Annotated in this window: 30 protein-coding genes and 8 pseudogenes (1 of these 38 only partly in view); 13 read left to right on the top strand and 25 right to left on the bottom strand. The window is 58.9% G+C overall.

Annotation, left to right across the window (positions count from 1 at the left end; genetic code table 11):
- The 3 genes and pseudogenes from NMG80_RS09895 to NMG80_RS09885 form a co-directional block, all read left to right on the top strand.
- Positions 1-1,091 (top strand): annotated as a pseudogene (locus tag NMG80_RS09895) (IS110 family RNA-guided transposase); the annotation flags it as partial.
- Between the two features lie 569 nt (positions 1,092-1,660).
- A complete protein-coding gene (locus NMG80_RS09890) occupies positions 1,661-2,860 on the top strand; it encodes an IS256 family transposase (RefSeq protein WP_254017906.1) in 1,200 nt (399 codons plus the stop codon).
- Between the two features lie 256 nt (positions 2,861-3,116).
- Positions 3,117-3,271: pseudogene (locus NMG80_RS09885) on the top strand (transposase); the annotation flags it as partial.
- A 264-nt stretch (positions 3,272-3,535) separates the two neighbouring features.
- Here NMG80_RS09885 and NMG80_RS37280 read toward each other — a convergent pair.
- Both NMG80_RS37280 and NMG80_RS37815 read right to left on the bottom strand, forming a co-directional pair.
- A pseudogene (locus tag NMG80_RS37280) lies at positions 3,536-3,748 on the bottom strand (transcriptional regulator domain-containing protein); the annotation flags it as partial.
- A 235-nt stretch (positions 3,749-3,983) separates the two neighbouring features.
- Positions 3,984-4,117 (bottom strand): annotated as a pseudogene (locus tag NMG80_RS37815) (IS630 family transposase); the annotation flags it as partial.
- Positions 4,118-4,709: 592 nt separating this feature from the next.
- On the opposite strand from NMG80_RS37815, the gene NMG80_RS09880 reads away from it, so the two are divergent.
- Entirely contained in the window at positions 4,710-5,987 is a 1,278-nt protein-coding gene (locus NMG80_RS09880; protein ID WP_254017905.1) for an ATP-grasp domain-containing protein, read from the top strand.
- Between the two features lie 463 nt (positions 5,988-6,450).
- On the opposite strand, the gene NMG80_RS09875 is transcribed toward NMG80_RS09880, so the two are convergent.
- From NMG80_RS09875 to NMG80_RS09835, 9 genes are all read right to left on the bottom strand, one after another.
- Entirely contained in the window at positions 6,451-6,603 is a 153-nt protein-coding gene (locus NMG80_RS09875) for a hypothetical protein (RefSeq protein ID WP_254017904.1), read from the bottom strand.
- A gap of 323 nt (positions 6,604-6,926) precedes the next feature.
- On the bottom strand, positions 6,927-8,693 hold the full coding sequence (locus NMG80_RS09870; RefSeq protein ID WP_254017903.1) for a CocE/NonD family hydrolase: 1,767 nt from the start codon (positions 8,691-8,693) through the stop codon (positions 6,927-6,929).
- Positions 8,694-8,749: 56 nt separating this feature from the next.
- Entirely contained in the window at positions 8,750-10,570 is a 1,821-nt protein-coding gene (locus NMG80_RS09865) for a CocE/NonD family hydrolase (RefSeq protein ID WP_254017902.1), read from the bottom strand.
- Between the two features lie 264 nt (positions 10,571-10,834).
- A complete protein-coding gene (locus NMG80_RS09860) occupies positions 10,835-11,680 on the bottom strand; it encodes an alpha/beta fold hydrolase (RefSeq protein WP_254017901.1) in 846 nt (281 codons plus the stop codon).
- A gap of 412 nt (positions 11,681-12,092) precedes the next feature.
- Positions 12,093-13,676, bottom strand: a complete 1,584-nt coding sequence (locus tag NMG80_RS09855; protein ID WP_254017900.1) for an ABC transporter substrate-binding protein — start codon at positions 13,674-13,676, stop codon at positions 12,093-12,095.
- Between the two features lie 804 nt (positions 13,677-14,480).
- The gene (locus NMG80_RS09850) at positions 14,481-16,148 is read right to left on the bottom strand and encodes an ABC transporter ATP-binding protein (protein ID WP_254017899.1); all 1,668 of its coding nucleotides are present in this window, start codon (positions 16,146-16,148) and stop codon (positions 14,481-14,483) included.
- Positions 16,148-16,972 carry an ABC transporter permease gene (locus tag NMG80_RS09845; protein ID WP_254017898.1) on the bottom strand — a complete coding sequence of 275 codons (825 nt, stop codon included), beginning with the start codon at positions 16,970-16,972 and terminating at the stop codon, positions 16,148-16,150. Before NMG80_RS09845 ends, NMG80_RS09850 begins: the two co-directional genes overlap by 1 nt.
- Positions 16,973-16,982: 10 nt before the next feature.
- Positions 16,983-17,957, bottom strand: a complete 975-nt coding sequence (locus NMG80_RS09840) for an ABC transporter permease (protein WP_254017897.1) — start codon at positions 17,955-17,957, stop codon at positions 16,983-16,985.
- The gene (locus NMG80_RS09835) at positions 17,954-19,537 is read right to left on the bottom strand and encodes an ABC transporter substrate-binding protein (RefSeq protein ID WP_254017896.1); all 1,584 of its coding nucleotides are present in this window, start codon (positions 19,535-19,537) and stop codon (positions 17,954-17,956) included. Before NMG80_RS09835 ends, NMG80_RS09840 begins: the two co-directional genes overlap by 4 nt.
- Before the next feature lie 297 nt (positions 19,538-19,834).
- Here NMG80_RS09835 and NMG80_RS37810 point away from each other — a divergent pair, with 297 nt between their 5' ends.
- On the top strand, positions 19,835-20,065 hold the full coding sequence (locus tag NMG80_RS37810) for a hypothetical protein (protein ID WP_436798578.1): 231 nt from the start codon (positions 19,835-19,837) through the stop codon (positions 20,063-20,065).
- Here the strand turns inward: NMG80_RS37810 and NMG80_RS37275 are convergent.
- On the bottom strand, positions 19,980-20,483 hold the full coding sequence (locus tag NMG80_RS37275; RefSeq protein ID WP_367185942.1) for a DDE-type integrase/transposase/recombinase: 504 nt from the start codon (positions 20,481-20,483) through the stop codon (positions 19,980-19,982). The genes NMG80_RS37810 and NMG80_RS37275 overlap by 86 nt on opposite strands.
- 270 nt (positions 20,484-20,753) lie before the next feature.
- Positions 20,754-22,556, bottom strand: coding sequence for a CocE/NonD family hydrolase (locus NMG80_RS09825; RefSeq protein WP_254017895.1), 1,803 nt, complete (start codon positions 22,554-22,556; stop codon positions 20,754-20,756).
- Between the two features lie 358 nt (positions 22,557-22,914).
- Here NMG80_RS09825 and NMG80_RS09820 point away from each other — a divergent pair, with 358 nt between their 5' ends.
- Positions 22,915-23,211, top strand: a complete 297-nt coding sequence (locus NMG80_RS09820; protein WP_254017894.1) for a hypothetical protein — start codon at positions 22,915-22,917, stop codon at positions 23,209-23,211.
- A 100-nt stretch (positions 23,212-23,311) separates the two neighbouring features.
- A pseudogene (locus tag NMG80_RS09815) lies at positions 23,312-23,541 on the top strand (DUF6429 family protein).
- Here the strand turns inward: NMG80_RS09815 and tnpC are convergent.
- From tnpC to NMG80_RS09800, 3 genes and pseudogenes are all read right to left on the bottom strand, one after another.
- Positions 23,522-25,144, bottom strand: a pseudogene (gene tnpC / locus NMG80_RS09810) (IS66 family transposase). The pseudogenes NMG80_RS09815 and tnpC sit on opposite strands and share 20 nt — an antisense overlap.
- Positions 25,145-25,188: 44 nt before the next feature.
- Positions 25,189-25,536 carry an IS66 family insertion sequence element accessory protein TnpB gene (gene tnpB, locus NMG80_RS09805; RefSeq protein WP_254017893.1) on the bottom strand — a complete coding sequence of 116 codons (348 nt, stop codon included), beginning with the start codon at positions 25,534-25,536 and terminating at the stop codon, positions 25,189-25,191.
- Positions 25,533-25,715 carry a hypothetical protein gene (locus tag NMG80_RS09800; RefSeq protein ID WP_254017892.1) on the bottom strand — a complete coding sequence of 61 codons (183 nt, stop codon included), beginning with the start codon at positions 25,713-25,715 and terminating at the stop codon, positions 25,533-25,535. The genes tnpB and NMG80_RS09800 overlap by 4 nt, the downstream gene beginning before the upstream one ends.
- Before the next feature lie 291 nt (positions 25,716-26,006).
- On the opposite strand from NMG80_RS09800, the pseudogene NMG80_RS09795 reads away from it, so the two are divergent.
- A pseudogene (locus tag NMG80_RS09795) lies at positions 26,007-26,135 on the top strand (IS481 family transposase); the annotation flags it as partial.
- 36 nt (positions 26,136-26,171) lie between these two features.
- Here the strand turns inward: NMG80_RS09795 and NMG80_RS09790 are convergent.
- The 3 genes from NMG80_RS09790 to NMG80_RS09780 form a co-directional block, all read right to left on the bottom strand.
- Positions 26,172-27,566, bottom strand: coding sequence for an MmgE/PrpD family protein (locus NMG80_RS09790; protein WP_254017891.1), 1,395 nt, complete (start codon positions 27,564-27,566; stop codon positions 26,172-26,174).
- A gap of 39 nt (positions 27,567-27,605) precedes the next feature.
- Positions 27,606-29,009 (bottom strand): MmgE/PrpD family protein, encoded by a 1,404-nt coding sequence (locus NMG80_RS09785; protein ID WP_254017890.1) that lies wholly within the window; start codon positions 29,007-29,009, stop codon positions 27,606-27,608.
- A gap of 583 nt (positions 29,010-29,592) precedes the next feature.
- Entirely contained in the window at positions 29,593-30,054 is a 462-nt protein-coding gene (locus NMG80_RS09780; protein ID WP_254017889.1) for an Lrp/AsnC family transcriptional regulator, read from the bottom strand.
- Positions 30,055-30,343: 289 nt separating this feature from the next.
- Between NMG80_RS09780 and NMG80_RS09775 the strand changes: the two genes are divergently transcribed.
- The 3 genes and pseudogenes from NMG80_RS09775 to purF form a co-directional block, all read left to right on the top strand.
- Positions 30,344-31,528: an aminotransferase class V-fold PLP-dependent enzyme gene (locus NMG80_RS09775; RefSeq protein WP_254017888.1), complete on the top strand. Its 1,185-nt coding sequence runs from the start codon at positions 30,344-30,346 to the stop codon at positions 31,526-31,528.
- Between the two features lie 31 nt (positions 31,529-31,559).
- On the top strand, positions 31,560-32,705 hold the full coding sequence (locus tag NMG80_RS09770) for a M20 family metallopeptidase (protein ID WP_254017887.1): 1,146 nt from the start codon (positions 31,560-31,562) through the stop codon (positions 32,703-32,705).
- A gap of 342 nt (positions 32,706-33,047) precedes the next feature.
- Positions 33,048-34,407: pseudogene (purF, locus tag NMG80_RS09765) on the top strand (amidophosphoribosyltransferase); the annotation flags it as partial.
- A 999-nt stretch (positions 34,408-35,406) separates the two neighbouring features.
- Here purF and NMG80_RS09760 read toward each other — a convergent pair.
- The 6 genes from NMG80_RS09760 to NMG80_RS09735 all read right to left on the bottom strand — a co-directional run bounded on the left by NMG80_RS09760 (position 35,407) and on the right by NMG80_RS09735 (position 45,755).
- On the bottom strand, positions 35,407-36,849 hold the full coding sequence (locus NMG80_RS09760; RefSeq protein ID WP_254017917.1) for an aspartate ammonia-lyase: 1,443 nt from the start codon (positions 36,847-36,849) through the stop codon (positions 35,407-35,409).
- 298 nt (positions 36,850-37,147) lie between these two features.
- The gene (locus NMG80_RS09755) at positions 37,148-39,622 is read right to left on the bottom strand and encodes a GcvT family protein (protein ID WP_254017886.1); all 2,475 of its coding nucleotides are present in this window, start codon (positions 39,620-39,622) and stop codon (positions 37,148-37,150) included.
- 1,105 nt (positions 39,623-40,727) lie between these two features.
- Positions 40,728-41,909 (bottom strand): M24 family metallopeptidase, encoded by a 1,182-nt coding sequence (locus NMG80_RS09750; RefSeq protein ID WP_254017885.1) that lies wholly within the window; start codon positions 41,907-41,909, stop codon positions 40,728-40,730.
- A gap of 771 nt (positions 41,910-42,680) precedes the next feature.
- Positions 42,681-43,580, bottom strand: coding sequence for a succinate--CoA ligase subunit alpha (gene sucD, locus NMG80_RS09745; protein ID WP_254017884.1), 900 nt, complete (start codon positions 43,578-43,580; stop codon positions 42,681-42,683).
- Between the two features lie 11 nt (positions 43,581-43,591).
- Positions 43,592-44,776 carry a malate--CoA ligase subunit beta gene (locus NMG80_RS09740; protein WP_254017883.1) on the bottom strand — a complete coding sequence of 395 codons (1,185 nt, stop codon included), beginning with the start codon at positions 44,774-44,776 and terminating at the stop codon, positions 43,592-43,594.
- 19 nt (positions 44,777-44,795) lie between these two features.
- On the bottom strand, positions 44,796-45,755 hold the full coding sequence (locus NMG80_RS09735) for an HpcH/HpaI aldolase/citrate lyase family protein (protein WP_254017882.1): 960 nt from the start codon (positions 45,753-45,755) through the stop codon (positions 44,796-44,798).
- A gap of 672 nt (positions 45,756-46,427) precedes the next feature.
- Here NMG80_RS09735 and NMG80_RS09730 point away from each other — a divergent pair.
- A complete protein-coding gene (locus NMG80_RS09730; protein ID WP_254017881.1) occupies positions 46,428-47,906 on the top strand; it encodes an NAD-dependent succinate-semialdehyde dehydrogenase in 1,479 nt (492 codons plus the stop codon).
- Between the two features lie 12 nt (positions 47,907-47,918).
- On the top strand, positions 47,919-47,994 hold the beginning of the coding sequence (locus tag NMG80_RS09725; protein ID WP_254017880.1) for an aspartate aminotransferase family protein. 1,328 nt of this gene lie beyond the right edge of the window; 76 of the gene's 1,404 nt are visible here — the first part of the coding sequence; its start codon is at positions 47,919-47,921; the stop codon falls past the right edge of the window.

The following is a 47,994-nucleotide window of genomic DNA, read 5'->3' as shown; positions in this document are numbered from 1 at the left end:
GTGGGGTGACCTACGCGCTTACATTGCTGCGACGGTCCCTGGCTTTGAACGTAACCCTCTCAAGAAGCTCGATGCCGACCCGGATTCGGTGTTCAGGCTGTTGCGCCGCTGGCGCAGCGAAGCCATCCAAGCCGGGCGTGAAGTCCGGCGCATCGTTGTCGCCTATGAGGCTGGACGCGACGGCTTTTGGTTGGCGCGCTGGCTCCAGGCGCGCGCTGTCGAAGCTTATGTCATACATCCATCGAGCGTCGCGGTTTCCCGTGAACATCGGCGTGCCAAGACCGATCGCCTCGATACCGAACTGCTGATGCGCGCCTTTCTTGGCTGGCTGCGGGGGGAGAAGCGCCACTGCAGCATGGCAGCCATCCCAACCATCAATGAGGAGGAGGCCCGCCGTCCGAACCGTGAACGAGACAATCTCGTCCGCGAACGTACACGGATCGTCAACCGCATCAAGGCAATCCTCGCTCGCTTCGGCATTCGCGCCTTCAAACCCAATCTGCGCAAAGCTGCCGAGAAACTGGAGGCTCTGCATACGGCGGAAGGTATGCCCCTACCGGAACGAAGCCGAGCCGAGTTGCGCCGTAATCTCGGACGGCTTCACCTGCTGCGTGAACAAATCCACGAGATCGAACAGGAGCGGTTGCGGCAGCTCTCGGTGGTTCCGGACACGGAGAAGGGTCCGCTCGCGATGGTTCGCCTTCTTGCGCGGATCATCGGTGTCGGTATCGAGACTGCGGACATGCTGGTGAATGAGATTCTCTCACGCGGCCTGCGTGATCGGAGAGCCGTCGCCCGCTATGCCGGACTTACCGGGGCGCCGGATGAGAGCGGCCAACGCAGGCGCGAGAAAGGTCTTGCGCGGGCCGGCAACGCTCGCGTCCGCTACGGCATGATCCTACTGGCTTGGCGGTTCCTCCAATTCCAAAAGGACAGCGCGCTGGCGCACTGGTTTTGCGCGAGAACGGCCGATGGCCGTGGCGGTACGCGCAAGACAATCAGTAGCTTTGGCGCGCAAGCTACTGATTGCCTTCTGGCGACTTGTCACGACCGGCGAGATCCCGACGGGAGTAGCCCTGCGTCCGGTATAAAGCATGGAGGAGCGTTCGACAGGACGAGCATTGAAGTTTGGCAGCTGCAATAGCGTCTGCCGATAACGATCCGAGGTGGTGGTGATCCCGGTCGCTCACATGGCTTACGACGCCGCGCTGTAGAATGGGCCCACCGCCCGGAGCTTCGCCGCCGATGCGTATGGCTGCATCATGGTTTTTGATCCGCGAGGATCAACCGCATACAAGCTTGCGGCGCGTTTACGGCGCCGGATGGCGAGCTCCCCTCGGTTTGCAAGTTATAGACCTCTACGAACAGGCACCTGCCGGCTCAATGTAACGCTGCCGCCGTGCTCGTGACCATCAAGGGCAAGTCGCTTCGCGGCCAAAGGCCCACCCTTGACCGTCACTGCGCGCGGCGCCCCCAATGAACCCCTGAGCCAAAGCAGGAACAAATGGGGCGCCACAGCCGAACAAGGAGACGGAACGACTGAAAGATCACCTTGACAAAGATTAGCCCATACAAGCGAGCGAGCGGCTTTGCGGTGGTCATCGACAGTTCGTCGGTAAGGTCGGGTTGCTGACACCAACCTGATTCGAAGGAACCATCGATGACCGACGACATGATGAACCTGCGCGCGCTCGTGGAGAAGACTCCGGATTCCGATCTCTTGCGCGAGATGATTGGCTTTGCCGCCGAGCGGCTGATGGAGCTGGAGGTTGGCGCCGCCACCGGCGCCGCCTATGGCGAGAAGAACCCGTTGCGTACGGCCCAGCGCAACGGCTATCGCGAGCGCGACTGGGAGACGCGCGCCGGCACCGTCGAGCTGCGCATCCCCAAGCTCAGGAAGGGCTCCTATTTCCCCGGTTTCATAGAACCGCGCCGCATGGCCGAGAAGGCGCTGACCGCCGTCATCCAGGAGGCCTACGTCCAGGGTATCTCGACCCGCTCGGTCGACGACCTGGTCAAGGCCATGGGCATGAGCGGCGTCTCCAAGAGCCAGGTCAGCCGGTTGTGCGAGGAGATCGACGGCAAGGTGAAGGCCTTCCTCGACCGGCCGATCGAGGGCGACTGGCCATATCTGTGGATCGACGCCACCTACCTGAAGGTGCGTCGCGGCGGCCGCATCGTCTCGGTCGCCGTCATCATCGCTGTCGGCGTCAACGCGGACGGCCGGCGCGAGGTGCTGGGGATGGAGGTCGGCACGTCTGAGGCCGAGCCGATCTGGACGGAGTTCCTGCGCAAGCTGACCCGCCGCGGCCTGCGCGGCGTCAAGCTCGTCGTCTCTGATGCCCATGAAGGCATCAAGGCGGCCGTCACCAAGGTGCTGTGCGCGACATGGCAGAGGTGCCGCGTCCACTTCATGAGGAACGTGCTGGCCCATGCTGGCAAGAGCGGGCGCCGCGTCGTCTCCGCTTTCATCGCCACCGCCTTCGCCCAGGAAACGCCCGAGGCCGCAAGCACGCAATGGCGCGCCGTCGCCGACCAGATCCGGCCGAAGGTGCCGAAGCTGGCGACAATCATGGACGACGCCGAGCCCGACGTGCTTGCCTACATGACTTTCCCCAAGGAGCACCGCGCCAAGCTGCACTCGACCAACCCGATCGAGCGCCTCAACGGCGAGATCAAGCGGCGCACCGAGGTCATCGGCATCTTCCCAAATGATGACGCCATCGTCCGCCTGGTTGGCGCGATCCTGCTCGAACAGAACGACGAATGGGCCGTGCAGCGCGCCAGATACATGACGCTGGAAACCATCAGCCAAATGAGCGATGATCCTCTCATCAGCCTGCCAGCCGTGGCACGCTGATCAGCTCGGCCCCATGCCGGAGAGCGCGGCGACCAAGCCGTCAGCTACACCACTCCCAGGGACACGATCGCCTTCGACGCTGGCTACTGGGGCCAACGTGATCCGGCGATCGCTGAGCGGCGCAACTGGTCATGTTGTGACGTTTCTTCGCATTTCCCGAAGGCGTGCGCCGCATCATTTACGGGGACTATCAGGGATTCTCCGCACGAGGCCGGTTTCGTCATTGGCTTACGAGCCTTTCTACGAAGACGACGGCGGCTTCCCCGAGGCGATCAACGCCGCCTTCCCTCAGACGTGGTCCGCCTGCATCGTGCATCTTCCCCGAAGTTCGTGTCGTGTAAGGAACGCAAGCCGGTCGTGCCGGCGCTGCGCGCGATCTACCGGGCAAAGAATGCCGAAGGCGGCATGAAGGTCTATGGAATTCGACGCCGGCTGCTCGGGCCAGGCGGCTCAAGGATTCGATCTGACTCTTGATTATGTTCCTTATGTTCCAGTTTCCAATTTGCGCTGTAGCCACGAGCTACCACCGACTGAAATTCGGTTGAACCCGACGTCGGCCACTGTGCGGAGACACTCAGAACGCCCGGCAGGAGACTGAGCTCGCCGGTGCGCCTTAGGAGGTGGCGAATTGGTACCCTCTGCGAATTCTGAGGAATCGGCCCTTCCTGCACAACCCTAGCCCGCTGTCGCCGACCACGCACCAGAGCGGAGACCACCGAATTTCGCCCATAAGACTCCGCGAAACAGGACACCCAGCGTGACAGGTCGCCGGTAGGACAAAGTATTGGTCTGCTGGCTTGCAGCGGTCACGTCACGCTGGAATGCTGGATTGCGGCGTAAGAACTCCCAGGCCCACTCGCGCGACATCAGACCAGCGGTGTAGTCGTATGATCTTTCATCGAGTCAATCAGCCTCATCCGCGCCAGTCACGAGAACTATAGGCACGACTGTGCTCCTCTGCCCCGAGGCCATCCAAGGTCATGCCATGGGGGGACGCACAGGCGCGAAAGCACCGGACCGTCAATGCCACCGTTTCGTCCGACCGCGTGCCATTGGCGCTGTCGAGGACAGGAGACGCACGCAACCAGCGACCCGACCGTACACCCCGCAGGAACAGCTGGTGGATTGATTCCAACGTTTGGTGCCCGCGCCTTACGGCGGCGATGATTTCGTCGAAATCGGCTTCCAGATGAAGAGACTCGGCCCCTAGTGCTCCGCGATGAAGCGGTTGATGGCGGCCTGATGATCGATGACGGAGGATGACGCCGTGTTCAGGCGTGTCTGGCCGGCGGCCGGGCGCGGACCTTGGGCTGCTTACACAAGCTTTGGGTTTGGCGGTCGCCGCCATGATCGCCACGATGCCCAGGCCATCCAGTCAGCAGGATGATCCGCACGTGCCAGACATGGCCGGCGCGTGAGTTTGGCGGAGAAGCCCTCGACGGCGTGGAGCCAGGAGCACGATGTTAGCACGAAATGGACGGTCATCGTGGGTGGCTTCTGGGGCGAACTTCGCGCCAAAACGATTTCCTCAAGCCGCGTCCTGGTCCGATGCCGTACCGTCGATGCCGGTACCTGTGCGCAGCCCCGGCAGCCTCGCGTGCCAACGCTTCAGGATGGAATCCCGCCGGACTCCTTTGCCTCAATCAATCCACTAGCGTTCTTTGAAAATTGCCATCCTGGTCGAGACGCTCCGGCATAGTGCCGGTAACCACAATATTGTGACAGATCCTTGAAACAACTTCACAGACTCTTTGCGACCGTACATCGCTGACAATGTTATTCACCACACAGTCTGAGGTCAGGCGCGGCTGAAAAGCTTCTGAAGGATACAACGAAGGAATAGAAGTTAATGGCAACGAGAGCACTCATTCTGGTCGAAGACGATCCAACGGGTAATGGCATCCTCTTCATCCAAGCGGCCAAGCGTCTTGGTCTTCATCCAATTACCTTGTCAGCCGATCCTGCGCAGTACAACTATCTTGCGGCGGAAACCTGCGAGGTAGTCCGTGTGCCTACAGACAACCTCGATGCGCTGATCCGTGAATGTTCCCGTGTAGGTGCGACTTATGACATTGCTGGCATTACGTCATCCCTGGAGGCGTTCTACCCGACAATTAGCAAACTCAGCCGATATTTCGAACTACCGGGACCGAACCCCACATCGATTGAACGATGTTGCGACAAATTTATTCAACGTCAGATCCTTGCGGAGGCCGGCGTTCCCATACCTAATTACCGCATCGCAGAGAACGCGAGGGACGTACAAAACTCTGCTGCGGAAATCGGGATGCCGGTAATTCTTAAGCCGGCCGTGGGCGCAGGCAGCTGCGGTGTTCGATTGTGCCGGGACGTCGGTGAGTTAGCCGAACACACAACCCATCTGTTGGGGGGGAAGCACGTTTGGCGGTCTTCGCCGAGGATACTGGTCGAAGAATTCGCGCAAGGCCCCTATCATTGGGTCGATTTAATGGGAGATGAGGTCATTGGAATAAGCACCGGCGACTTCGGCCCCCCGCCGTATTTCGTCTATCGTGAGTCCACCTATCCGGCCCCGCTGACCGAAGACGAGCAGAAGCGTGTGGCCGATGTTTCGCTGAGCTGTTTGCAAGCTCTCGGTCTTGGCTGGGGACCAACGAACATTGGATTCCGGTGGACGAAGCGTGGCCCGGTCGTCATTGAAGTCAATCCGCGTCTTTCTGGCACGCCCGGTCCTCAACTGGTTCAAGCGGCTTACGGTGTCGATCTCGTTTCTGAGCACATCAAGCTTGTCATCGGCGACGAATGGGATTTGCGCAGAAGGCATTCGCAGACTGCGGCCGCGCGGTATCTAGTTCCTGATCGCGATGGCATCCTCGATTGGATCGATGGCTACAGTCGGGCGGCTGAAGTGCCAGGTATCGCCGAGGTCAAATTGTATGTTAAACCCAAGACGCTGATCGTCAGGAAAGGCGATTACCGAGATTGTCTGGGATATGTCATCGCCGCTTCACCCACCCGTGCTCAAACCGAAGCGACAATCGAGCGCGCCGTCAACTTAATCGGTTGGTCGATCACACCATCATCGGCCATTGGCGAACCGGAACAATCTGCGGCCCCCTCATCTCCCAGAACGTGCGGAGGTGGATAAAGGTGTGTTGTCGAGGAACATTGGTGCACGAGAGCAGGAGACGGTGGCAAGTCAATGAGGGTGCTTTTGCCGCCTGTGAAGCAATCCCGATCAGGCTGATTTTTGGAGAGCGACTGTCTTGGCTCTCAAGGGAGTGGTGTAGCTGAGGGCTTGGTCGCCACGTTTTCCGGCATGGGGCCCGTGCTGATCAGCGCGGCTGACTCGCGGAAAATGGCGCAAACTCAAAGAAAAACTCAGCCCGCGGCGCTGGGGGGCGGAACGTGTGGGCGGGTTGCCGCCATTCGATCCCGGCGAGCATGTAGGCGAGCTGCGCCGGTGCGCGGACGCGTCTTATGGTTCACTCCAGGGCGCTGCCGGACGATTTGCCGGAATGCACCACGAAATCGACCTCGACGAAACCGGGCGGCGGATCATTCCAAGTCCCCGAAGGTGCGCACTGGCACCGATCGGCGAACCGCCGAACTCATTCCTGCTCGGCGGCGCTGGCCGCCGCGAGCGCCACAACACGTACCTCCGCTATAAGCCGATCCATCGTCGCCGGGCTCATTGTCAGCAGCTTGCCGCCGAGCGCGGCATCGAGCTCTAGCCGGCCATGCCGTTCAAGCGCTGGCAGCAAGACAGGTATCAAAGGCCGCAGCCGTTTGGAACATAGCCGCTCCGATGCCTCCCACAACACCACGAGCGCTTCGCGAACATCGCCGCCATAGCGAAGGCTGTGCCTCTTTGTTGCCAGGTGTCTTCGATGCACGATGACCGAGCACTCGGATCGCATGCTTGCGAGGATAACAGGTCACCGCGACGAACTCATCGAGGATGAGGCGCTTATCGCCTCGGCTCCCCGATCGATTCCGTCGACAAAGAACGGCATCACACCAGAAACGACGACTCCCTACCTCACACGAGCTCGCTGAAGTTGGCTGACCTCGCCTGTGTCGAAGGCTAACAAACCGGCAGTCCGCCAGGGACAAACTCGTCGTCCTTGCGATAGGCCTGACCTCGAAGAGCGTCATATGCAGGAGCAGGGGCTTGCGCCACCGCCCCCGGAATGATGGGCAGCAGTATTCTTGAACTGTACTTCACCGAGTGATAGACCCTGTTGATAGAGGCTGCTCCGGCAGGAATGCTGCCGAGGACGCTATGCGGAATGGGATTTGTCGCACCGATGGTGAGTTCGAGGCTATGCCCTTGCCTGACGACGTGAGCGATGGGCGAAATCAACGACAGCCGGAGTTCGTAGATCTCACCCGGGACAAGTTTCTCAGACTTCCGAAACGAATGCACCACCTCGTCAACATAGGTTCGGTCGTTGTCGATCGCGCGGAGGGAAGCCCGCAACACGCCTGATTGAACGAAGAGCACCCCGTCGGGACCGACGTCTTTCAACGTAAGTTCGATGTCGGCGTCGTCGCCGTTGTCTATGCTGAGATACAGCACGACTTCCGGATTTCCAAGCAACACCATATCCGAGGTGACAGGCGCTGTTCGGTAGTTGAGAACCCCGGGGGAATAAGGTCGAACCTGGAATTGCTGATTGTCTCCGTAAAGTTCTGTTCCCGTTGGGTATAGGTAGGCGCGGGATCCCTCATTGGAGTTGGCACCCGGCTTCTCGGGCGAGATCTGTGCGTCCACCGAGAGATAGAAGGTGCGGCGCTCGACTTTCGGGTCTGGCCACGTGTTGTGATGCGTCATCCAGCCGGCTGCCGATTTCTTCGGATCTCCCTCGGGTTGCTGAACCTCCCAATAGACAGTGATGGGCGGCTCGTTCTCTATTCCGTTCCTAACACCTTTCACCCAACGATCGAGGAACTTCATTCGTTCCTTGTCTACAAGACTATAGCCACGCGGCCCAGGTCCATTGATCCCATGATCACCGTTCATTAGAACAAGCTTCTTGTTCTTCACATTCCGCATGAAGTGGGTAAACATTCGAACGTTAGCCCTAGCGGCGCCACCGTAGGCCTCTTGCCAAGCCCCAATGATCATGCTGGGCACAGTGACTCGATCGGTGAGTTCCTTGCTGACCAAAGTCTCAGATTCCCACCATTCATCCTTCAGTGGGTGCTTCCTCCACAGGTCAAAAAAAGAAGTCTTGATAACCTGCCTGTCGCTCCCACGAATCTTGGCGCACTCGGTATCGCCCTGATTGATGCGCCACTCTGCACCGCGGGGGCCGGTCACAAACTGACTTTGAATCACCCATTCCCCCTCGGCAAGCGGGAGCATTCCGCCAGAGTATCCCATAAACTCGTAGCCGTCCCCGAAACCGCTCGCCACGATTGCCCGCAAATGAGGAGGCCGCTCGGCTGCGACCCAGAACTGCGGCTGCCCCGCCGATGAATTGCCGACCATCCCGATATTGCCATCGCTCCAGGGCTGCCTGGCGATCCATTCAACCAACTCAGCACCATAAGGTCCGCCTTTAACCATTCGCTGTTCATGCCAAAAGTCGATGACACCTTCAGAGCATCCGGTTCCGGGAAGATTGGCGCCCACGAAAGCGTAGCCGGCATCAAGGAATTCCTTCACGATTTCGAAAGGGGTCGCATTTGCTATGTATGGATCGTAGAGGAAAACTGTCGGATACTGGCCCGATTCCTTCGGACGATATGAGATGTATGCCATGCGCGTTCCATCGTTCATCGCGACGTAGCCGATGTCGCGGATCACATTCGTCTCAGTGAAATCTGGTGCTTCTGCGCTTTTCATGCTCAACTCCGTATCAAGACATTGCCCCCGCTTAAGAATTTGCGGCTTCTCTTAGCTCACGATTTCTCCGACCTGTCTTGGATTTCTATCCCTCCAGATACGTCGGCCGCGACAGGCACCAATATGTAGGACGGGAACACTGCGCAATGATGCACTGCGTTGTTGGCAACAGTCCATTTTGTTTCGTCCCAGTTGTTGCCCCCTGTGTTCAAGTTGCGGTCAAAACGAGGAAACGAGGAACTTGAGATTTCGAGTCTGATGCGATGGCCGGGTGGGAACCAGTTACTGGTAGCGTCTAAATCTATTTCGATTTGGTAGACCTCTTTGGGCTTCATCATCACAGCCCGATCGAAGCCGTCGCGGTATCGGACGCGGAGTATTCCGTCGACAACGTCAATCGCCCGCCCGTCCGGATGCACATCCAGGAGTCTGGCCACAAAGTCGGTGTCTAGAGCCGAAGAAGAGACGAACAGGATCGCCTTCACAAATCCGGTGACTTCCACGCCTTCGTTTAGCACCTCGGATGTAAAGCAAAGAACGTCGTGACGGAGTTCGACTTCTTGGTAGTCCCGTGGGCCTACCGTCGTCCCCTTTGCATTCCCGCCCTGAACGCCCAGATACCGCACCGGATTTCCGGGGTCGTATACAAACGAGTCGGCTGGCTCGTCGTCGGAAGGTGGCGCTAGGTCGAGCCGGCCATCGCCAAGGCGAGTGTTGGCACTTCCACCGCTGCGCAGAAACCAGCGCTGTAGTTTGACCCCTGCGGGTGGCCATTCTGACGTGGCACGCCACTCGTTGCGACCCATCACGTAGTACTGGATGCGGGGCATTCCCTCGATTCGATCGGGCTCGTCCTTAAGCCAGCAGTCATACCAGTTTAGGTAAATCCGCCAGCAATCGAGCCGCGCGTCGCCCAGTTCGCGCTCGCCTACCACCGTCGGGGCCGTCAGTGTCGCAGTTTCACAATGCACCGCTGGCGACAAAATGATATGCTGGTGCTCTCGAGCCGCAGTGGTAATCCCGCAAGAGCTGAAGACTCGCTGTTGACGGAGCGCGTCGCCCGCGCCGACGTCGTACCATGAATGCACGAACAACGCTGGGAGGTCGATTCTGGAGTCCTCCCGAAGGAGGCCCAGCCGGTCGAACCAAGGGTCGTCAGGGTTACGTGAGATCCAGTCCTCCCATTCAGTCGGAGGTGAGCCCAAGCTTTTGAGGATATCGATGATGGGCAATATCGCAAACGCGCGCTCGTATTCCGCGTCGGGTATCGGTTGGGGCCGGGAGCGGTCCTTAGCATGCGATTGATGGAAGTGGGGGACCCACATCCCAAGCTCCACCGCCCCACCCCAGCGCAAGCTGCATAGGCGCTGGTCTCCCAACCGGTGTCGGTGTCCAGTCATCGAACCGCCTGCCCCTTCGATAATCGCACATCGATGGGCCGGATGGCACAGCTGAGCGACAATCACTTGCGTGGTTCCGAGCGCAGAGCAACCGTATGTGCCGACCCGTCCCGTCGACCATGGCTGCGACGCGATCCACGACAGTGTATCGTAACCGTCCCTCGCGTCGTGCTCGAGAAGCCCAAAATTGCCGCCGGAATCGAAGAGTCCGCGAAGTTCCTGTACGACCACTGAATACCCCTGCGCCGCGAACATCATAGCTTCGGGGTTATTGGGTTTCGGCAGACGATATGGCGCTTTGCCGTACTTTGTCCGGATCAAAATCGTGGACAGTTTGCCGCGGTACCCGACCGGGTGGTAGACGTCCGTCGCAAGTTCTACGCCGTCGCGCATCGGAACACGCAGCCCCGTTTGCAGAACCACCTCAAAACGCGGCGCAGGCAACGGCTTCGTACCACTCTTATCGCAGACACACATAGCCGGCTCCTCCATTCTCCTAACGGTCGAGGGTACCTCGCGCTAGCTAGCAGCTTGAACAGCGCCGCCACGAAGGCCGCTTGCTCCTTCCTGAAGGGCTGTATTTTGCAACGCTGCCGGGCTTCGCTACAGCGACGACCCTACGGCAGGCTGAAACGCGCGACGACAGAGTCATTTGGCCTGCACTTTCGTTCGCGCGCCGGGTCACGACCCTCGGAAAGGCTTACCGAGGGCAGACTGCTGTTCGCCTTGGCTGTTGATCTCTCACCATTGCCGGATGAGTCCGTTCACGGCTTCGCTTCGGTCATTCTGAACTGAATGCCCTGCATTATTCAAAAGGTGGAAATCCGCATTCCGGATCATCTTTGCCAGCATCAAGCCGCGTTCCGGCGGAACAGTAGGATCATTCTTCGACCAGATGATCAACGTCTCAGCCTGGACCTGATCCAGATACGGGAAGATGTGTTTCTGTTGCAGCTGTGTATAAAGGCGCGGATCCGACTCCTCCTCAGGGGCATTCTCAAAAATCTCGTATTGTCCGCGCGCCGTGGCTTCCCAATAAGCCTCTCGCCTCGCATCTTCGAGATCCTGCCCATAGGCCCGGCAATTTTTCCGCCAATCGGCGATGTATTCATTTTCGGTGGGCATTGGCAGGGAGTAATTGTACTCCAGCTGGCAAGCTTGCATCCAAGCTTCATCGCGCTCATCTCCGAACGCTGGGGATAGGGCGCTGGCGGTCAGCAATACCAGCCTGGAAACAAGATCGGGACGAACGATAGCAATCCGCGCGGCGACGAATGAGCCTTCTGAATGGCCGAGCAGTATAGTCTGCTTCAATCCGAGCGCGTCGATAAAGGCAATTACGTGATCCACACGATCGAACCGGTTTATATATTTGCGATCGGCAGGGTAGTCCGTTCCCCCGAAATGGAGCTGATCAACAGCGATCACCCTGAAACGATCGGATAGCCCGTTCAGCTGCCGAATAAAGGAGCTTTTTGCCTCCCCGTAGGGACCGGCACCATGTAGCAACACAATTGGGTCGCCCGCCCCTTTCTCGTAATAGGACGTCGTAACACCACCAACGGATATGCGTTTTTGTGCGAGCATTTTTCCTCCAAAATCTGGTGTCAGCACTTGGGATTGACGGGGACCGCCTTCAGAGAAACTGCTAGCGCGAGACCCGCTCCCGCTTCGTGTTGTGGCAGACGTCTGACGGTGTTCTCGTGCTCAATGAATGTACTGCGCGCGTGATCTGGAGCTGCTGGAGCGCAAGCGCTCGGCTAAACGACGATCGCGTTCGCCAGGCTGATACTCGAAGGCGGAAAGCCCGTCAGCTCAGCTACCTCGATCGACGACCGCAACGCGTACGGTTCATGTATGCGAGCGACAAACACTGAAGTCGTTTCCGGCAGCACGATCTTCCGTACAAATCGCCACGGAGACCGCGAAGATGCGGAGAATGCCCAGCGCGACACGCTGGGCAACCAGCATCAGAACGGGCGAGCCCATAAAGCTACGTTCAGTCTTCGAGCCAACATTTCGCCAACGCGGTGCTGTTCATTAGATGGTCGATCTCTCCGACATAGCCTCCAACCTTGTCGGAGATTGCGTCAATGAACTGGTTGAACATCGGCACGATCACGCCGCCCTCATCGCGGACGATGATGGCCATCTCGCGATAGAGATTCTTGCGCTTGCCTAGGTCGAGTTCGCCGCGCGCCTCAATGAGCAGCTTATCGAACCTTTCGTTAAAGAAATGCGTGTCGTTCCAAGGCGCCGTCGACAGAAAGGCGGTCGAATAAATCTGGCCCTGCGTCGCTCGCCCGCTCCAGTAGGCGGCGCAGAAGGGCTGCTTTAGCCAGACTTCTGACCAGTAGCCGTCGCCCGGCTCCCGCTTCACCTCGATGGCGATGCCGGCCCTGGCCGCGCTCTGCTGGTAGAGCTGCGCGGCGTCGACAGCGCCTGGGAAGGCGACCTCGGACGTCCGGAACAGGATCGGTCCACTGTGGCCCGACTTCTTATAGTGGAAGGCTGCCTTTTCAGGATCAAAGGTGCGCTGCTCGATGTCGTCGGGGAAGAGCGGGTAGGTTTCATTAACCGGAAAGTCGTTGCCGACCGTGCCATACCCGCGGAGGATCTTGTCAACCATCTGCTCCCGATCCACCGCGAGCTTGAGCGCCATCCTAAGATCCGGGTCATCGAAGGGCGCCGTGTCGCAGAACATGTTGAAAACGTAATTGCCGGGACCCGCCAGGGCCTCGACTCTCAGGTTAGGCATGCGTTTGATGAGCTCGACGACCTTGGGCTCAACCCCGGAAATCATGTGCACCTGGCCGCCCTGCAGCGCGGAAACGCGGGCTGTGGAATCATTTATAACTAGCATCTCGATCTGGTCGGCAAAGCCCATCTTGTCGGACTGCCAGAAATTGGCGAAGCGCTCGCCGCCATGGCGAACGCCGGGCTCATTGACGCTCACCCTATAAGGACCTGCGCTGATGCCTTCAGTTGGATTGTCCTTGCCCCCATTGGGCTGGATGATCAGATGATAGTCCGTCATCAGGTAGGGCAGCTCGGCGTTCGGCTCCTTGAGCGTGATGACGACGTCGTTCCCATCAGCCTTGAGGCTTTCAATGCCGGCCAAGATGCCCTGCGCGCCGGACTTCGTTTCCTCGTTGGAGTGGCGTTCCAGCGTCGCCACCACGTCTTTCGCCGTCACAGTCTTGCCGTTGTGGAATTCCACATCTCGACGTATCTTGAAGGTCCATACTTTGACATCTTTGGATGAGCCTATTTCCTCGGCAAGGCGGTTCTCCAAACCCCCATCGGCCGTCAGCGCAACGAGAAACTCACCCCAGCATTTGCCGAAGCTGGCTGTTGTTGATGAAAAGATCGCCGGGTCAATGCTGTCCGTCGCCGCCCCCCCTGAGCTGCCCGATTTCAGGATGCCGCCCCTTTTCGGCGTCTGCGCGTTCGTGGCGGTGGCAAGGAGCAAGTTGGCGAATGTGGCGCTTATCCCTAGGGCCGCTGCACGGCCAAGAAATTCACGTCGGCTCAACCGACCCGCCGCGAAGCGGTAGCTGAGATATTCGAGTTCCTCAGACATTGATATCCTCCTCCGCTTGCTGCGTTTGTTCCCCTGATGCCGCGAACCAAAACGCGACTACCACCTGAAGAGTATCATTTACGATGGTTCATCTTGCGCGATTTTGCCCTTACTGACGCAGGAACTCCGCGTTTTTGCGCAGCCAACGCATAAGAGCGATTAGCGAAGGGACGTGGGGCGGTGCGATCTGAGGATGCCAATGGGGATCCTTGAGCGCGGGGGCCAGCATCCGCGAGAATGCCCGCCGCCGGCGGCTTGTGAGCTGATACTCCTGCGGACCGCTGCATGGTTGCCGGAAGGTGCGCGCGAATGGTCTCGAGCATCAGTGTTGCGCTTGCAAGGCTGGAAGTGATCGCCTCCACTTGGGGCGTCACTTTGTACCGCAGTCGGCGATATGGCTTGCGCATTCGTCACAGCAGCGCCGCCACGACTACTCGCTTTTCGCCCTTTCACTATCACTGTCGGCCGATGATCGGCGTCATAACATCCGGCCGCTAACGTTCCGGTCCACAGCCCGTTGGAGCAATCGACAGCGTGGACGAGATCGCGACACGAATGCAAGTGGCTGGCCGTGGGAAGCGGGCAGGTTCGATGAGGCGGCTAAAGGACGAGGGGTTACCGACACCGGCCTGCGCAGTTTCGGGCCCAACGCGCGCTGAACACAAACCGAGTTACCAATGGCCTTCACTCACGGCAGCCATTGGGGTCCCACCTGGAGATCTCTCAGCTTCATGAGCTTTCGTTTCCGTCATTCAACACCGAAGGTGAGGTCAACTTTTTCCCGCGTGGGAGAAACGCATTAACTCAGTTGCCCGCGCTCTCCATTCGGCGTCCCTTGATGGCGCTTTCGAGCCAGCCAACCTCCATCTCGGGAACCGAAGAGAGCAGCAGGTCGGTATAGGCATCAAACGGCGGCGTCAGCACCTGCGTCTTCGAGCCGTGGCGGACCACCTCTCCCCGATACATTACTGCGATGGAATCGGCGATAGCCTTCACTGTCGCGAGGTCGTGCGTGATGAACAGGTAACCCACGTCCTCAATCTTCTGCAGGCGGAGCAACAGCTTCAGGATGCCATCGGCCACTAGCGGGTCAAGAGCGCTGGTCACCTCGTCGCAGATGATGAGTTTCGGCTTGGCCGCCAGCGCGCGGGCGATGCAGACCCGCTGCTTCTGCCCACCGGAAAGCTCCGCCGGATATCGGTCGATGAATCCCTTGCCCATCTCAATCTCGTCGAGAAGCTCGGCAACGCGCTTATCGCGCTCGCGTCCGCGCATGCCAAAATAGAACTCAAGCGGCCGGCCAATGATGGTGCCCACCGTCTGGCGCGGATTCATCGCCACGTCCGCCATCTGATAAATCATCTGCAGTTCTCGAAGATCATCCCTGGATCGGTCTGCGAGCCTGCGCGCGAGCGTGCGGCTGGCGAAGGTGATGCTGCCGGCGATGGGTGGCAGCAGCCCCGTAATGACGCGGGCCAGGGTGGATTTTCCGGAGCCCGACTCGCCGACCACCGCGAGCGTTTGGCCGGAATGGACGTCAACCGAGACGTCCTGCAGAACCTTCACGGCACCGCCGCCATAAGCGGCAGTGACGTTCCTCACTGACAACAGAGGCTTCGGCGTTGGTTCCTTCTCCTCATGCTCGATCGAACGCACCGACACCAGCGCCTTAGTGTAGTCCATGCGCGGCGCCTCGATGATCTGCCGCGTTTCCCCGTGCTCCACCATCTTACCGTCCCGCAGCACAATGATCTCGTCCGAGACCTGGGTCACCACGGCAAGATCGTGTGTGATGTAGAGCGCCGCAACACCATTGTCCCGGATCGCGTCCTTGATCGCAGCAAGCACCTCGATCTGGGTTGTCACATCGAGGGCTGTAGTAGGCTCGTCGAAAACGATCAGGTCCGGTTCGGAACAAAGCGCCATCGCAGTCATGACGCGCTGCAATTGGCCGCCAGAGACCTGATGTGGATAGCGATAGCCGATGCTTTTGGGGTCGGGCAAGCGGAGCTTCGTGAACAGCGCCACCGCGCGCTTTTCTGCTTCGGCCTTGGTCGCAGTGCCGTGCAGAAGCGCTGCTTCTACGACCTGGCCCATGAGCCGATGCGCGGGGTTGAAAGCGGCGGCAGCTGACTGCGCGACATAGCAAACCTCGCTCCCGCGCACCCTGCGCAAACCCTGGACGCCGCCCTTCAGGATATCGCGGCCGTTGAGAAGGACCTCGCCGCCGGTGATGCGGACTCCACCGCGGCCATAACCCATGGAGGAAAGGCCGATGGTCGACTTGCCGGCGCCGGATTCGCCGATCAGTCCCAGCACCTTGCCGCGCTTCAGGGCCAGCGATACGCCGTCCACGATGGTGACGTCGCGCGGGTTCTCGCCAGGCGAATAGACCGTCGCTTCGACCTTGAGGTTGCGGATTTCGAGCAGAACCCCCATTTCGCGCCGCGGTGGCATCTGAACCTTAGCCATCAGTCGCGCCCTCCCTTGAAGCTGGTTGTGCGGGTAAGCACCCAGTCGGCGACAAGATTGACGGAGATCGCCAGCGCTGCGATCGCAGCGGCTGGGATGAGGGCGGCAGGAATCCCGAAGACAATGCCGTCCTTGTTCTCCATCACCATGCCGCCCCAATCCGCCTCGGGCGGTTGCACGCCAAGCCCCAAGTACGAGAGCGCCGACAGGAACAGCACCGAAAAAATGAAGCGCAGACCGAGTTCCGCCACCAGCGGCGACAGTGCGTTGGGCAGGATCTCGCGGAAGATGATCCAGCCGAGACGCTCCCCGCGCAACCTGGCCGCTTCAACGAAGTCCATCGCGTTGATGTCCGCAGCAACGGCGCTTGAGAGGCGGTACACGCGCGTCGAACTTAAGATCCCCATCACAAGAATGAGCGTCAGGTTGTTCGCGGGCAGCACTGATAGAACGACGAGGCCGAATATCAACGTTGGTATCGCCATCAAGAGATCGACGATCCGCGACATCAGCATGTCGAGCAGACCGCCGACGACCGCTGCCATGAAGCCGAGCATGGCGCCGAGAGAGAAGGACAAGGCGGTGGCCATGGCGGAAATAAAGATCGTGATGCGGGCGCCATACAGCATGCGCGAGAGCAGGTCTCGCCCGAGATTGTCAGTCCCCAGCCAGTGCGTCCACGACATCGGCTCCCATACGTCGCCAACAATTTCGCCATTGCCATATGGGGCGATCCAGGGCGCAAGAAGCGCACAGATCATTAACAGCCCGGTCAGGATTAGGCCGATCCACGCCCCGAGGGGGATACGCTTGAAATTGAGCAAATCCTCCCTCCTACTTCGGATGCCGCAGGCGGGGGTTGGCAAGGATCGCGGCGACGTCTGCGACGATATTCAACCCGATGTACACGGCAGCAAAGATGAGACCGACGGCTTGAACAACGGGCACGTCGCGCTTGACGACGTGGTCGACCAAGTATTGCCCCATGCCTGGGTAGACGAAGATCACCTCGACCACGACGACGCCGACGACCAGGTAAGCCATGTTGAGCATCACGACGTTGATGATCGGCGCGATGGCGTTCGGGAATGCGTGCTTACGGATGATATCTAGGGCGGAAAGACCCTTGAGTTCGGCCGTCTCGATGTAGGCCGACTGCATCACGTTCAGGATCGCCGCACGCGTCATGCGCATCATGTGCGCCAGGACGGAAAGCACCAATGCGATTACCGGCAGCACGATCGCCTTCAGCTTCTCAACGAAGGGGATTCCGTCATAAACGGTCGAGATCGACGGGAACCACTGCAGCTTCACCGCAAGGAACAGGATAAGCAGGTAACCGATGAAGAATTCAGGCAGAGATATGGACGCTAGCGCAAAGCCCGAAATCGCCTTGTCGATCGGACCGTTGCGGTAGCGCACGGCCAGCAGCCCGAGCATGATTGCGAGGGGAATCGACACGACAGCGGCCCAGAAAGCAAGGAACAGCGTGTTCCACAGCCGGGGCATCAGCGTCACAGTGATCTCCTGTCGTGTGGTGAGCGCGGTGCCGAGATCGCCGGTGATAACCCCGCCGAGCCACTGGAAATAGCGCACGATCGCCGGATCGTTGAGGCCAAGCTCCCGGCGCAGATTAGCGACCGCCTCGGGCGTGGCAGCCTGTCCGAGGATAGACTGCGCCACGTCACCTGGAAGGATCTGGGTGCCCGCGAAGATCAGCCCGGAGACCGCGAAGAGGAGGAGAATGCCCAGCCCGACGCGCTGGGCAATCAGCCTCACAAGGGGTGAGTTGACAAGCACTCGGTTCAAGCCTCGAGCCAGCACTGCGTCAAGGCGTAACCGTTCATCAGCGAGTCGACCCGTCCGACGTAGCCGCCAAGCTGGTCGGAGATCGCATCGATGAACTGGTTGAACATCGGCACGATCGTCCCCCCTTCATCGCGAACGATGACGGCCATCTCGCGATAGAGGTTCTCGCGCTTATCCTGGTCGAGTTCGCCGAGCGCCTGGATGAGCAGCTTGTCGAACCTTTCGTTAAAGAAGTGCGTATCGTTCCAGGGCGCCGTCGACAGATAAGTGGTCGAGTACATCCACCCTTGTGTCGCCCGCCCCCTCCAGTTGGCGGCGCAGAAGGGCTGCTTGTTCCAGACTTCCGACCAGTAGCCATCGCCCGGCTCGCGTTTGACCTCGATGGCGATGCCGGCCTTGGCCGCGCTTTGCTGGAAAAGCTGCGCGGCGTCGACAGCGCCGGCAAAGGCAACCTCGGAGGCCCTGAGCAGGATCGGCCCGCTGTGGCCCGACTTCTGATAATGGAACTTGGCTTTATCCGGATCGAAGGCACGCTGCTCGATGCCCTCGGGGAAGAGCGGATAGGCCGCATTGATCGGGAAGTCGTTGCCGACAGTGCCATAGCCGCGCAGGATCTTGTCGACCATCTCCTGACGATCCACCGCGAGCTTGAGCGCCATCCTCAGGTCGGCATTATCGAAGGGCGCCGTGTCGCAGAACATGTTGAAACAATAGTGGCCGGGACCCGACAGGGCCTCGACCTTCAAATTCGGCACGCGCTGGATGAGATCGACGACCTTTGTTTCGACCTTATTGATCATATGCACTTGGCCGCCCTGCAGCGCGGAAACGCGGGCTGTGGTGTCATTGATGGCGACGATCTCGACCTGATCGGCGAAGCCCATCTTGTCGGACTGCCAGAAATTAGCGAAGCGCTCGCCGCCGTGGCGGACGCCGGGCTCATTGACGGTCACCTTATAGGGACCTGCACTGATGCCCTCGGCCGGGTTGTCCTTGCCACCGTTGGGCTGGATGACGAGATGATAGTCTGCCATGAGGTAGGGCAGCTCGGCGTTCGGCTCCTTGAGGGTGACGACGACGTCGCGGCCGTCGGCCTTGACGCTCCCAATGCCTGCCAAGATGCCCAGCGCGCCGGACTGCGATTCCTTGTTGGAGTGGCGCTCCAGCGTCGCCACAACATCCTCCGCTGTCACAGTCTTGCCGTTGTGGAATTCAACGTCCTGACGGATTTTGAAGGTCCAAACTTTGGCGTCTTTGGATGAGCCGATCTCCTCGGCAAGCCGGTTCTCCAGTCCCCCATCGCCCGTCAGCGCCACGAGAAACTCGCCCCAGCATTTGCCGAAGTAGGACATCAACTCGATGAATTTCGCTGGGTCGAGGGTGTCCGTAGCCGCCCCACCTACGATGCCGGCTTTAAGGATGCCGCCCCTTTTCGGCGTCTGCGCCTTCGCGGCGCCGGCAAGAAGTGAGTTGGCGAAAGTGGCACTAACGCCGAGCGCAGTCGCTCGGCCGAGAAATTCACGTCGGCTCAGCCGGCCCGCAGCGAAGCGGCGGCTTAGATAGTCGAGTTCCTGCGACATTGAGATGCTCCTCCTCCCTTTGTTTCCTTGGTGCCGAGAATGCGGCTTTGTTTCTTCCATGATACCAAGTGAGGCCGCTGCTTTGCACAATTTGTTGGGCTATCGGCGCAGAAAATCGGCGCACTTGCACGGTCTTGCGCCGAAGTCGATTTCCTACGCGATCCAGCGTATTGTCGCTCACCATCTGCACTCGTCGGCTCTCTGCAGGTAGCACTGGCCACCGCCATAAAGCGGCAGCACGACCCGCCCAGGATCGTTGGCGACCTGCTCGGCGGAGCTCACCGAGAAGCAAGCCCATTGCATCAAGTACCAAGCTCACCGCCGCCAAGCTGCCGCTGGCGAGGACTTCGACTTACCGATACGCCGGTCAACGAGACGCTGGTCCGCGACATCACCACCGACACCTTCATCGCCGATCAGCGCGACGCCGTCCTCATCGCGGTTACCGGCACGAGCAAGTCGCACCCTCGCCGTCTCCATTACCGGTCGCTCGCCCGCGTGGAGTGCGCCCCTGAGGATGGACAGTGATCAGGCTGCTGTTTTGCCAGTCTGCCGGGTGTGTTGACCCTCGAACCGTTACGGGCTCAGATAGGGGGCGCCGAATGGAGCCTGCGGTTATTGTAGACATCGATGAAGCGGGGAAGGTGTTCAGTTGTTCAGTGACGTCGTCGAAGGTTGCGAAGCCATAGGGGTAAACAGCTTCGACCATCAGCGTCTTCACGAAGCTCTCGGCCTCGGCGTTGTCGTAGGGGTTGCCTCTGCGGCCCATCGAGCCGATCAGGCCTTGATCGGCAAGAAGTTGCCGGTAGATCTCGGCGGCATATTGCGAGCCGCGACCGGAATGGTGAATGCAGCCTGGCGGTGGTCTTCTCCGATCGATGGCGGTCCTCAAGGCGGCGACCGTCAGGCGCGCATCGATCGAGCGGCCGATGGCGTAGCCAACGATCAGGCGTCACCACGACCTCCTTCGGCGGCAGAATCACCGTCTCGCGCTCAGGCGTTGTCCTACCGCAGCGTCGCACCATCCAGATCAGCACGCCACCACGGAACAACGCTGCTTAAATCTAGTGGGTCGCACCAGCGGTTATAGTTCAATCCGGTTCAATGAGGCCGCGCACCGCCAGCTACAGACACATAGGATACCAAGGCTGCGATTGGTCACTTGATCGCGTTCATATCCGACGAGCGTTCCTTTCCACTGTAATCGGCTTTCTGCTTAGGGCTCGATGATCGGTAGGTCGATGTAGCAACCGGCTGGACCATGGTGAAATTTGAGGAAAGGCGGCTCACCGTCCGCGGGGACACTGGCAAATGTGGGTGCGTCGCTGCCGGCGACAATCACTTTCAGGCGGTGACCCGCCGGGATACGAGCGGACATCGGGAACAAGGTGAAGGTCAGAATGGCGGAGTCGCCCGGGGTGAGCGGTTCGGCGTCGCGCCGCAGGTAGGTATGGTCGGGTCCAAGCGCGCTGAATGGTGAGTCCGTCCAAATCTTCCGGTGCAGGGCGCGCAACTGCCCCCGCGTGAGATAATAAGGCTCCCCGTCGGGCTTTATGCCGTGGAGGTAGAGGAAGAAGGCACCGTCCTCGCGGGTCGAGGTGACGTTCAGGTGGACGACAGGTTGTCCGGTGATCTCGACGTCGCGCGTCAACGCCTCACTGGTGTAGGTGAGACGACCGGCCCCGGAATTGCGCAGATCTCCAAAATCCATCTCGGGGCGGTTCCACCACACTGAGGTAAGAGCTCCCGTGGCGCGGTCAACCTGAAGTGAGTCGAAGCCAGTTCGGTCGGGCGAGGCACTGAGGCGGGAGTCACTTGCCATGTACCACCGTTGGCGGGTGGTGCCCGGCAGCGGCCATAAGCGGGTGGTTTTCCACCCCTCCCCGAGCGTATAGTAATGGAGGACCTTCCCTTGTTCGCGAGCAGCCTGGCCGTTCAAGCACAACTCGGCGAAGCGGATGCGATTCGCCTCCAGGGTCTCTTTCGTTGGAAAGATGGCCTCACTCTCGGCACGGAGGGGATCGTATGGTATCTCGTGGGAATGGCCCCACGGGCCAATGATCTCGCTGATCGGATTTGCCTGTAGTACGAAGCGTCGAAGGGCGCCTTGACTTAGGCCACCATCAAACCAGCCGGTATAGTCTTGCGTTGGGGTGCCTGAGCGAGAGATGCGGTCCGCCACTTCCATTAGGCTCGAGTCGCGCCAGGACTCCCCACCCCAAGTTGTGGGACGATCGTCCTTGAACGTCACCTGCTGCTGGCCTTCCCATTCCGATGGGGCGGTATCGTGATCGCGCAAAGCCGCTTGAAGGTCCGCCTCGCCGTCTGGCCCGACGGGACGAACGCCCGGCGAGGGGATGATCGTGATCGCGCCAGTCACTTCCACCTTGGCGAACACATTGCTGTCTTGGTATTTGACCGAGATGCCCCATGTTTTTCCCTGAGAGTCGTTGCGGATTCCACCGGGAAAGTAGTTCTCTTCATAGGGATCGATCTCTCTACCGCTCGGCATGGTGCCCCTGAGCGCCGGATGGTTTCGCTCCGCCATGAATGCCGCAGTGGTGCCCACGTAGGAATGACCGTAGCCGACCACACCGCCGGTGGACCAGGGCTGCGCGACGATCCAGTCGAGCACGTCGCTGAAGTCCAATATTTCGGCGCGCGAATAATGATGACGCCACACGCCAAAAGATGCACCAGTGCCGCGAACATCTCCGACGACCACGGCATAGCCGTGCGGCACAAACAGCTCTGCAAAGGGGTTGGTCGGGTCTCCTTTGACGCCACGCCAGTAGCGGGTCATCACCAGGACGGTGCCCCGCTTGGTATTAGGGCCGTCGCCCAATGGACGAACTATATCTAAGGCGATCTTAACACCGTCGCGCATGGGCACGTAAACCGATTCCAGCGCACCTATCTTGTTGGAGCCCACGGCTTTGCTATGAAGGTCAAAGCCGAAGATCGAGTGTTGCAACTCATGCGCACTGGTTTCCAGCAGATGGCGGCCTGAAACGTCCATACGGTTCCCTCGGATATTCGGATCTGAATTGCTTGTTCAATTTACTACTCCAAAGGGCTGTTTTTGAGCGAATGCGCCTCATAGAACGCATTAAATCTCCATTCTTTTCCGTTTTGCGCAAAACCAGGCCTGGGGCGGGCAACGGCACTCGGCATCAAGCCAACGGCAAGGCGGAGCGCTTCATCCGGACGGCACTTCGTGATTGGGCCTGTGCTCAGGCCAAACCAACTTGAATGCGTCGAGCCAGTAGCCATCCGGCCAAGGCCGCCCGGATTGGCTTTTCGGTTTCGCAATCTTTGCGGTAAACCGATTATGCTGCTGACCAAAGCGACTGCCGCCATAATCGGAGACTACCCTGATGCATGAACGGAATGAAAATGCGAAGCGCGCCCGCGAAATCCTGAAGGCCTGCGGGATCGATATATGCACAGCCTTCGAGGCGCTGGATGGGCGGCAAATCGATGCGCTGCTTGCACATCTGGATCAGCATCGGTTCAACAAGTACGGCCCTATGAGCAAACTTCGCCAACCACCGGGCAGCGTCAATTCGCGAGTGCGATCGTTTCACGGCCTGCTTCAGGGCCGTGCTGCACTCCGGCAGCCTCGAATCGCTGCATCAGTGGGTACTGAACTCAGGTCGGAGACTGAAGAGTAGCTTGGCGACCTGATCGCTTCTCTCAGCTAGCCGTCCGCAGTCGGTTAGTCCCATGTGGTCGGTGGGCCGCGGCGGGTGCGGTCTGTGTTAAGCTGCAGCGATGGAGATCGACACCAACAAGATCGATGATGGCGGTCCTGGCACTGGCTGACCCTGCACAATGAACGGTGCGCCTGGCAGAGCTTTGACTGGGACGTGACGGATCGACTTCACCGGAAGGGATTGATCGCCGACCCGGTCAACAAGGCAAAATCCTTGGTGTTGACGGACGAGGGTCTTCGGCGCTCGGAGGAACTGTTTCGCGCGCTGTTTACGCGGCCGACGCCATGAGCGCCCGAGCGGGCCGCCAGTTCCATGGCAGCAGGTCCTCGAGCCGTGTGATCGACGTGTCGGCGACGCGGGCGAGGACATCGGTCAGCCAGGCCTGCGGATCGACGTCGTTGAGCTTGGCGGTGTTGATCAGCGTCGCCATGAAGGCGGCCCGATCGGCACCGCGCTCGGAGCCTGCGAACAGCCAAGCTTTCCTGCCGAGGGCAAAGCCACGCAGCGCACGTTCGGCGGCGTTGTTGGTCAGACAAATCCGGCCGTCGCTGAGGAAGGACGTGAAGCCGTCCCAGCGCTTCAGCACATAGTCGATTGGCTCAGCAACCGGAGAGCTTCGGGACAGTTTTGCCCGCTCGCTCCGCATCCATTCCTCAAGCGCCTCTGCGATTGGCCGGCTTTCCTGCTGGCGTCGTTGCAGTCGTTCGTCGGCGGCAAGACCGTTGATGTCGCGCTCGATATCAAACAGCAGGTCCATTCGTTTGACCGCCTCGAACGCGATCGGGGAGATTGGTGCGGCATCCTGCCGCGCTTGGCATTGGTAGCGATGTCGGCGAGCACGAAGAACTTGCGACGCGCATGCGCCCAGCACAGCGCCTGGGTGAGCGGACCGGGATCGCGGCCCACTTTGAACAGCGGGTTATAGCCGCCATAGGCGTCGGCCTGCAGAATGCCGCTAAAGGTCTTCAGATGTCGCTCGGGATGTTCCTGCCGCCGATCGCGCGAGGCATAGTAAAGTGCCGCCGGCGGCGATTGCCCGCCGAACGGCCGGTCATCCCTGACATAGGTCCAAATGCGGCCCGTATCGGTCTTGCCGCGGGCCAGGATCGGCACTGTGGTGTCGTCTCCATGAAGCCGCTCGGCGGCAAGCACATGCGTCTCGATCAGCGCATGCACCGGCTTCAGCGCCGCGGCACAGGCTCCGACCTGGTCGGCCAGTGTGGAGAGGCTGAGGTCGATGCCCTCGCGGGCATAGCGCTCGCTTTGTCGGTTCAGCGGCTGGTGCTGGGCGAACTTCTCGAACAGGATCATCGCCAAAAGGTTTGGTCCGGCAAAGCCGCGCGGGGTCACGTGGAAGGGCGCCGGCGGCTGCGTGATCTTCTCGCACTCGCGGCAGGTGAACTTCTCGCGTACCGTCTGGATCACCTTCCACTGGCGCGGGATCACCTCCAACGTCTCGGTGACATCCTCGCCAAGCTTCGCCAGCTTGGCTGAACCGCAGCACAGGCAGTTCCTGGGCGCGGCGATGACGACGCGCTCACGCGGCAGATGCTCGGGGAAGGCTTGCGCGTTGGGCGCTTGCGCTCGAAGGCCCGGACAGTCTACAACCGCGCCGCCATCTCCGCCGCCGCTGGCGTCGGCTTCCAGCTCTTCGAGCTGCAACTCCACCTGGTCGAGGCGCCGCTTTGCGCTCCGAGCGACTGCCATGGATGTCGCGCTTCAGCTTCTCGATCTCCAGTCGCAGTCGCGCGATCAACGCATCCGAGTGCGAGTTCACGGCTTGCGCGCGGGCAGCGAGAGCTTGCGCCTCGCGGCGGGCGGCACGCTCCGCGAGGATCATCGCGTGCGCACTGGCAAGATCATCAGGAAGCTGATCGGCCGCATCGGTCATGGCGCGATGGAATCATATTCGCTCCTCCATGCCAACGATTTTGCTCATCCCGCCGAGCTCGGACGCCAGGTTTTTTGCGCCATCCGCCAGTCGATGCCTTCGAGCAGATAGCCGAGCTGAGCGGGCGTGATCACCACCGTGCCGTCAGCCGCAGAGGGCCAAATAAAACGCCCGCGCTCCAGCTTCTTCGTAAACAGGCAGGCACCCTGGCCGTCATGCCAGATCACCTTGATCAGCCCTCCTCGACGCCCGCGGAAGCAGAACAAGTGGCCGCTGTGCGGATCGCGCTTCAACGTCTCCTGCACCATCAATGCGAGGCCGGGGAAGCCCTTGCGCATGTCCGTATAACCAGTGGCGAGCCACACCTTCACGCCGCTCGGGACCGGGATCATCGCCGCTCCAGCACATCCAGGATCCGGCCGAGCGCTTCGGTATCGATATCACTCTCAATCCGCAGCCGACGGGCGCCGCCAAGCTCGATCGTCACCGTGCTGCTCTTCTTGCGCTGTCGCGATATCGGTGGTTGCTGCGCAGGCGGCTGCGGCGCCGGCCGCGCCTCGACGACCTCCACTGCAACGAGCTGTGGCACTGACGGCGCAGAGATCTGACAGAGCTCCTTGCGCCACCGGAAAAGCTGGCTCCCATGAATCCCGGCCGATCGAGCGATCTCGGAAACACTGACCCAGCCTCAAACGTCGCCGCGACCAGCCGCTCCTTCTCCTCCCGAGACCAGCGCCGGCGCCGCTCGACCGACGTGATCACTTCAATCTGATGCTTCGTCACAGGGCTACTCCTAGTGCTTGCACTAGGACTTGCAGCCTTCACCCTACCTCAGCAAGGCGGCCGTCACCGTGGGGAATCTCGAGCCAACGAGCTGCGAAATTGGCTGCATCGACCCAACTTGCATCGACGTCATTGCAGCCTAAAATCCAAACCTACTGTCAGCAGACTTGCTGTTTGCCGCGACAACCTGTTGAGGCTCCACAACTAAGAAAGTCCGTCCGATTCGCGCTGACAAGTAATGCCTTCACGCCGTAACGAGGCTTGATGTGAGTGGGCGTAGATTGGATAACTGTTCCAACTGCTCGATCGCCGCGAGCGCTCGGCCAGTCTGAGTGGGACCCAGCACGGTACTCGCGCAGTCCTTGAACTTGGACACAAACTCCCACTCCGTCATGGGGTTTTCCGGATGGCCGCGCATGTGATGTACGGTTTTCTGGACCACCCGCCCGTCCTGAAGAGAGATTTCAACCCGCGCAGCCGCGCAGAAGCTTCTCGGATCCCGATTAGTAAGTTCAGGATCGAAGTCGAGCTTTGAAATGCCAATTAGCCGTCGGACAGCCGAGTCATCAATTACTTCTTGAGAAAACTCGGCAAGAGATACACGCCCTCGGGCTAATGCGACCGCGGAGCAAAACTCCATGCTAAATTTGCCCTCCATGGGCGCTTCGGGGGCGTGGTACGCTAGGTCACCACCAACCCCTGGAGCAAGCAAGCATCGAATGTGCTTGACGTCTTCGGGTTGGATGTCATGCCTATCGCGCAATTCGAGAATAGCATCGATCGCCGAATGAGTATCGAGGCAGGACGGATACTTCTTGAAAACGATTCCCGGCTCGCGGATATCGAAGGGATTGCCGAGGAGTGACCCCACATCGACGGAAGGCTCACGCTGTGACACGTACGTGTCAAGAAAGCCGTTTGAGCCGTCTAGCGCAGCCAAACTTGCGGTCGCTCCTGCTGCAGCCAAGAGCGCCGCCTCTAACCCATCCCTAGCTGCGAAACCGCAATGCATGGGCTTTACCATCGTGCCGATGTTCGAACGTATGCCGGCAACACGGGAAGCAGCAATTCCAATGGCGGTGGCTGTACGTTCGTCGTTGAGTCCAAGTATTTTCGAGGCGCCAGCAGCAGCGCCAAATACGCCGAGTGCGGCGGTGGCGTGCCAACCAGACTGATAAAGCTCGTAGCCAGCAATGCGACCGAGCTTAGTCATCACTTCAATGGCAGCAGCATAAGCGAGAAGGACGTCTCGGCCTGAACATTGGACGAGTTCCCCAGCCGCCAAAATCGCGGGGAGTGCGGGCGCGGTAGGATGCCCGCACATCGGGTCACTGACGTCGTCAAAATCGCAAGCGTGTGCCATCACACCATTGGCGAGAGCGGCACCAAGCGGGGAACTTTGAACGGAATGGCCAAGGATGGTCGCGCCCCCACCCGCGGAGCCTGCATTCACTATCCTGTCGAGTAGGATTCGCGTTACAGGCTCTGGTGCACCCGCAATCGCGCAGGCCAGACAGTCCATTACCCCGTATTTTAGAGTAGTTATGTCGGTTGGCGACAAGGCGCTGAATTCTAGCGCGCTAACGAACATCCCCATAGCCTTCGCCAGCGAGCCAGCACCGTTAACACTTAAATTCATAGAAAATTGCCCCGCTTATTAGCTTCTCTGCGCTCGGATTTACGCGGGACACCTAGGTGCCACGAGCAGCTCAAAAAGCGGCGCCAACGTGGGCTGCTTATCAAGGTCGTTGATGAAGTCACCAATCAACCCAAGTTGCTTATCGGCGAATTTTATCATCGACATTTCAGCACAAGCCTTAAGTTTCTGGACGCCGTCGGCTATTGACGCCGGTTTTTCTGGATGTCCGAATGCCTTATCGACACGAATGAAATGTTCCGCGCCGCCTCTGAGAGTCACTTTGACCGTTACCGGCGAATTGGAATAGAGGCCGTGCGTACGTTCGATCTCTGGATCGACTTCGATTTTGATGACCGCCATTATCCGGCGAACGGCCCGATCCCCAAGCGCAACGGGAAGGAAATCGCGAATTGTAACTTCACCGCGCTGGGCCGCGACAGCTGTGGCGTAAGGCAGGCTAAAACGCGCTACGACCGGATCTTTCGGATCCCATTTTTGATCGCGCGGCTGGACTACAAAATCCTCAGCCAGACGATTCAATCCGAGCTCGATTGAGACAATATCCTCGCCAGTGAAATTGTACCTCTGCCGCAATTGAAGAAGTCCGTCGATCGCAGGATGTACGCATTTACAGGCCGGCCACGGCTTGAAGCTAATGGACGCGTTCACATACTCATTCCCGAGTTTGTCCATGAGCAAGTTAAGATCGTAGCCGGGTTCGAAGGCCTTGTAGAAGCCATACCTCCCAAAGAACGGATCCCGCGGTCCGTTGAAGCCTACCATTGCTGATAGCGCTGACTCCAGTCCAGCACGTGCCCGCAACCCCTGCTGCAGCGAGACTGTGTGAGCAGCCTCTTCGTACATTTGCAATTCTCCAGCAGCGTGCGCATAAGCGATTCCGAACGCATTTCGGGTTTTTTCTTCGTCGAGCCTCAGCAACTTGGCACTGACTGCAGTTGCGCCCCAGACCGCGACCATATTGTCGCGTCCTGTTTCTATAGCGTTGGTCGTGACGCTGCGTGCAAGGCGCACATGCAAATCGATAGCGGTCGCGACTGCGGAGAGCAATTCACTTCCAGTGATGGAAGGGTCGCGTTCGGCGAGTGCCAGGGCCGGCGGGACATCATAGGCGCTTGCGTGGCAACCGTTGATACAGAGCTCATATGTCTCATCAAAATCAAGGGCTCTGGCCGTCGTCGCATTAACCAGGGCCGCCAAGCTGGCGGGGAGCTTCTCTCCGGAAACCCAGACCGTACATTCTGGCTTGCCGCCCGACAACGCACCCAAGTCGCGGGAGAAGCGGGCGATAGGCTCATTCGATCCGCCGATCGCGCACGCGATCGTGTCAAGGATTGAGAGCTTGGCACGTTCTATCGCTTTCTCGGGTATCGCCTCCAGTTTGGAGTTGAGAACATGTCTAATGAGTTGCGTTGTCACATCCATTGCCATACCTCCAAGCGATTTGAATCGAGAGCCCCTTGAGCGCGAGTAGGTCGATCGGCTGGCCTCGACGCTGGCAACCGAGAGCCGATCTCGTGTCGATCCGATCCGCACAATAGAGCCGAAGCTGTCAGCCCTGTTTTAGATGTAGGGCCGACCAGGATGCGCTTTGCATAAATCATGCCTGTTTCGAGCAGGAAAGCTGCGTTTTTCTGCTGTTTCGCGCGCAAGCCAGACTATTAAGGAAGTGGAAGATTCCCGACTCCCCGGGCGGTCACCCGCTGTCGTTCCGGCACCACAAGTACCGACACACTGGGAATATGCGACCCTCGCCGAAAGGGCACGTCCAAAGGCGCCGCCCCAACACAATGATTTTGTCGGGCTGCCGCTGCATCTGAGGTTTCGTGCTCACTCAGTGTTTTCACATCTGATCTGAGCCCAATAGGTACAGTGCGATAGATCCGCTATAGGCTACGATCCTGTCTCGCGCTTGACGATCCGTGCACGAATCGGGAGAAGGCTGCGCCACTGAACACGTCTCAACCTCACCTTGCGTTACCCTGCCGCGCACGAGCGCATACTGCCGTTATTCTTCAATAGGCAGAGCCAATGATGCCTTGATCCTATCCATTACGACCATCGTCTTAACTGCTTTGATATCAGACTCATGAAAAAATCTGCGGGTAAATGCCTCATACTCGGCCATGTCTCGGACAGAGATCAATAGAACGAAATCGGCTTCACCCGTTACATAGTACGCACTCATGATCTCAGGCGTGCGCCGGACCGCTTGCTTGAACCGATCGATGATATCTACCCGCTCTCGCTCGAGACTGATAGACGCCAGCATGAGCATGGGACGACCCACGGCTTGTGGCGAGACTACGGCAACGTCAGCCTCAATCACACCACCATCGCGCAGTCGCTTCAGTCGCCGCTGACAAGCGGTCGCAGAAAGGCCCGCAAGTTCGCCCAGTTCGGCTGTCGTAAGACGATTGTCGCGCTGCACTGCGTTGAGAAGCTTCCGGTCAACTCGATCCAGGTCCATTTCACGATCACTGCAAAAAAGAACGCATATGCGCAGGAAAACTGCTTAGTCCCCACGATATTAGCCTGATTTCCACAATGATCAAGCCATAAAATGATCCAATCAGCGAAGCGCATTTGCCTCCCGGTGTGAACCTCTTGTCCTATAAATTCGGCCGAATGGTACGGTCGCCCGCAAGGTAGCTCGACGGCTTCTCAATCAAGGCACTTTCGTTGCTCACAACTGCAGAGAATGGGCGTCCTGAGTAGGTTTTGCGCCTTTACCCACGAACACGGATCTGATGACGAGCATGACAAGCCATTTTCTTACTTTGGACGTCCTCCGGCAGGAGTTTCCGGCCATTAAAAGCGCCATTTACATGGATGTTGCAAATCAGGGGCTCATATCCAGAACCACCCGCACGTCTATGGATCAGCATCTTGACAATAGACTGAATGGCCTGAATGACGAAGAAGAAATGATGCAGCTGGTCGAGCGAACACGTTCCAGATTTGCTCAATTCGTTGGCGCCGAAACAGATGAAATCGCTGTTACGAAGAACGCGTCGGAAGGCATCAATATAATCGGAAACGCGATTGCTTGGAAGCCGGGAGACAATGTTGTCCTGTGCCGCCAGTTGGAGCACGCAAACAACATCTTGCCTTGGCTGCAACTCAGGGACAAGCACGGAATTGAGCTGCGGGTGGTAGAAACTGACAATGGTGCAATCCCGTGCGACGCTATTGTCGATCAGACCGATTCTCGTACCCGTATCGTCACAGTGTCGACCGTTACAATGGTCCCGGGCTTCAAGACAGTGATGGAGCCGATAGCCGAGGCTTGCAAGCGCCTGGGCGCCTTTCTTTTGGCCGATGCCTCCCAATCAGTTGGCATACTCCACACCGATGTTACTCAGCTTGGCGTCGACGGTTTGGTGGCATCATCTTACAAGGGGTTAATGGGCCTCTATGGGTTGGGATTTCTGTATTGCCGCCGGGAATGGGCCGATCGCCTAAGCCCTGCCTACCTCGCCCGCTTTAGTGTCGATTTGGGCGACGCACCAGAGTCGGCTCCAATATTCAATTCGGTAAAATTGCGCGCAGGCGCGCCCCGTTTCGAAATTGGCCATTACAATTTTCCGGGCGTCATAGCGGTCTACGCATCCATCGGACAGCTGATGGAAATCGGCACGCCGGCCATTGAACAAAGCGTCACATCGGTCGCAAGGCGACTGGCTTCGGGCCTCCTAGATCTCGGACTCCCAGTCTGCGGCGGAGCACCAGGGGATCACACCGGAAGTATTGTTGCTCTTGGAGAGCCAGCACCTGGTTCGCGCGAAGCCGATAGCCGCATTCAGTCGCTGCGCGAGCATTTGTTGAAAAACCAGGTGATTGTCTCAGTACGCCGGGGAATGCTGCGCTTCTCGCTTCATCTATACAACACAGCAGACGAGGCTGACCGAGTTGTCGGTCTGGCCAAGCGTTGGTTGGCATAGCTGCAAATTACGTTTTAAAGGAGGAGTATTCATGTCATCTATCAGCACACAAACGGTAGAGATTCTCAAACAACTCATAAAAATTGAGAGCATCAACCCTTCAGCGTCGGCAAAGGGGAGCGGTGAACAAAAGGTCGCTGAGTTCCTCGAGGCCTTTTGCCGAGAACGAAATCTGCCATTTGAGTATCAGGAAGTAACCGACGGCCGCGCCAACTTCTTCACCTGGGTTCCTGGGCAGGAGCCGGATAGGCGTGTCCTGTTCATATCCCACATGGACACGGTGCCGGTTGATAATTGGGAGGCAGATCCTTTTTCGCCAGACGAAAGGGACGGTCGGATTTATGGGCGAGGAAGTTGTGACGATAAGGGCCCGCTCGCGGCAATGCTCATGGCTCTTAGCACTCTAGGGGAACGTAAGCCACGAGCCACGATTGTCCTAGGCGCAAGCGTCGACGAAGAATACCGGAAGAAAGGAGCGCGAAAAATCGCTCAATCAGGTGTGTCCTACGAGGCCGCAGTGGTCGGTGAGCCCACTGACTTGGAGCTTGTCGTTGCACATAAAGGATCGGTCCGCTGGCAGGTTGAAGTGGAGGGTGTGCCCGCTCACAGCTCCAAGCCCCATCTCGGAGTGAACGCGATCACAGGAATGGCCAAGGTTATCTTGGCGCTAGATAAGATTAATGAGACTCTGTCCCAACGCGTGCACCCCCTGGTCAGCCCCCCGACCCTCACGATCACGCTCATCGAAGGGGGTGCGGAATTGGCGACGGTTCCGCCATCCTGCCGTGTGTGGATCGACCGGCGGCTCATACCGGGAGAGCGACCGGCGGACGCGCTTCAGGAGGTAGAAAACATCCTGGAAGGCCTGCGCCAGGGTGCCGATAAGATCAAGGTGCGCTCGCTGCTACCCGCTCTGGAAGATCCAGCTCCCCCGAGTGCGGAAGCCACAAAAATCGCCGCAGTGGCGGCAAAGGCCTGTGCTGAAGTTGCCGGAACGGGCCAGCACCGCGGAGTTCCATATGGGACGGATGCGAGTCAGCTCTCGTTGGGAGGTATTCCCTGCATTATTCTTGGACCTGGGAGTATTGATCAGGCTCATACTGCCAACGAGTACGTGGAGATTGATCAGTTGGCCAAAGCGGTCGATATCTACCAAAAGATCATGCTTACCTACTAACGACCACTGGCACAATCACGCAAGAATAGGTCCCGCGATGACTTCGGCTTCGCGGGACCACGTCCCTTACGTTCGACTTTAAAGCCGTATCAAGCCACTTACATATGATCTCGCCGATGCCGGATAATCATCTCTGACCTCCAATGCGGCAAGGCTGGCGCATTTGGCCGGATCTGTCGGCTGAGGGGTGCTTCGCAGCCAACATCTGCGGCCTCATGGTCCGATTCAGGCGAAGACGACAGCTTACCTTATCTTGTGCTTCCGATAGTGATCTTGACCAATGTTTGTGACAGATAACTTTTCTCTGCGGAGGCCGACGATCATTTTCATGATGAATGCGGCATACTCGGAATATTTGGGCCTCAGGATGCGGCCACTGTCGTCACCCTCGGCTTGCATGCCCTGCAGCACCGGGGCCAGGAGGCGGCGGGCATCGTCTCCTATGACGGCACGCAGTTCCACGTGAACGTCATGTCGGCCTAATCGGCGACGCCTTTACCAAGCAGCCGGTCCTGGACCGGCTGAAGGGCACGCGCGCCATCGGCCACACCCGCTACGCCACCGCGGGCGGACCCGGGCTGAGAAACGTACAGCCCTTCTTCGCCGAGTTAGCCGACGGCGGCTTTGCCATCGCCGACAAGGCAACATCACCAATGCGATGACGCTGCAGCGTACGCTGCAGAAGCAGGGTTCGATCTTCTCGTCGACCTCGGACACCGAAACGATCTTGCATCTCATCGCAACCAGCAGCGGAAAGGACGTCAATTCGCGCTTCATAGATGCGGTTCGCCAACTGGAGGGCGCGTTCTCATTGGTAGCGCTCTCCTCCACAAAAATGATCGGCTGCCGCAACGCGCTCGGGATTCGGCCGCTGGTACTGGGCGAACGTGACGGCGCCTGGATCCTCGCCTCAGAGACCTGCGCGCTCGACATCATCGGTGCGCGCTTTGTTCGAGACCTGAAGCCTGGCGAGATGGTCATCGTCACCGCTGAGGGAGTGGAGAGCCTGTTCCCGTTCGAAAAGCAGAAACCGCGGTTCTGCATTTTTGAGTATGTCTATTTCTCTCGCCCGGATTCGTCGGTTGAGGGCCGCAACGTCTATGAAGCGCGTAAGAAGATGGGGCTGAGCTCGCCGTCGAGAACCCGGTCGATGCCGATATCGTAGTGCCTGTGCCTGACACGGCGGCACGCCGGCCGCGATCGGCTTCGCCCAAGCCGCCGGCTTGCCCTTCGAGCTCGGCATCATTCCGCAACCACTATGTCGGCCGCACATTCATCCAGCCGACCGATTCCATCCGCCACAGGGACGTCAAGCTGAAGCACAATGCCAACCGGCGGATGATCGAGGATAAGCGCATCGTGCTGGTCGACGATTCCGTAGTGCGAGGCACAACCCGCCAGAAGATTGTGCAGTTGCTGCGCGATGCCGGCGCGAAGTAAGTGCATATGCGCGTCGCTTCGCCGCCGACCCGCTCCTCATGCTTCTACGGCGTCGACACGCCCGAGACGGCGAAAACTTTTAGCGTCGCGCCTGTCGATCGAGGAAATGGCCAAATTTATCCCTGTCGATTCGCTCGGCTTCCTGTCGATCGACGGGCTTTATCGAGCCCTCGGCGAAACGGCCCGCGAGAACAAACAGCCTCAATTCTGTGACGCCTGCTTCACTGCCGAGTATCCGACCCGCCTGCTCGACCAAGAGGGCGGACAACGTCCGGCCCTGTCGAACTGCAGGCGGATGATAACTCTGGCTAGCCAGCTGGAGCGACTTCGCGTTCAGTATGAACCCCGATACACCGCCCGCCCGGAAAGCGAAGGTGGGCGAAGAGCCAAACCTGTCCTGGTTTCCTGCCTGTGCGACGGGCGAGAAGGGCTGGAAAGCAGACTTACGGGCGTAGGCTTCTCGAGCAGCTCGATGTGATTCCGCCGAAGGCTCTGAGTGATTGTCACTCGCTGTCCTACATACGCGTACACGGCCTGGGAATTGCTCGACCAGGCTGCCGCTCCAGCGGCATCAACAAAAGCGGCATTCCGCTTGAAGCGCTCCATAACCCACCCGATCGATATCGACCGGCGCAGATGGGCGCACTTTATGGGCGAGCTCAATCTTCGAGCTCGAGCGATGACTGGCCACTGAAGTGGTCCCGCGAAGTGTTTGCGCCGCGCTGTCGTTTCAGTCCAAGTGGCGCGGGTGCCTCGTGTGGAACCCGGGATGCGGTCCCTCCCCTTTCGGGCATGCCGCGTTGCTGCTCTCCTAAGCTGCTCGACGATGAACCCGAACGTGGTGTTAGAACTTGGACAATGCCAGACATTACTCGGCTTTCCGGATGCGACGCCGCCAACACCTACCTAGCGAGCAAACATTTAGCGCTCGAAGCTTGGCGCAATCATGCCCAATGTCGATCATGTCGCGACCGAGCATCTGAGCATCGCCTACTCTTGCAAAGTTGATCCTGCCGCTTCACGGCCGGCCCGCTCTTCTGGCGGGTGGCCAGCTTCCTCAGCTGGCCGCAACCTCGAACTCGGCCGGAAACCATCTGCGGGCCTACATGTTGGATCGTCCTTCGATCCACCTTTGCCCCTACCCTAGGGAGACCCGGATTACCTCTAAGCGACCCCTGGTCCGTGGATACTGAACACGGCTCGCCGACAGAATACCTCGGTCACCGAGCGGACCAACAGCGCCGCAGCGCAGATGAGTCGATCAATTTTCGGCCCGCGGTTGTAAAGCCAGCCGTGATCGCGTTGGGCGGGTCAAAAGGTGCGGATCGGCGGTTTGCGCGATTAGGTCCTCCGAAAGGTCCGGCTGCTCGGCCAGGACTTCGCGGATCGTTTTGCCGGAGGACAAGACTTGCTTGGCAAGCTCCGCCGCCCGTTCGTACCCGATTGCGGGCGTCAGTGCTGTTGCCACCGCGGTACTGGCTTCGAGATGTTTGCGGCATGTCTCTACATTGGCAGTAATGCCCACGACGCACTTCATGCGCAGCACATCGATGGCATTGGTCAGAAGCTCAAGCGAGTGCAGTATGTTGTAGGCGATGACGGGCTCCATCACGTTCAACTGCAGCTGCCCCGCTTCGGAGGCAAGAGTGATCGTGAGATCGTAACCGATGATCTGGAAGGCGACCTGATTGACCACCTCCGGTACTACAGGGTTGACCTTTCCGGGCATGATCGAGGAGCCGGGCTGAAGCGCCGGCAAATTGATTTCGTTCAGGCCGCCACGAGGGCCGCTGGAAAGCAGCCGCAGATCGTTGCATATCTTCGAGAGTTTGGTGGCCGTCCGCTTCAGCATTCCCGAGAAGAGCACGAAGGCGCCGGTATCCCAGCAGGCTTCGATCAGATTACCGGCCGAGACGACGGGCAGGCCGGATACTGCGCGCAACTCCGCGACAGCTGCCGCCTGATAGTCGGGGTTCGTATTGATGCCCGTGCCAATCGCCGTGCCACCGAGGTTGATTTCATGGAAAAAGGCGGCAATCTCACCGAGACGGGCCACGTCTTCGCGTAGAGTCGTCGCGAAAGCCTGAAACTCCTGGCCCAGGGTCATCGGAACAGCGTCCTGCAACTGCGTTCGGCCAAGCTTGATCACGTCCGAAAAGTTTTCCGCCTTGGCCTCCAACTCGCCCGCGAGCTGCTCCAAAGCTCGCTGCAGCGCCCCCCGCGAAAGAAGGATCGCAAGGCGGATCGCCGTCGGATAAACATCGTTTGTGGATTGAGCGAAGTTGACGTCGTTGTTTGGATGCAGCGCGTCGTACCGGCCGCGTGGCAGCCCCATGATCTCCAGGCCGCGGTTGGCGATGACCTCGTTGATGTTCATGTTGGTCGAGGTGCCGGCGCCGCCCTGAAACACGTCGAGTGGAAATTCGCCAAGATGCCTGCCCGCAGCGATTTCTTCGCAGACTTGGCATATGATATCGGCCTTTTGTTTGTTGAGATCGCCGAGCGCGGCGTTGGCGCGGGCCGCTGCCGTTTTCACGTAGGCAAGCGCCTTGATGAAGTTCGGAAAATGGCTGATACGGATACCCGAAATCGGGAAGTTGGCGATGCCGCGGGCGGTCTGCGGGCCGTAATAGGCATGGACCGGGATGCTTACAGGACCAAGCGGATCTTTCTCGATGCGCTCGGTTTGTGGAGCGTTCGTCATGATGATTACCTCAGTCATTTTCGCTGGCGCAGTTGGCCGGACGTGCATGTCAGTTGGAAGCTTCAACCCGGAGTTGGTCCAAGCCTCGTGATAAGGGCCGCCAGCGCGACTAAACGGTCCAGTAAGCGACAAGGAGCGTAGCCTGCCTGGCTTCGAAAGTAGTTGCGGAGCGGATCCGCCTGGGATGGGGCTATGGCAATACGAACGAGTCCGAAGTCCTCGTTGCTCGGCCATTCCCCTTGGCGTAACGTCGTTGGGCCTTACCCCGTCGGTTCCCCGCCTCCACAGTGGCGCACGACTATTGCTTAGCCCGATCCCCATTTGGATCGAAAAACGCCCGGAGCGACGCGTCCGATTCGTAGAGCTTGCCGGCGATCTCGATTTCCCACCGACTGTTTTCGATCAAGTCCTTTGTGACACCGGCGGGATGGTTGACATATCCCATTCCGATTGAGGTTCCGATTGTAAAGCTCTTCACGCCAGATGAAATATATCCGACAATCCTCCCCTCGCAGCGGATAAGCTCCTCATGAAAGAGAGCAGGCTTCGGATCGCGAAGCTTGAATGATACCAGTCGTTTCTTTAGCGGGCCGGCATTTTTCTGAACACTCAACGCATCTTTTCCTATGAATCCGCCTTCTTTATTCCAGTCAACTGTAAATCCCAAACCAGCCTCAAGCAACGTGTCAACTGGTGTAAGATCGAGCTGATATTCTCGGTATGCGCGCTCAGACCGCAGATGTTCAAGCGCGTGGTACCCTGCAGGTTTGAGGCCATACGCTTGGCCGGCCTCCCAAACAACGTCAAACACGTGCTGTGCCATCTCGGTTGGAATATGAAGTTCCCAACCAAGCTCTCCGACATAAGTTAGTCTATTGGCTATTACGCGAGCATATCCGATATTGATTTCCTGACTCGTGGCGAACGGGAACGCCGAGTTCGCCAGATCTGTGTCAGTTACTTGGGAGAGGATTTCACGCGATCGCGGGCCTTGCAACGAAAGGACCGCGTACCCCGACGTGAGGTCAGTGATCGTCACATTCCATTCGTCAGTAATGTGTTTTGTGATCCAGGCTTTATCCCGGGGATGTACGGTCGCCGACGAAATAATTAGGAACTCCGTCTGCGACAAGCGGTTTACAGTGATATCTGTCTCTATCCCGCCCTTTTCATTGAGCATATGGGTATACACCAACTTTCCGACCGGTACATCCACGTTGCCGGCACAAAGCCACTGAAGGAAGCGGCAGGCATCGCGACCCTGAACCAAGTGTTTTCCGAAAGAGCTTTGGTCCAACAAGATAGCATTGTTACGGGCAGCCGTGCACTCCTGACTGGTATACTTGAACCAGCTCGGCTCGTCGTAGGAGTAGATGTTTTTAGTCGACTCCCCCTCCCCCGCGAACCACATGGGACGCTCCCATCCCATCCCTTCGCCAAAGCTAGCTCCAAGCCTCGCCCACCGGTCGTGAAGAGCGCTTTTGCGGACACCTCGGGATGTCTCAGGCTGGTAAGCTGGCCAGTGCATCTTATAATGGAGGCCCAGCACTTCGGCTGTCCGATCGTGCAAATATCGTTTATTGATCTGAAAGGGATGAAATCGGGCGACATCGACGAAGCTAATATCCATCTGAGGCTCGCCGGCAACGATCCACTCTGCCAGAGCTCGCCCTGCTCCCGCGCCGTACTCAATGCCCTCTGAATTATAACCGGTCGAAACGAAAAGATTTTTCAATCCAGGAACTTCACCGATCATGAACAGAAGGTCAGGGGTGAAACTTTCAGGACCATTGAAAAACTTGGCAATGCCGCAGTTCGCAAGTTCAGGAACAATCTCTATCGCCTTGGTCATCGGTAGTTCAAAGTGATCCCAGTCTTCAGCAAGCTCGATGTACGCGGTTTCCTTCGGAAATTTCCCCATCGGCAAAGGTTTTCCCCAAGGCTCGAAGGCACCCACCAGGAGCTTTCCTGTATCTTCTTTCAGATACACATGCCCGTCGGTGTCGCGTAGCACAGGCAAGGTTGGCGTCACAAAATCCATTGCTTCGGTCACTACATAAAAGTGCTCTGCCGCGTATATCGGAATTCGTGCACCTAACTTGGACGCAAGTTCTCCGGTCCAAAGCCCACACGCAAGTACCAGAACTTCAGCCTCAACAACTCCATGGTTAATCCGAACTTGGTAGTTCCCGTCTGCTGTTCGCCAGAGGTCGGTCACTTCGGCGTTCTCAATGATTTTTACGCCGTTCTTCTTGGCGCCAAGAGCTAACGCCATGCATGTGTCGACAGGATTGGTTTGACCGTCTCCAGGGATGAAGACTGCGCCTTCGATGATTGACGAGTTGAGGGCTGGATAGAGTTTTTTCGCCTCGCTCGGCGAGATCATATTGGCCTCAAGGCCAAAACTTTTGGCGATTGAGGCATTGCGAGCAGTTTCGTGTAGACGCTCTTTGGTTCTGGCGACCCCAAGCGTGCCATTTCGCTTGAATCCGGTAGCTTGTCCGGTCTCGGCCTCCAGAGCGGAGTAGAGTTCTGCATTATACTTTGCGATCTCCGTTAGCGCGTGAGAACCACGCGTCTGCATAATCAAACCCGCAGCATGCCAAGTTGTGCCGGACGTAAGGCTGTTGCGCTCTAAGAGCGCGATGTCCTTCTTACCGTTCTTTGCAAGGTGAAAGGCAACACTCGCTCCCGCGATGCCTCCACCAACTATCAGAATCTCGTGGTGCCGAGTCGGTACTTCACGAGGACGGAAGGGCGGGTTGGTGATCATATGTATCCTTGTTCGGTTTCGGAGAAGGCAGCGGCAAAGTGTGCGACAATCCAGCCAGCTTGAGCTTCTGCTGCAGCGTTTCAGCGCATTTCCGTCCACTTCCAGAGTCAGTCATTTTCCAACAGACTAGGGGGCGACGCTCGCGGAGATTGTGCTAATTGGGGCTGAAAGCGGTGTCATTCTGCGTATTGTTGAACTTCAGCGCTGAATTGTTGCGCGCGCGAGGTAGCGCGGCGCAACGACCCAAATTTGTGCGATTTCGAATATTTGCACCGCGCGTCCCAGGCTAGTCGTAACCTGCACCGCTCTCTGATGGCGGCTCTGGACCGGACGGTTGGCAATCCTTGGCCGCTTGGCGGATTTCGATAAGAACATGCCTCGAGCATGCGCATGAGTCTCCGGAAGATCTGGGGCACTCAATGTCTCTACCGCGTCTATGAGTCGCCGGATCATGTGGGTAGTTGGCGAAGCGGTCTTGCAGGTGGCGCAATAACTGAACCGTACGGTCCGCGATCTGGGTGAACATTAGAGATGAAGGCCTCGTGCGCAAAAGGCCATTTAAATCGCGCTGGTCACCTTGGCCGGCGGCACCAAGGAAATGGAGCAGCCGAGGAAATAAGCGGTCGAGCAGGCCGCGCGTGACCGACGACACCAACACTCAACGCGCTCGTCTTCAAGGCGGGAGCTTCGTCAAGGAGACACGAAGCCGCTTTGCGGACGAAGTATCGACAGTCCGCCTGTCTGAGCGAGACGACTGTCTCCACCACAAATGCACGGGTTTGTACGTTTAAGCCAAACGGGCTGAGCAAGGGGAAAATCATCGTGCGCCCCGCGGTCCTGCAGCGCTCGCAAGTGGGCCCACCGGCGACAAATAGCGCGGCCGGCACTCCGCGCTAGCTGTCGCACTTCGATGATTCTGCCCGCACCCACCGACCAGCGAAGACACTGCGCCATCTAGGCTCGCGTCTCCCGGCTGCTCGGGGCTGCCCACTCCAAACTCAGCTGCTCTGAACCATGGGTGAGACGGCAGGTGGATTGGGAAACGAAGCACTTCGGTGCACCTTCCCAATCCGGCGGAATAGACAAATGTTAGAAGCTTCTTCAGCTAGTCCACGACTATTAGCTGGCGAGCGACATCGGCTAGTCGCTCGCCACCCTTTTCGGTAACGACAAACGACTCCGATATTGCAGCTCCGAAGGCAGGAGGCCTCACCCCTGATTGGAAATGGAAGCACATGCCCGCCTGGAGCACCGTCTTTTCGCCTGAACGAATGCTCACCGTGCGCTCACCCCAGTCCGGCGGGAAGTTCATGCCGATTGAGTAGCCGGAACGGCCCTTTTTGACGTATCCGTGGCGGTTCAAGACGCCCAGCCACACAGTATTCAGTTCGTCGACGACCACACCCGGTTTCGCCATTTCGAGGACAGCGTCGCCACCTTCGATGATAGCATTGGCGAGGTGCTGGGCCTCCTTGGGTGGTTTTCCCATGTAGACCGTCCGCGTCAGAGGCGCATGATAATGGCGCCTAGCCGCCCCAATTTCCAGGAGAACCAACCCCGACTTGGGCAAGGGCTTGTCCGACCATGTGAGGTGCGGCGCGTTCGTCTTCTCGTCAACCTGTATCAATGGACAGAGACTGGTATAATCACCGTATTTCCCGTCAACACCTCTTGTCTGAGCGGCATAAATCTGAGCGACGATTTCGTATTCAGGAACTCCCGGCTTCAGATTATCTATCGCCTGGCGCATGGTGTGGCTGACAATCCGACCCGCTTCCCTCATGTAGACGAGTTCGGCGTCGGATTTGACGAGTCTGGCCCAATTAACGAGGCCTCGGCTGTCAGAGAACTTTGCATTTGGAAGGCCGTTGAGAAGGTGCTGGTGCGCGCGCGCTGTATAGAAATGCGCATCAAGCTCAACCCCTATGCGATCTGATCCCCAGCCGCGGGATTTTATGATTTCGCTGACCTCGTCGTAGGGATGCAGCTCCACATGATGGAGTCGGTCGTCGGAAAAATTGATAATGTTCTCAGCAGGCAAGTCCGTCGTAGCACGAGCGCCATTTACGTCAACCAGCCGCCCTATCCAAATCGGCGTGTCCGATTTCAGGTGCAATAGAACCACTTGAGGCGTGTAGAAGGACCAGGCGTCATAACCGGTCAGCCAGCACATATTTGCGGGATCTTGGCAGATTAGCAGGTCAAGTCCTGATTCCTCCATCCGTGTTTTGACGTCATGGACACGGCGTCGATACTCCGCAGGCAGGAAGGGTTTCTCATAGTCCATTTCGAAGTCGTCCTCTGAACCTAGGTTGGCTGACCGGACCAAGCAATCTTTCCATGCCCATCCGTACTGGTCGACAAGAACCTAGCATGCTTCAGAGGACTGCTTCGCGCGGACCTGGCCGGCCGGCCGCAGAAAACCTGCGTTTTTACAGCTTGGAGCGCAGCTTCAGTTCTGTTCTGAGAGACCTCAGCGCCGTGTCCGGTGGTCACAGAGGCTCCTTATTGGCTCCAAACGGCCGGACAGCAGAGGACTAGTGCTGACCAGTATCGATCCACGGGAGAACTTCGCCGTCGCTCCCGACACCGGGGCGCGTCTCAAGAATGCGGCAGCACGGTCAAACTGCTGAGACCATCACGTACCAAATGAGCCATACTCGAACGGCCACGGCGACACGAGTATCCAACCTGGCTAGCGTGATGAATGGCGTCTTGACTTAGTTGAAGATGACCACCTTCAAACCGGCGGACAGGATCCGCCGATTTTAAGCCGCGCAAGAGCGAACTAATACGCCATCCGCAATGCCACAGCTCGCTCGGGACGACGGACAGCTGCACCACGAGCTGACCCACAACTATAAGCGGCTGTTTCTTATACTCGTTTTCAATCTGATGGCGCCCCAATAACTTGGCTCGCCGCAAGTTGCGGCCGCCGCGACATCAATTTGACTGTATCCGACGCCGAAGCTGACGATGATTGGCAAGCACCACCGTCTTGACACACCATGGCGACCGAGCGGTTCTTTTTACCGGTCCTCAATTGAGCCTCATATCTCTATGCGGCCTTCGTCCGATCGGCCATCACGCCGGCTACGACCTCGCCGAACGAAGCCGGCGTCGGCACGATGATGACGCCGGCTTCCTTCAGGATCTCGACCTTCTCTTGAGCAGACTCGCCGAAGGCGGAGATGATTGCGCCGGCATGGCCCATGCGGCGGCCCTTTGGCGCGGAAAGGCCGGCGATGTAGGCGATCAGCGGCTTCTTCATGTTGTCGCGCGCCCAGAGTGCGGCTTCTGCTTCCTGCGAACCGCCGATTTCGCCGATCATCACCACGGCGTCCGCACCGTCATCGTTTTCGAACAGTTCGAGGATGTCGCGGAAGGACGAGCCGTTGATCGGATCGCCGCCAATGCCGACGCTGGTAGAGACCCCGATGCCCATCGCCTTCATCTGCGACGCCGCCTCGTAGCCAAGGGTTCCGGAGCGCCCGACAATGCCGACACGCCCGGGCAGGTAGATCGACCCCGGCATGATGCCCATTAAAGCCTGGCCGGGCGTGATGATGCCGGCGCAATTGGGTCCGATCAGCTGCAGCCGGTCTTCGTAGCGGTAGCGGCGCATGTAGCGCTTCACCCGCATCATGTCCTGCGACGGGATGCCGTCGGTGATGCAGACGCAGAATCTGATGCCGGCGTCTGCCGCTTCCATGATCGAATCCGCAGCGAAAGGCGGCGGCACGAAGACGATGCTCGCGTCGGCCCCGGTCTCGCGCACCGCGTCCTTGACGGTGTTGAACACCGGCAGGCCGAGATGTGTCTGGCCGCCCTTGCCGGGTGTGACGCCGCCGACCACATTAGTGCCGTAACGCTTCATGTCCTCGGCGTGAAAACTGCCGATTTTGCCGGTAAATCCCTGCACGATTACGCGGGTGTCCCGGTTAAGCAGGATTGCCATTCTTTCCTCCCTCAGCCTGCTTTTTTCATCGTGGCGGACCGCCATGCAGCAACCGCCTTTTCGGCGGCTTCCGCCAGCGTATCTGCCACGATCACCGCCTCGCCGGAATCGGCCAGGATGCGGCGCCCTTCCTCGACCTTGGTGCCGGCCAACCGCACCACCAACGGCACGTTGACGCCGACTTCGCGGATTGCCCTGACAACGCCCTCGGCGACCCAGTCGCAGCGATTGATGCCGGCAAAGATGTTGACGAGGATGGTCTCGACATTCTTGTCACCAAGCACGGCGCGGAACGATTTCGCGACCCGCTCCGGCGAGGCGCCCCCGCCGATGTCGAGGAAGTTTGCCGGCTCGCCGCCGGCGATCTTGATCATGTCCATCGTAGCCATGGCGAGGCCGGCGCCATTGATGATGCAGCCGATATTGCCGTCCAGCCCGACATAGGAAAGGCCGCGGTCGCTGGCGAAAGTCTCGCGCGGGTCTTCCTGGCTTTTGTCGCGCAGTTCGGAGATTTCGGGACGACGAAACAGTGCGTTCTCATCGAACGACATCTTGGCGTCCAGCGCCATCAGATTACCGTCACGGGTTACGACTAGTGGATTGATCTCGAGCATCGAGGCGTCGTAGTCGCGAAACACGCGGTAGCAACCAAGCAGCGTTTCGGTCGCCTTGCCGATCAGGTTGTTTTCGAGACCAAGGCCAAAGGCGATCTCGCGCGCCTGATACTGCTGCATGCCCGCGCCAGGGTCGACAGTCGCGCGAATGATTGAACCTGGCTGCTTTTCGGCGATCTCTTCGATCTCCATGCCGCCGGACGCAGACGCGACGATCATCACCCGCTCGGCTTTACGGTCGAGAACAAAGGCGAGATAGATTTCCTGGCGAATATCGACGGCCTCTTCGACATAGAGCCGCGACACCAGCTTGCCGCGCGGCCCCGTCTGATGCGTCACCAGCTTCCTGCCAAGCATCGCCTCGGCGGCATCGGACACTTCTTGGTCGGACGTGCAGATGCGGATGCCACCGGCCTTGCCGCGCGCGCCGGAATGGATCTGCGCCTTGACCACCCATTTGCCGCCGCCGATCTCCTTAGCACGGTATGTCGCCTGCTCGGGACTGTAGGCCAGACCGCCGCGCGGCACGTGCACGCCGTGACGGGCGAGCAGTTCCTTGGCCTGGTATTCGTGAATGTCCATCTTTTCCTCCCGAAAACTGTCAGTGCCTCGTCTGCGCGTGGCCGGCGCGCTCGATCGCCTCGTTGACCGCCAGCACGTTGCGCGCCATGCGTTCCGAAGCCGCGTCGATCATCTTGCCATCGAGCGCCGCGGCTCCCTTTCCGAGCGCCTCCGCTTCCTTGAGCACCTCCAGGATGCGGCGAGCTCGGGCGACCTCCTTTTCCGGTGGCGAGAACACGCTGTTGGCAGGCTCGATCTGCGATGGATGGATCGCCCATTTGCCTTCGATGCCGAGGGCCGCGGCGCGCTTGGCGGCGGCCATGTAGCCTTCGGGATCGGAGAAATCGCCGAACGGTCCGTCGATGGCGCGCAGGCCATAGGCCCGGCAGGCCACCGTCATCCGCGACAAGGCAAAATGCCACTGGTCGCCGGGATAGTCGGGATTGAGGCCGCCGATGTTGACGGTGCGCGCCTTGTTGCTGGCGGCATAGTCGGCGACGCCGAAATGCATAGCTTCGAGCCGGCCCGGCGTGGCGGCGATCGTCTCCACATTGGCCATGCCGAGCGCGGTTTCGATCAGCGCTTCGAGACCGACGCGGGTCTTGTAACCCTTGGCCATCTCGATCTGGTTGATCATGGCCTCGACCATATAAAGGTCGGCCGGCACGCCGACCTTCGGCACCAGGATGGTGTCTAGCCGATCGCCGGCCTGTTCCATGACGTCGACCACGTCGCGATACATGTAATGGGTGTCGAGACCGTTGATGCGCACCGAGACGGTCTTTCCCTTGGCGCGCCAGTCGATGTCGTTCAGCGCCTGGATGATGTTCTTGCGGGCGCGCTCCTTGTCGGGTGGAGCGACCGCGTCCTCGATGTCGAGGAAGACGAAGTCGGCGGCGCTGTTCGCCGCCTTGTCGATCATCTCCGGGCTGGACCCCGGAACCGCCAGTTCGCTGCGCTGGAGCCTCAGCTTTTTGAGGTGGTTGATTGTGTGGCTCATGTTGCGTCTCCCCTGCAGCCGGGCGATGAGTAGGCTAGACATTTTCTATGTCCGCTTGTGTTCCTTCACACGGTAGCACGCCTTAGGCGCTGGGCTTGTGCCGCCAGCGAGGAGATGTCGCACAACATCTGCGTTTTTTGCGTAGTTGCGCAGCAAATCCTCTTTCAATAGTTCCATCGTCGTTACGCGGCGGCCGGCTTGGAACGCCCTCCATAGATATATCGTCGGCAAGAGGAGTTTAGACTGGTGGGGGGTGGGTTTGGACGAATTAGATCTCCATGGCGACGATGGCTAAACAGGAGATCTCTCTCGAATAAAGGTCACCCAATGCTGTTTCAGTCGAGACGCTCGTCGACCTATCAAAGCGCCACGACAACTATGCCCCGTGTGCTGTGCGACCAAGGGCCGGCACATCCCCGCAAGAGGCACCGCCATAGCGAGGCCGACACTTACCAGCTACGTCCGCCACGTTTAGGCCACGCGTAGACTGGCAGAAATGTCCTCTTTCCTTCATGGGGCTCCCCAAAAAGCAGACAGAGATCAGACGGAGAAAAAGCTCAGCAGAACGTCATTATTCGCAGGAGAACGCCTTGGCGGACCTGCATCGCGCTGCCGGTCGCCCCACTTGCCGGGCTAATTTGACGGAAATGAACACTCGATTTGGGGTTAGAGATGAAAGGTTCGGCAACCGCCGCATTAAATGGGCTTAAACGGCAGGACCTTCTGCAAAAGTGCGCTTATGTGAATGGCGCCTGGCTCTCCAAGGGTGAAACAATCTCTGTGGTTGACCCGGCTACTGGCGAGGAACTGGCTCAGGTGGCAGCCTGTGAGATTTCCGACGTGGACACTGCAGTCAACGTCGCGAGAAGCGCATTTCAACGATGGCGCGATCTTCTTCCTTCGGTACGGGGCGAATACCTGCGGAAATGGGCTGCAGGTATGCGTGAGAATGCGGAAGACCTTGCCGCCATCATGACCGCCGAGCAAGGCAAACCATTGGTCGAGGCACGCGGTGAGATTTCATATGCCGCTAGCTTCCTTGACTGGTTTGCAGCGGAGGGCGAGCGGGCATATGGCGAGACAATCCCAAGCCATCTTGCCGGCAGCCGACTTTCTGTGCGGATGCAGCCGGTCGGAGTGACGGTCGCTATCACGCCTTGGAACTTTCCGTCGGCGATGATCACCAGAAAAGCAGGAGCCGCGCTGGCTGCCGGCTGCACCATGATTGTCAAGCCGGCCCCGGAAACGCCCTTGTCAGCTCTGGCGCTTGCCCGTCTTGCCGAGGAGGCAGGAGTCCCCCCCGGCGTGTTTCAAGTGATCACGGGAGACGCTGCCCCGCTCGCAAAATGCCTGTTGGATCATAGCGATGTGCGGGCATTCTCCTTCACGGGCTCGACCGAGGTCGGTCGGATCCTGCTCGAGCAATCCGCAAAAACCCTGAAGAAGGCTTCACTTGAGCTCGGCGGCAATGCTCCTTTTATCATTTTCGATGACGCACCGTTGGAGACTGCCGTGGCTGGATGCATGGCAGCCAAATTCGCCACATCCGGTCAGGACTGCCTGGCAGCGAATAGGATCTATGTCCAGCGGGGAAGCTATCAACGCTTTGTGGAGGAATTCGCGAAGGCCACCAGTAAACTGAAAGTCGGGCACGGATTCGAGCCCGGTGTCGACATTGGCCCGATGACCAAACCCTCTGTCGCGGAAAAGTGCAGGCGACAGGTTTCTGCAGCTCTTTGTGCCGGAGCCCGCATCGTTGTTGGCGGACAGAAGAGTCCGCTCGGCGGCAATTTTGTGACCCCGACCGTTCTCGCCGACGTCACTGACGACATGCTGGTCGCCAGGGAAGAGACCTTTGGGCCGGTGGCTGCAATCCTTCCGTTCGATAAAGAGGCGGAAGTGCTTGCGCGGGCCAACAGCTCGGAAATGGGCCTTGCGGCTTACGTTTACACAAGAGATCTGAACCGCGCCATGCGGCTGACCGACCAGTTGGAGTACGGCATGGTCGCCGTCAACACCCCGAAGTTTACAGGCGCGCCCATACCTTTCGGCGGATGGAAGCAATCCGGCCTCGGCCGGGAGGGCTCAAGACATGGTCTCGCCGAATATCTCGAACCCAAATACGTGTGCATCGGCAACATCTTAGACTGAAAGGAAAACCCTATGACTATCAACATCAAGGATATCAGCGAAAAGGATAGAAACGCTGTCCTGCATCCATTCACGCAGCTCAAGGATT

This window comes from Mesorhizobium escarrei (assembly GCF_935825525.1).
Taxonomy (GTDB): domain Bacteria; phylum Pseudomonadota; class Alphaproteobacteria; order Rhizobiales; family Rhizobiaceae; genus Mesorhizobium; species Mesorhizobium escarrei.
Note: the sequence above shows the minus strand (reverse complement) of the source record. Positions and strands in the feature narration are given on the sequence as shown.

Excerpts from the sequence above, each read along its gene's own strand:
- NMG80_RS09890 (WP_254017906.1), top strand. The coding sequence starts at position 1,661 with ATGACCGACGACATGATGAACCTGCGCGCGCTCGTGGAGAAGACTCCG.
- NMG80_RS09880 (WP_254017905.1), top strand. The coding sequence starts at position 4,710 with ATGGCAACGAGAGCACTCATTCTGGTCGAAGACGATCCAACGGGTAAT.
- NMG80_RS09870 (WP_254017903.1), bottom strand. The coding sequence starts at position 8,693 with ATGAAAAGCGCAGAAGCACCAGATTTCACTGAGACGAATGTGATCCGC.
- NMG80_RS09865 (WP_254017902.1), bottom strand. The coding sequence starts at position 10,570 with ATGTGTGTCTGCGATAAGAGTGGTACGAAGCCGTTGCCTGCGCCGCGT.
- NMG80_RS09860 (WP_254017901.1), bottom strand. The coding sequence starts at position 11,680 with ATGCTCGCACAAAAACGCATATCCGTTGGTGGTGTTACGACGTCCTAT.
- NMG80_RS09855 (WP_254017900.1), bottom strand. The coding sequence starts at position 13,676 with ATGTCTGAGGAACTCGAATATCTCAGCTACCGCTTCGCGGCGGGTCGG.
- NMG80_RS09850 (WP_254017899.1), bottom strand. The coding sequence starts at position 16,148 with ATGGCTAAGGTTCAGATGCCACCGCGGCGCGAAATGGGGGTTCTGCTC.
- NMG80_RS09835 (WP_254017896.1), bottom strand. The coding sequence starts at position 19,537 with ATGTCGCAGGAACTCGACTATCTAAGCCGCCGCTTCGCTGCGGGCCGG.
- NMG80_RS09825 (WP_254017895.1), bottom strand. The coding sequence starts at position 22,556 with ATGGACGTTTCAGGCCGCCATCTGCTGGAAACCAGTGCGCATGAGTTG.
- NMG80_RS09820 (WP_254017894.1), top strand. The coding sequence starts at position 22,915 with ATGCATGAACGGAATGAAAATGCGAAGCGCGCCCGCGAAATCCTGAAG.
- tnpB (WP_254017893.1), bottom strand. The coding sequence starts at position 25,536 with ATGATCCCGGTCCCGAGCGGCGTGAAGGTGTGGCTCGCCACTGGTTAT.
- NMG80_RS09790 (WP_254017891.1), bottom strand. The coding sequence starts at position 27,566 with ATGAATTTAAGTGTTAACGGTGCTGGCTCGCTGGCGAAGGCTATGGGG.
- NMG80_RS09785 (WP_254017890.1), bottom strand. The coding sequence starts at position 29,009 with ATGGATGTGACAACGCAACTCATTAGACATGTTCTCAACTCCAAACTG.
- NMG80_RS09780 (WP_254017889.1), bottom strand. The coding sequence starts at position 30,054 with ATGGACCTGGATCGAGTTGACCGGAAGCTTCTCAACGCAGTGCAGCGC.
- NMG80_RS09775 (WP_254017888.1), top strand. The coding sequence starts at position 30,344 with ATGACAAGCCATTTTCTTACTTTGGACGTCCTCCGGCAGGAGTTTCCG.
- NMG80_RS09770 (WP_254017887.1), top strand. The coding sequence starts at position 31,560 with ATGTCATCTATCAGCACACAAACGGTAGAGATTCTCAAACAACTCATA.
- NMG80_RS09760 (WP_254017917.1), bottom strand. The coding sequence starts at position 36,849 with ATGACGAACGCTCCACAAACCGAGCGCATCGAGAAAGATCCGCTTGGT.
- NMG80_RS09755 (WP_254017886.1), bottom strand. The coding sequence starts at position 39,622 with ATGATCACCAACCCGCCCTTCCGTCCTCGTGAAGTACCGACTCGGCAC.
- NMG80_RS09750 (WP_254017885.1), bottom strand. The coding sequence starts at position 41,909 with ATGGACTATGAGAAACCCTTCCTGCCTGCGGAGTATCGACGCCGTGTC.
- sucD (WP_254017884.1), bottom strand. The coding sequence starts at position 43,580 with ATGGCAATCCTGCTTAACCGGGACACCCGCGTAATCGTGCAGGGATTT.
- NMG80_RS09740 (WP_254017883.1), bottom strand. The coding sequence starts at position 44,776 with ATGGACATTCACGAATACCAGGCCAAGGAACTGCTCGCCCGTCACGGC.
- NMG80_RS09735 (WP_254017882.1), bottom strand. The coding sequence starts at position 45,755 with ATGAGCCACACAATCAACCACCTCAAAAAGCTGAGGCTCCAGCGCAGC.
- NMG80_RS09730 (WP_254017881.1), top strand. The coding sequence starts at position 46,428 with ATGAAAGGTTCGGCAACCGCCGCATTAAATGGGCTTAAACGGCAGGAC.